At 63.3% G+C, this 56,955-nt stretch carries 53 protein-coding genes; 26 read left to right on the top strand and 27 right to left on the bottom strand.

Going from position 1 to position 56,955, the window contains the following annotated elements; genetic code table 11:
* Positions 1-95 precede the first annotated feature (95 nt).
* The 5 genes from CK226_RS24575 to CK226_RS24555 all read left to right on the top strand — a co-directional run bounded on the left by CK226_RS24575 (position 96) and on the right by CK226_RS24555 (position 3,067).
* A complete protein-coding gene (locus CK226_RS24575; RefSeq protein ID WP_095775977.1) occupies positions 96-410 on the top strand; it encodes a co-chaperone GroES in 315 nt (104 codons plus the stop codon).
* Positions 411-470: 60 nt separating this feature from the next.
* Positions 471-2,099, top strand: a complete 1,629-nt coding sequence (gene groL / locus CK226_RS24570; RefSeq protein ID WP_095775932.1) for a chaperonin GroEL — start codon at positions 471-473, stop codon at positions 2,097-2,099.
* Positions 2,100-2,157: 58 nt separating this feature from the next.
* Positions 2,158-2,388, top strand: a complete 231-nt coding sequence (locus CK226_RS24565; protein ID WP_095775933.1) for a hypothetical protein — start codon at positions 2,158-2,160, stop codon at positions 2,386-2,388.
* Positions 2,389-2,472: 84 nt separating this feature from the next.
* A complete protein-coding gene (locus tag CK226_RS24560; protein WP_095775934.1) occupies positions 2,473-2,793 on the top strand; it encodes a DUF982 domain-containing protein in 321 nt (106 codons plus the stop codon).
* A 25-nt stretch (positions 2,794-2,818) separates the two neighbouring features.
* Positions 2,819-3,067, top strand: a complete 249-nt coding sequence (locus CK226_RS24555) for a DUF982 domain-containing protein (RefSeq protein ID WP_095790399.1) — start codon at positions 2,819-2,821, stop codon at positions 3,065-3,067.
* Between the two features lie 345 nt (positions 3,068-3,412).
* On the opposite strand, the gene CK226_RS24550 is transcribed toward CK226_RS24555, so the two are convergent.
* Positions 3,413-4,816 carry a PLP-dependent aminotransferase family protein gene (locus tag CK226_RS24550; protein ID WP_095793315.1) on the bottom strand — a complete coding sequence of 468 codons (1,404 nt, stop codon included), beginning with the start codon at positions 4,814-4,816 and terminating at the stop codon, positions 3,413-3,415.
* A gap of 80 nt (positions 4,817-4,896) precedes the next feature.
* Here CK226_RS24550 and CK226_RS24545 point away from each other — a divergent pair, with 80 nt between their 5' ends.
* Both CK226_RS24545 and CK226_RS34485 read left to right on the top strand, forming a co-directional pair.
* Entirely contained in the window at positions 4,897-6,066 is a 1,170-nt protein-coding gene (locus tag CK226_RS24545) for an MFS transporter (protein ID WP_095793314.1), read from the top strand.
* On the top strand, positions 6,060-6,914 hold the full coding sequence (locus CK226_RS34485; protein ID WP_142887636.1) for a dihydrofolate reductase family protein: 855 nt from the start codon (positions 6,060-6,062) through the stop codon (positions 6,912-6,914). The genes CK226_RS24545 and CK226_RS34485 overlap by 7 nt, the downstream gene beginning before the upstream one ends.
* Before the next feature lie 125 nt (positions 6,915-7,039).
* Here the strand turns inward: CK226_RS34485 and CK226_RS24535 are convergent, their stop codons facing one another.
* From CK226_RS24535 to CK226_RS24515, 5 genes are all read right to left on the bottom strand, one after another.
* On the bottom strand, positions 7,040-8,203 hold the full coding sequence (locus CK226_RS24535) for a mannitol dehydrogenase family protein (RefSeq protein WP_245437828.1): 1,164 nt from the start codon (positions 8,201-8,203) through the stop codon (positions 7,040-7,042).
* Between the two features lie 101 nt (positions 8,204-8,304).
* Positions 8,305-9,330, bottom strand: coding sequence for a zinc-binding alcohol dehydrogenase family protein (locus tag CK226_RS24530; RefSeq protein ID WP_095793313.1), 1,026 nt, complete (start codon positions 9,328-9,330; stop codon positions 8,305-8,307).
* Between the two features lie 72 nt (positions 9,331-9,402).
* The gene (locus tag CK226_RS24525) at positions 9,403-10,317 is read right to left on the bottom strand and encodes a sugar ABC transporter substrate-binding protein (protein WP_095793312.1); all 915 of its coding nucleotides are present in this window, start codon (positions 10,315-10,317) and stop codon (positions 9,403-9,405) included.
* A gap of 95 nt (positions 10,318-10,412) precedes the next feature.
* Complete coding sequence (locus tag CK226_RS24520; protein ID WP_095790404.1) at positions 10,413-11,198, bottom strand: ATP-binding cassette domain-containing protein; 786 nt, start codon at positions 11,196-11,198, stop codon at positions 10,413-10,415.
* A complete protein-coding gene (locus CK226_RS24515) occupies positions 11,195-12,247 on the bottom strand; it encodes an ABC transporter permease (RefSeq protein ID WP_245318382.1) in 1,053 nt (350 codons plus the stop codon). Before CK226_RS24515 ends, CK226_RS24520 begins: the two co-directional genes overlap by 4 nt.
* Positions 12,248-12,414: 167 nt before the next feature.
* Between CK226_RS24515 and CK226_RS24510 the strand changes: the two genes are divergently transcribed.
* Positions 12,415-13,299: a GntR family transcriptional regulator gene (locus CK226_RS24510; protein WP_095793311.1), complete on the top strand. Its 885-nt coding sequence runs from the start codon at positions 12,415-12,417 to the stop codon at positions 13,297-13,299.
* A 153-nt stretch (positions 13,300-13,452) separates the two neighbouring features.
* On the opposite strand, the gene CK226_RS24505 is transcribed toward CK226_RS24510, so the two are convergent.
* The 9 genes from CK226_RS24505 to CK226_RS24465 form a co-directional block, all read right to left on the bottom strand.
* Positions 13,453-14,217 carry an SDR family NAD(P)-dependent oxidoreductase gene (locus tag CK226_RS24505; RefSeq protein WP_245318383.1) on the bottom strand — a complete coding sequence of 255 codons (765 nt, stop codon included), beginning with the start codon at positions 14,215-14,217 and terminating at the stop codon, positions 13,453-13,455.
* Between the two features lie 607 nt (positions 14,218-14,824).
* Positions 14,825-15,550, bottom strand: coding sequence for an ABC transporter permease (locus tag CK226_RS24500; protein ID WP_095793310.1), 726 nt, complete (start codon positions 15,548-15,550; stop codon positions 14,825-14,827).
* Entirely contained in the window at positions 15,547-16,260 is a 714-nt protein-coding gene (locus CK226_RS24495; protein ID WP_095793309.1) for an ABC transporter permease subunit, read from the bottom strand. Before CK226_RS24495 ends, CK226_RS24500 begins: the two co-directional genes overlap by 4 nt.
* Positions 16,261-16,337: 77 nt before the next feature.
* Entirely contained in the window at positions 16,338-17,135 is a 798-nt protein-coding gene (locus CK226_RS24490) for a transporter substrate-binding domain-containing protein (RefSeq protein ID WP_095793308.1), read from the bottom strand.
* A 73-nt stretch (positions 17,136-17,208) separates the two neighbouring features.
* Positions 17,209-19,191 (bottom strand): DUF2817 domain-containing protein, encoded by a 1,983-nt coding sequence (locus CK226_RS36040; RefSeq protein ID WP_179301122.1) that lies wholly within the window; start codon positions 19,189-19,191, stop codon positions 17,209-17,211.
* 55 nt (positions 19,192-19,246) lie between these two features.
* A complete protein-coding gene (locus CK226_RS24480; RefSeq protein ID WP_245437827.1) occupies positions 19,247-20,668 on the bottom strand; it encodes an FAD-binding oxidoreductase in 1,422 nt (473 codons plus the stop codon).
* Positions 20,669-20,736: 68 nt separating this feature from the next.
* Entirely contained in the window at positions 20,737-21,858 is a 1,122-nt protein-coding gene (hisC, locus tag CK226_RS24475; RefSeq protein ID WP_095793305.1) for a histidinol-phosphate transaminase, read from the bottom strand.
* A 47-nt stretch (positions 21,859-21,905) separates the two neighbouring features.
* Entirely contained in the window at positions 21,906-23,033 is a 1,128-nt protein-coding gene (locus tag CK226_RS24470) for a 2Fe-2S iron-sulfur cluster-binding protein (protein ID WP_095793304.1), read from the bottom strand.
* A complete protein-coding gene (locus CK226_RS24465) occupies positions 23,030-24,070 on the bottom strand; it encodes an aromatic ring-hydroxylating dioxygenase subunit alpha (RefSeq protein ID WP_095793303.1) in 1,041 nt (346 codons plus the stop codon). The genes CK226_RS24470 and CK226_RS24465 overlap by 4 nt, the downstream gene beginning before the upstream one ends.
* Before the next feature lie 111 nt (positions 24,071-24,181).
* On the opposite strand from CK226_RS24465, the gene CK226_RS24460 reads away from it, so the two are divergent.
* On the top strand, positions 24,182-25,123 hold the full coding sequence (locus tag CK226_RS24460) for a LysR substrate-binding domain-containing protein (protein WP_179301121.1): 942 nt from the start codon (positions 24,182-24,184) through the stop codon (positions 25,121-25,123).
* A 27-nt stretch (positions 25,124-25,150) separates the two neighbouring features.
* On the opposite strand, the gene CK226_RS35360 is transcribed toward CK226_RS24460, so the two are convergent.
* A complete protein-coding gene (locus CK226_RS35360; protein WP_143750386.1) occupies positions 25,151-25,333 on the bottom strand; it encodes a hypothetical protein in 183 nt (60 codons plus the stop codon).
* A gap of 279 nt (positions 25,334-25,612) precedes the next feature.
* Positions 25,613-26,512 carry a GNAT family N-acetyltransferase gene (locus CK226_RS24455; protein ID WP_095775953.1) on the bottom strand — a complete coding sequence of 300 codons (900 nt, stop codon included), beginning with the start codon at positions 26,510-26,512 and terminating at the stop codon, positions 25,613-25,615.
* 247 nt (positions 26,513-26,759) lie between these two features.
* Between CK226_RS24455 and argE the strand changes: the two genes are divergently transcribed.
* The 6 genes from argE to CK226_RS24425 all read left to right on the top strand — a co-directional run bounded on the left by argE (position 26,760) and on the right by CK226_RS24425 (position 33,359).
* Complete coding sequence (gene argE / locus CK226_RS24450) at positions 26,760-27,884, top strand: acetylornithine deacetylase (RefSeq protein WP_095793302.1); 1,125 nt, start codon at positions 26,760-26,762, stop codon at positions 27,882-27,884.
* Between the two features lie 11 nt (positions 27,885-27,895).
* Positions 27,896-28,819: a glyoxylate/hydroxypyruvate reductase A gene (locus CK226_RS24445; protein WP_095793379.1), complete on the top strand. Its 924-nt coding sequence runs from the start codon at positions 27,896-27,898 to the stop codon at positions 28,817-28,819.
* Positions 28,820-28,842: 23 nt separating this feature from the next.
* Complete coding sequence (locus tag CK226_RS24440) at positions 28,843-29,196, top strand: cupin domain-containing protein (RefSeq protein ID WP_095793380.1); 354 nt, start codon at positions 28,843-28,845, stop codon at positions 29,194-29,196.
* 167 nt (positions 29,197-29,363) lie between these two features.
* Positions 29,364-30,827: an aldehyde dehydrogenase family protein gene (locus tag CK226_RS24435; protein ID WP_095793301.1), complete on the top strand. Its 1,464-nt coding sequence runs from the start codon at positions 29,364-29,366 to the stop codon at positions 30,825-30,827.
* A gap of 10 nt (positions 30,828-30,837) precedes the next feature.
* Complete coding sequence (locus CK226_RS24430) at positions 30,838-31,881, top strand: tartrate dehydrogenase (RefSeq protein WP_095793378.1); 1,044 nt, start codon at positions 30,838-30,840, stop codon at positions 31,879-31,881.
* Positions 31,882-31,898: 17 nt separating this feature from the next.
* Positions 31,899-33,359, top strand: a complete 1,461-nt coding sequence (locus tag CK226_RS24425; RefSeq protein WP_095793300.1) for an NAD-dependent succinate-semialdehyde dehydrogenase — start codon at positions 31,899-31,901, stop codon at positions 33,357-33,359.
* A gap of 35 nt (positions 33,360-33,394) precedes the next feature.
* Here the strand turns inward: CK226_RS24425 and CK226_RS24420 are convergent, their stop codons facing one another.
* Complete coding sequence (locus CK226_RS24420) at positions 33,395-34,669, bottom strand: FAD-binding oxidoreductase (RefSeq protein WP_095793299.1); 1,275 nt, start codon at positions 34,667-34,669, stop codon at positions 33,395-33,397.
* A 16-nt stretch (positions 34,670-34,685) separates the two neighbouring features.
* Entirely contained in the window at positions 34,686-35,354 is a 669-nt protein-coding gene (locus CK226_RS24415; RefSeq protein WP_095793298.1) for a haloacid dehalogenase type II, read from the bottom strand.
* Here CK226_RS24415 and CK226_RS35035 point away from each other — a divergent pair.
* The 8 genes from CK226_RS35035 (at position 35,353) to CK226_RS24380 (ending at position 44,072) form a co-directional block, all read left to right on the top strand.
* Positions 35,353-35,493 (top strand): hypothetical protein, encoded by a 141-nt coding sequence (locus CK226_RS35035; protein WP_179301120.1) that lies wholly within the window; start codon positions 35,353-35,355, stop codon positions 35,491-35,493. The genes CK226_RS24415 and CK226_RS35035 overlap by 2 nt on opposite strands.
* A gap of 180 nt (positions 35,494-35,673) precedes the next feature.
* A complete protein-coding gene (locus tag CK226_RS24410) occupies positions 35,674-36,513 on the top strand; it encodes a GNAT family N-acetyltransferase (RefSeq protein ID WP_095775960.1) in 840 nt (279 codons plus the stop codon).
* Between the two features lie 13 nt (positions 36,514-36,526).
* On the top strand, positions 36,527-37,900 hold the full coding sequence (locus tag CK226_RS24405) for an aspartate aminotransferase family protein (protein ID WP_095793297.1): 1,374 nt from the start codon (positions 36,527-36,529) through the stop codon (positions 37,898-37,900).
* 237 nt (positions 37,901-38,137) lie between these two features.
* The gene (locus tag CK226_RS24400) at positions 38,138-38,860 is read left to right on the top strand and encodes an HAD-IA family hydrolase (protein ID WP_095793296.1); all 723 of its coding nucleotides are present in this window, start codon (positions 38,138-38,140) and stop codon (positions 38,858-38,860) included.
* Positions 38,861-38,924: 64 nt separating this feature from the next.
* Complete coding sequence (locus tag CK226_RS24395) at positions 38,925-40,535, top strand: ABC transporter substrate-binding protein (protein ID WP_095790424.1); 1,611 nt, start codon at positions 38,925-38,927, stop codon at positions 40,533-40,535.
* 86 nt (positions 40,536-40,621) lie between these two features.
* Entirely contained in the window at positions 40,622-41,572 is a 951-nt protein-coding gene (locus CK226_RS24390; protein WP_095775982.1) for an ABC transporter permease, read from the top strand.
* On the top strand, positions 41,569-42,420 hold the full coding sequence (locus tag CK226_RS24385) for an ABC transporter permease (RefSeq protein ID WP_095775964.1): 852 nt from the start codon (positions 41,569-41,571) through the stop codon (positions 42,418-42,420). Before CK226_RS24390 ends, CK226_RS24385 begins: the two co-directional genes overlap by 4 nt.
* A complete protein-coding gene (locus tag CK226_RS24380) occupies positions 42,417-44,072 on the top strand; it encodes an ABC transporter ATP-binding protein (protein ID WP_095790425.1) in 1,656 nt (551 codons plus the stop codon). The genes CK226_RS24385 and CK226_RS24380 overlap by 4 nt, the downstream gene beginning before the upstream one ends.
* A 76-nt stretch (positions 44,073-44,148) precedes the next feature.
* Here CK226_RS24380 and CK226_RS24375 read toward each other — a convergent pair whose 3' ends face one another.
* Positions 44,149-44,625: an Lrp/AsnC family transcriptional regulator gene (locus CK226_RS24375; protein ID WP_038644676.1), complete on the bottom strand. Its 477-nt coding sequence runs from the start codon at positions 44,623-44,625 to the stop codon at positions 44,149-44,151.
* Positions 44,626-44,848: 223 nt separating this feature from the next.
* Here CK226_RS24375 and CK226_RS24370 point away from each other — a divergent pair, with 223 nt between their 5' ends.
* Positions 44,849-46,174 (top strand): FAD-binding oxidoreductase, encoded by a 1,326-nt coding sequence (locus CK226_RS24370; RefSeq protein ID WP_095793295.1) that lies wholly within the window; start codon positions 44,849-44,851, stop codon positions 46,172-46,174.
* Between the two features lie 38 nt (positions 46,175-46,212).
* Here CK226_RS24370 and CK226_RS24365 read toward each other — a convergent pair whose 3' ends face one another.
* The 5 genes from CK226_RS24365 to CK226_RS24345 all read right to left on the bottom strand — a co-directional run bounded on the left by CK226_RS24365 (position 46,213) and on the right by CK226_RS24345 (position 52,933).
* Positions 46,213-47,580 carry an FAD/NAD(P)-binding oxidoreductase gene (locus tag CK226_RS24365; protein WP_095793294.1) on the bottom strand — a complete coding sequence of 456 codons (1,368 nt, stop codon included), beginning with the start codon at positions 47,578-47,580 and terminating at the stop codon, positions 46,213-46,215.
* On the bottom strand, positions 47,577-47,879 hold the full coding sequence (locus tag CK226_RS24360; protein ID WP_095793293.1) for a (2Fe-2S)-binding protein: 303 nt from the start codon (positions 47,877-47,879) through the stop codon (positions 47,577-47,579). The genes CK226_RS24365 and CK226_RS24360 overlap by 4 nt, the downstream gene beginning before the upstream one ends.
* The gene (locus CK226_RS24355) at positions 47,876-49,861 is read right to left on the bottom strand and encodes a hydantoinase B/oxoprolinase family protein (RefSeq protein WP_095793292.1); all 1,986 of its coding nucleotides are present in this window, start codon (positions 49,859-49,861) and stop codon (positions 47,876-47,878) included. Before CK226_RS24355 ends, CK226_RS24360 begins: the two co-directional genes overlap by 4 nt.
* 4 nt (positions 49,862-49,865) lie before the next feature.
* Positions 49,866-51,944: a hydantoinase/oxoprolinase family protein gene (locus CK226_RS24350; RefSeq protein WP_095793291.1), complete on the bottom strand. Its 2,079-nt coding sequence runs from the start codon at positions 51,942-51,944 to the stop codon at positions 49,866-49,868.
* 89 nt (positions 51,945-52,033) lie between these two features.
* A complete protein-coding gene (locus tag CK226_RS24345) occupies positions 52,034-52,933 on the bottom strand; it encodes a LysR family transcriptional regulator (protein WP_095793290.1) in 900 nt (299 codons plus the stop codon).
* 236 nt (positions 52,934-53,169) lie between these two features.
* Between CK226_RS24345 and CK226_RS24340 the strand changes: the two genes are divergently transcribed.
* The gene (locus CK226_RS24340) at positions 53,170-54,291 is read left to right on the top strand and encodes an FAD-binding oxidoreductase (protein ID WP_095790432.1); all 1,122 of its coding nucleotides are present in this window, start codon (positions 53,170-53,172) and stop codon (positions 54,289-54,291) included.
* A gap of 565 nt (positions 54,292-54,856) precedes the next feature.
* Here the strand turns inward: CK226_RS24340 and CK226_RS24335 are convergent.
* Positions 54,857-55,108 carry a hypothetical protein gene (locus tag CK226_RS24335; protein WP_095775973.1) on the bottom strand — a complete coding sequence of 84 codons (252 nt, stop codon included), beginning with the start codon at positions 55,106-55,108 and terminating at the stop codon, positions 54,857-54,859.
* Positions 55,109-55,223: 115 nt separating this feature from the next.
* Positions 55,224-55,526 (bottom strand): hypothetical protein, encoded by a 303-nt coding sequence (locus CK226_RS24330; protein ID WP_095793289.1) that lies wholly within the window; start codon positions 55,524-55,526, stop codon positions 55,224-55,226.
* Between the two features lie 232 nt (positions 55,527-55,758).
* Here CK226_RS24330 and CK226_RS24325 point away from each other — a divergent pair, with 232 nt between their 5' ends.
* Positions 55,759-56,901 carry a helix-turn-helix domain-containing protein gene (locus CK226_RS24325; protein ID WP_095775974.1) on the top strand — a complete coding sequence of 381 codons (1,143 nt, stop codon included), beginning with the start codon at positions 55,759-55,761 and terminating at the stop codon, positions 56,899-56,901.
* Positions 56,902-56,955 lie beyond the last annotated feature (54 nt).

The following is a 56,955-nucleotide window of genomic DNA, read 5'->3' as shown; positions in this document are numbered from 1 at the left end:
GCCTGAAAAAGGGTCGTGGCGCCCCGCACCGGCCCGATATTGCCGGTCCGGTGTGGAGGAACCTCAAAAATCTGTTTGTCCCGAAGGAGAACGATATGACGTTCCGTCCATTGCATGATCGTGTCCTGGTCCGCCGCATCGAAGCCGAGGAGAAGACGGCCGGCGGCGTCATCATCCCCGATACCGCCAAGGAGAAGCCGCAGGAGGGCGAGGTGATTGCCATCGGCCCGGGCGCCCGCGACGAGAGCGGCAAGCTCACGCCGCTCGACGTCAAGATCGGCGACCGCATCCTGTTCGGCAAGTGGTCCGGCACGGAGATCAAGCTCAACGGCGAGGATCTGCTCATCATCAAGGAAACCGATGTGATGGGCGTGATCGACCGGGCCGCGACGATCAAGAAAGCCGCCTGATCGATGCTTCAGCGCCACAGCAACCCAGTCAATGAAGCTGCCTATTGAAGGAATGATCCAATGGCTGCCAAGGAAGTGAAATTCCATTCCGACGCCCGTGAGCGCATGCTGCGCGGCGTCAACATCCTCGCCGATGCGGTGAAGGTGACGCTCGGCCCCAAGGGCCGCAACGTCGTCATCGACAAGTCGTTCGGCGCTCCACGCATCACCAAGGACGGCGTCACCGTCGCCAAGGAGATCGAGCTCGAGGACAAGTTCGAGAACATGGGCGCCCAGATGGTGCGCGAGGTCGCCTCGAAGACCAGCGACCTTGCCGGCGACGGCACCACCACTGCAACGGTGCTTGCCCAGGCGATCGTCAAGGAAGGTGCGAAGGCCGTCGCCTCGGGGATGAACCCGATGGACCTGAAGCGCGGCATCGATAAAGCCGTGGAAGCGATTGTTCAGGAGTTGAAGACCAACGCCCGCAAGGTGACCAGGAATGACGAGATCGCCCAGGTCGGCACCATCTCGGCCAATGGCGACGCCGAGATCGGCCGCTTCCTGGCCGAAGCGATGCAGAAGGTCGGCAACGAAGGCGTCATCACCGTCGAGGAAGCCAAGACCGCCGAGACCGAACTCGAAGTCGTAGAGGGCATGCAATTCGATCGCGGCTATCTCAGCCCGTACTTCATCACCAATCAGGACAAGATGCGCGTCGAACTCGAAGAGCCCTATGTGCTGATCCACGAGAAGAAGCTGTCCAATCTGCAGGCACTGCTTCCGGTGCTGGAAGCCGTCGTTCAATCGTCCAAACCGCTGCTGATCATCGCCGAGGATGTCGAGGGCGAGGCATTGGCCACCCTGGTCGTCAACAAGCTGCGAGGTGGGCTGAAGGTCGCCGCCGTCAAGGCGCCCGGCTTCGGCGACCGCCGCAAGGCGATGCTGGAAGACATCGCCATTCTGACCGGCGGCACGGCCATCAGCGAGGATCTCGGCATCAAGCTGGAGAACGTCACGCTGGAGATGCTCGGCCGCGCCAAGAAGGTGGTGATCGAGAAAGAGAACACCACCATCGTCGACGGCGCCGGCTCGAGGAGCGAGATCCAGGGTCGCGTCAGCCAGATCAAGGCGCAAATCGAGGAAACGACCTCCGACTACGACAGGGAAAAGCTGCAGGAGCGGCTGGCCAAGCTCGCCGGCGGTGTCGCCGTCATCCGCGTCGGCGGCTCGACGGAGGTCGAGGTCAAGGAGCGCAAGGACCGTGTCGACGATGCCATGCATGCGACGCGCGCTGCGGTCGAGGAAGGCGTGTTGCCGGGTGGCGGCGTGGCGCTTCTGCGTGCGGCCAAGGCACTGGACAGGGTGCAGGCCGAGAATGAAGACCAGAAGCATGGTATCGAGATCGTGCGCCGCGCGATTGAAGCGCCAGTGCGCCAGATCGCTGAGAACGCCGGCGCGGAAGGCTCGATCATCGTCGGCAAGTTGCGTGAGAAACCGGAGTTCGGCTGGGGGTGGAACGCACAGACCAACGCGTTCGGCGACCTCTACAACGAGGGCGTCATCGATCCGGTGAAGGTGGTGCGAACCGCACTCCAGGATGCGGCATCGGTTGCCGGCCTGCTAGTAACGACGGAAGCGATGGTTGCCGAGAAGCCGAAGAAGGAACCCGCCGTTCCGGCAATGCCGGCTGGTGGCATGGACTTCTGATGGCAACGGCTGTGTCCGCGCCCGGTGGGCCCGGACACCCTGACAAATGGGTAGAGCCATGAACGTGATGAACTTGAACGTAATCCCGCCGCCGGCGCGTGCGGCCACCGATCTGAACTACGAAGCAGACCTGAAGGTTGCGCTTGACCCGATACTGGTCGACTTGCTCGACAGAGCGGAGGCCGCGGGTTGGGACCGGCGCAAAGCAGCATACACGGTGATGTTTCTGGCCGCGCGGAATCTTACCGACAGCAAAGGTCCTCCTGGAAACGGGAGTTCGGCAGGCTAAGGCGCGACGCCCGCAATCTATCGCGCACGCGCCATGGGAAAGGCTTCCGATCGATTGAGCTAATCGCGTGAAACGGAGGAAAATATGGAACACAATCAATTTCAGCATCCCGTGAGGGTGCTGGTGGGTCTTGGGTTTCCGACCGACATTCAAAGCGTAAAAGACGCCTTCGTCCTGTTGGATGAATGGCCGCCATCGAAGCGAAACTCTGCTCATGGCGTCGCGCTCAATGCCTGTCGGGCAGCCCTCGCCGGCGAGGTGGATGCCGAAACCGCTCGCAGCACATTTGTTGCCTTCGCCCGCCGCATGGATTTGCTTGTACAGGCCGCAGGCGACATCGTCGCGGCCGAGGCAGTTGGCGCTTTCGGAGCGGCTTCGAGAGGCCCCTACAACAAGTCGATGTAATCGGTCTGCGGGAGCGCACAAAGCTATGAGGGATATTCGATTTTCCGAACCAGTGAGACTGCGCGTGAGACCCTCGAGGGAGCGGGTGGTTGCCAGCAGTTGGGAAGCACTTGAGTGCCTTCATGACCAATGGCCGGAATGGGCGAGAGGACCAAGCTATCGAGCTGCCCGCCGCACTTGCCGCGACGCCTTGGACGGATGGCGGGCTCCGCAACAAGCAAGACGGGCATTTTTGAAGGCGGCCCGTCGTGCAGGTTTGATCCAGGTCTCATAGTGAGCCCGGCGCTGAGGTAAGTCTTTGCTTTGCGAGCGACGCAATCTGACCGATTGCACGCCTCCGTCGGATCTGCAAGGAGCGGATATGACCCGGCGGCCCAGGTCGGAACCAGCCTGCACGTCGTTGTCGCCGCCTATCGCAAGCATCGTTCCCAAGCCTTTAGAAAACGGCGAGTCATGAGCTGACGAGTGCCATCATTTGCCGGACAGGACTGACGAAAAGGCCCCCAAAATCATTTCGCCTACAACTTATGGACTTACGCGATAGCGCTCAATTCAAACTGGAAGAATTGAGCGTGTATGGGGCAGAAATGCACGTTGCACCGACCGCGATCACCGGACTTCACTGGGGCGAGACGTCACGGATGGTCTGCGCGAGCAAGCGGACGCTGGAAGCAATCGCGCTGTCGGGAATTCGGCCGTAGCCGATGAACAAGCGCCGTGGCCCGGCCGCGGTTTGAGAATATCGTCCGAGCGCTTCGGTCGCCACGCCCCGTTTTCGGAGAAGCGCGACGATGTCGGCCTCACCGGCTCGACCAATGGTTGCGGGCAGTCGCACCGTTACGTGGAGACCCGCTGCCGCGCCCTCAACCTCGACGTCCGGGAGTTCGTCCCTCAAGCAGCTCAGCAGACTGTTGCGGCGATCACGGTAGATACGGCGCATCTTCCGCAAGTGCCGATCATAGGCGCCTGACTGCAGAAGGTGCGCAAGTGCGTCCTGATCGATGCGCGGAGGTCCTTCGCTCCAGCGCCGCAGCTCGCGGTTCATCGGTGCGATCAGCTGCGGCGGAACCACGAGCCAGCCGAGGCGCAGCGCCGGCGCCAGTGTCTTGCTTGCGGTGCCTGCATAGACGACCCGATCGGCAGCGAGGCCCTGTAGTGCCCCGACCGGCGCCTGATCGTAGCGGAACTCCGCATCATAGTCGTCTTCAAGAATATAGCGGTCCGTTTCATGAAGCCATTTCACCAGGCGCTGTCGCCGAACCGCGCTGAGCACGCCGCCAACCGGAAACTGGTGCGACGGAGTAATCAGCGCGCCATCGGCGCCGGTCGCGATGAGCTGGTCGACGTCGATCCCATCCTCGTCCACCGGCACGGGGACTCGGAGGAGCCCGGCCTTGTCGACCGCGACCCAATCGCTGTAACCCGGATCCTCGACCGCAACGCTGCGCGCTCCGACGGCATGCAGGACAACACAGGCCAGGGCGCGCCCTTCGGCAAAGCCGCTGGTGATGAAGATGCGTGAGGGGTCGGCGATGAGGCCGCGCACGCGGCCGAGATAATCGGCGAGCGCAGCCCGGAGGACCGAACTCCCGCGAAGGTCGCCATAGCCGAGATCGCTCGCCGGAAGGGTCTGGAGCACCTGCCTGACGGCGCTCAGCCAGGCCTTGCGCGGGAAATGCCCTACGTCCGGCATGGCCGGCCGCAGATCGTAGCGGATCACCTCATCGGCGGACCGCTGCTCGGCCGGGGCGGCGACGTTCGCCAAGCCGGCGGCGACCATCGGCCGTGCGCCCTGACGCGGGGTCAGGAATCCCTCGGCGGCGAGTTGCGCATAGGCGTCGACCACAAGTGGGCGCGAGACACCCAGTTGGGCGGCGAGCGCGCGGGTCGAGGGAAGGAGGACGCCCGGGCGCAAGGCCCCGGTTCGAATTCGGGTCAGCAGGCCGCGGCGGAGCTGACTGCCGAGGCTCTCATTGATCGAGCGGTCAAGGCTGAGAGCGATGTCCGCGTTCAAACTGGTCAACTAAATTCCCCAACAACTGGCCATGTCGTCAAGACCAGTATCACGGTAAGCCGGGCCTCGTCATCTGTGAGGACAAGACCATGGCGACAACCGCAATTACCGCACCACGGGCGCGAACCGCTCCTGAGCCGATTTTGACGGCTCCCATGCTGAGCATTGCAGGCGTGATGCTTTCGGCAATGAGCAGCTTCTATCTGCTTCTGTCGGCCATTCCCGCGCATGCGTCGGCTGTCGCAGGGACCAGCGGCGCAGGCGCCGCAACCGGCGCCTTGATGGCAGCCACCATCGTCGGCGAAATTGCCGCGCCACAGGTGATCAACCGCGCCGGTCGTAAGAGCGCGCTTGCGCTCGCCCTCGGCATGCTCGGTCTAGGCTGCCTTACGGCCTTTCCTGCTTCGCTCGCGCTGCTGCTCCTCAATTGCGCAGGTCGCGGGCTTGCACTTGGCGTGCTGCTCGTCGCCGCCTCCGGTCTCTCGGCCCAGATGGCACCACCGTCGCGGCGTGCCGAAGCCATGAGCATATCTGGGGTCGCGTCTGCGGTTCCGGCGATCGTGGCCGTTCCCCTCGGCCCTTGGGTGCTGACGAATCTCGGTGCACCGGGGACAGCCGTCTGCGCGGCGGCGCTTGCCTTTGCCGCCATTGCCGCGACCGCGGTTCTTCCTTCCGAGCGGAAGATCGAGATGCACGAGGCTCACTGCCTTCCGCCTTTGGGCCTGGCAATCGGGCCGGCAATCTCGCTCGGCTGCGGCGCGGTCCTTGTCGGCGCAGCGGTCACCTTTCTTCCTCTCGCCCATCCGGAGGCGACCAGCGGGACGATCATGCTGGGCCTGCTGCTTCAGGGTTTGGGCGCAACCGTTACCCGCTGGCTTTCGGCACGGCATGTCGACAGGCACGGCACGCGCCTGCCTATGCTCGCTGGCCTCGCCGCGTGTGTCGTCGCCGCAATCGGCCTGGCGGCCACGGGTGAGGCAGAGGTGCTCTGCGGCATGCTCTTGAGCGGGATAGCCTTCGGCGTGCTGCAAACCGCGACTCTCGCCGAGCTGCTCGCCCGCGCGGCTCCCTCGCAGGTGGATGGCGCAGGCGCACTGTGGAACGGCGCTTATGACGCGGGCCTCGGTATCGGCGGAATTGCGTTCGGCGGCCTTGCGACAGCGGTCGGGTTCAGCACGGCGTTCGTCGCGACAGCTGGCGTTTTCACGCTCGTTGCGCTCCTCCATCTCGCCACAACGAAAGGGAACCATGCATGCTGAGGCGCCAATTTCTTTCCGATATTGTCTGCGGACTTCATGGCCGGCTGGATGCGATCCCTGAACTGAATGGGGCCGCAACGCGCCAGGGGCGCCGGCTGATCGATGTTCGCCACAGCGACGTTCATGCGCCGGTCGCTACCGGCGCGCTGAGGCGCCGTAGCCAATCCGTTTCGCAAAAAGGGCGGCGGGTGACCGGCGATGGTTGGCGCAATCGAGCATTCCTCGCCGACGGCAGGTGGACAGATTTAGACGGCGCGATCCTGATGGGTCCGCCCGTGTTTTGGCATCCAACACAAGGAGCGACTGACATGAGAAAACTAATGGTTTCGAGTTTCATCTCACTCGACGGCATCGTCGAGTCGCCGATGACCTGGGCGTCACGGTTTTTCGACGACGAGGTCAGGGCGTTTGCCCTTCGGAAGCTGGACGATGTCGAGTTCTTCCTTCTCGGCCGCAAAGCCTATGAGTACTTCGCTCCGGTTTGGCCTAACGCGACCGGAAGCGCCTACATGGATCGAATCAACGGGCTGAAGAAGCTGGTGGCGTCAACGACGCTCGACGAGGTCGGGTGGAATGCATCGCTTATCAAAGGCGATGTGGCCGAAGGACTTGCCATGCTCAAGAGGCAGGCCGGCGGGCATATCCTGAAATACGGTATCACGGAACTGGACAGAACGCTGTTGGACAACAACCTCGTCGATGAATACGACCTTTTAGTCTTGCCTACCAAAGTCGGTCAGGGCAAACGCGCTTTTGCGGACATCGATGCGGACAAAATAAACATGGAACTCGTCCGCACGCACCGCTTCGCGAATGGTGTCGTGGCGCTCACATATCGACCGCACTGACTGCCATCCGAACAGCGAAAGCTGCTATCTGTGGGCGGCGCCTAGCCTCGCCCCCAGATCCATTGGGTTGTTGCGATACCCTTGATCGCACAACCAGCCGAGCCAATACGACAGCACAGATGCAATTATGGGACGACGTTTTGGCGATCCGCATTCTGGTCGACGGCCGAGAGAATCTTCTCGAGAGATGGCGACTGTCGACGGCGCTCCTCCGGCACCCACTGAAGAAAGCCGCCGATACGCCGTTGAACCTTGGTCAGGTGACCAGCGGCGATGTCGCTCAGACGATGATCAAGAAAAGGGTTGTCGAACCTCTCAAGCGTGGTCGCTACGTATGCTGTCGCTTCCTGCTCCAGGCCCCGGGCCTTGAAGCCAGGAACGACCTCGGAACCATAGATCTCCGTCAGCAAGCTTCGATATCCATCGACTTCCAGCATTTCGCGCACCGTCAGGTTGGGTCTCAGCCCATCGGCCATCCAGTATTGTGCGAGCACCGTGTGACCGAGGTTCAAGATGTGCAGCTTCAGTCTCTCGATGCGGTCGAGATCATCGACAAGCGCGATCGCGGGGTGACGGCAAGGCAGCCTCAGCCCAGCTTGCTGTTCAATCGCCCATAGCGCGTATGGCTCCGCGACTGCCCCGACGGGCTCGATGGCCGACGAGACGATGCGGTCGACCAGCGAGTTGGCAAAGACGCAATCGTCGGCGATGAACGACAAAAGGGCGTCGGAGGCGCCGCTTCGCTTGGCCAAAGCGATCAACGCTTCCTTCAGCGTGTCGCCATTGCGCGGAACCAATTCGGTTGGAAGCACCACGACGGGCCTTGCCGACACCGCAAATCGGTGCGCGAGCAGAACGAGCAATTTTGCCGGATATCCCGCCGGCGCCGGGCCGCGGGCGTGGGTGAGGTCGACGACGAGATCGGATGGAATGGTGAGGCCCGCCTCCGTCGTGTTCGAAACAACGAATTCCGCTTGTTCCGCAAACAGCGTGGTCAACCGCGACCAGTCAAGTTCGGCATCAAGCGCGCGCCGTATGCTCTTCACGCGGATTTCATGCTCGACGCGGTGGCGCTTCTTCAGCCCGCGGATGACAACCGGGTAGCCCTCATCGCGGGCGAGCCCCTGCAAACGGGCTCGGCCGCTCGCCGAGCCGCTGATCGCGACCACCGTGATGGGTCCGACCGCATCGCCTGCCGACAGCGCCTCGTGCACGAAGAGCGCTGCGTGCGCCTGCAGAAAGCGGCTCGTGCCAAACTGGAAAATGGGCGTGACGATTTCGTTGGTCAACGATCTTCCTCGTTCTCTAGAAGCTTGGTGAGGGTACGCATCGGCCGCCGGTCCAAATATGATCCGTCTGCTGCGGGTCCGACAATCCGCGTTTGCTGAAGTCAGCCAAGTTCCGCCACGCCGATAACGGCCTTGATCAGGCCGGATTTCTGCCGAGCCCAGATCGCGATATCGCGGGGGCTGTCATGCAGGGTGGTGCGGTGGGTGACGAGTTGGTCGATTGGTATTTTTCCGGCGTGGATCGAGGCGATGACGTGCTGGAAGTCGGCGTGCGTCGCGTTGCGACTGCCGATCAGAATCATTTCGCGCTTGTGGAATTCGGGATCGGAGAAGCTAACCTCGTCCTTGATGACGCTGACCAATATCATGGCGCCGCCATGGGCCACGTAGCTGAATGCGGCTTGGATCGAGGCCTTGCTGCCGCTCGCGTCGAAGACGAGGTCAAAACCGTCACCATCGGTTCGCTCCCGCACCAGCTCGACAGGCGAGGCCGATGCATTGTCGATGACAGGAAAACCGAGTTGGCGTTCGGCGAAGTCGAGCCGCTCTCTGCTCATATCCATGATCGTCACCGCCTGGCCTGCAAGACGGGCAAACAATGCCGTACCCAATCCAATCGGCCCAGCGCCGATGACCAGCGTACGGACGCCAGCAGCAAGCTTGGAGCGCCTCACCGCGTGGGCGCCGATCGCCAGAAATTCCACGGCTGCCGCGTCAACGGCTGAGAGTCCTGCGGCCGGGTAAAGGTTGCCGGCAGGCACCAACAATTGTTCACACATGCCACCGTCGCGATGAACGCCCAACACTTCTATCGACACGCAGCAATTGGGCTTGTCGTGACGGCACGCAATGCATTTGCCGCAGGCGAAATAGGGATTTACGACGACCCGTTCTCCGGCCTCGATGGCGACGCCTTGACCAACCGCCTTCACAGTGCCGGAGAGTTCATGCCCCATGATCCGCGGATAGGCCAGGTAGGGGTGCTTGCCTTCAAAGATATGGTAGTCGGTGCCACAGATGCCGACATGGCTGATGTTGATCAATGCCCATCCGGCTTCCGGCCGCCCCGGCGCCGGGCGATGTTCGAAGATCAATTCGCCGGGCTTTCGGCATACGAGCGCTTTCATTCGGGCATCTTCCTGAAATGTTCCAAAAAAAACCCGGCGGTTGGGGTAGCCGCCGGGCCGAGGTGTGAGTGCCTATTCGAAGTCCTTGACGTTCTTCAGCGTCACGAGCCCGGCGCCGGTATCCACATTTGCCTCCACAGCTTCCCCACGGATTGCCTTGACGACAGTGTCGATGCCCAGCTCGCCCATCTTTGCCGGAAATTGTGCAACACTGGCATCTTCCGCGCCCGACTTGATGGCTTCGATCTCACCGCAGCAGGCGTCGAAGCCGACCAGGATGATCTTGTCGTTGGCAATGCCCGCATTGCTGATCGATTTGACGGCTCCCGGGATTGGCGGGCCGCAGGCCGAGTAGATCGCCTTGAGGTCGGGATTGGCGGTCAGGATGTCTTCGGTCACTGACGTTCCAAGTTCGAGCGTGCAATTGGTTGCGCCCTTGCCAACCACCTCGACCTTGACGTCGCCAAGGCCCTCCATCATCCCGGTGACCCGGTCGTCCAGCGCCGGCACACCTGGGACGCCTTGCAGAATGCCGATCTTGTCGCCGCTCTTGAGCACGGTCTTCAGGTACTCTCCGGCGATCTTGCCGCCGTTGAGATTGTTGGTCGAGACCAGTGCGGTCTGGCCCTTCCAGTTTGGGATGCTGTTGTCGACGAGAACCACCTTGATGCCTGCAGCGACGGCCTTGTCGAGCGCCGGAGCAACGGTCGGATCGACCGGAGTGATCGCCAGACCCTTGACGCCTTGCGTGATCATGGACTCGATCAGAGCGATCTGACCCTCAATGTCGGTTGCTGCCTGGCCCTGGCCGGTGACCAGTTCGATCTCGGGATGGGCGGCCGCGTATTTCTTGGCGGCGTCCTCCATGGTCGAGTAGAACGGCACCGGGAACTTCGTAATCAGGCCGACCTTGATCTTGTCGGCGGCAGAAGCGGGCATCGCAAACGCAATGGCGATCGCCAGCCCAGCGAACAGTTTTCGGTTCATTGGCATTCCATTCCTCCCTTGGAATTTGAGGCGTCTTCCGGCGGAAGTCGCTTCAGGCATTTGCGGACCGGAACGGCCCCCAAATCTCGAACGGATCAGGCTCCAACGATCATGGAAACCAGCTCCTGCTTGTTGTCCTTGGTCGGAACAAGTTCACCAACCTTGCGGCCCTGGCGAAGCACCACGGCGCGATCGGCAAGCTCGACGACATGCTCCATATTGTGGGTGATGAGGATGACTGCGTTGCCCTGGTCACGCAGGGCAGCAACGAGGTTGAGCACCTGGCGTGATTCGCGCAGGCCAAGTGCTGCGGTCGGCTCGTCGAGGATCACAACCTTGCGGGCAAAAACGGTCGACCGCGCCACTGCGATGGCTTGCCTTTGGCCGCCCGACATCATGGCAACGACGGCGTCGAGCCGCGGCAAGGTGACCTTAAGGTTTGCCAGCAGAACGCGGGTCTCGGCATCCATCTTGCGCTGTTGAAGAAATCGCAGGCCGCGCGGAAGCCATGGCGGCCAGGCCAGTTCGCGACCGGCAAAGAAGTTCTGTCCAGGCGTCAGATTGTCGAACAGCGCCAGGTCCTGGTAGACGGTCTCGATGCCGGCGAAGCGCGCATCCGCGGGGGAGCGTACCTGCGTCGGCGCACCGTCCAGAAGGATCGCGCCGGCATCGAGTTGGTGCACCCCGCTGATGCATTTGGTCAACGTCGACTTGCCGGCGCCATTGTCGCCGAGAAGCCCGAGGATCTCGCCGCGCCGGACCTCGATGCTGACATCGTCCAGCGCCATGACCGAGCCGAAACGCTTGGTCGCGCCTCGCACCGCCAGCACAGGACGGTCGGCAGAGGCTGTATGATCGACGCTGGCCGCAACGGCACTCATGACTGCCTCCCGGCCTGCATGACGCGCACACGCCCTTCGAGGTAGTTGCGCAGCACGTCGGACTCGACCGCTATGACAATGACCACGCCGATGACGATGAGCTGGAAGAAGACGTTGACGTTAAGCAGATTCAGCGCGTTGCGGATGACGCCGATCATGATGGCACCGATCAAGGCATGGCCAAGATGGCCGCGGCCGCCGAGAAAACTGGCACCGCCGATGATCACCGCCGCGATCGTGTCCAGTTCCAGCAGATTGCCGAACAAGGGCGAACCGGCGTCGGTACGGCCGGCGAGGATGACCGCGCCGATGCCGGCGCACAGCCCTGAGATCACATAAACCGAAACCAGCACCCATGACACGGGAATGCCCATGCGCACGGCAGCGTCAGGTCGGCCGCCGACGGCATAGATCCAGCGCCCCCAGACCATCGTCTTGGCCATGACGAAAAGGACCGCGGCAACGCCGGCAACGACGAAGACCGAACCCGGCAGACCCCAGACCGCCTCGCGGCCCAGCGCATCGATGGCCTCCGGCATTCCAGGAATGGCGCGCCCATCGGCCAATTGGAGTGCCAGGCCCTTGGCGATGCTCAATGTCGCCAGCGTGATGATAAAAGGATGCGGCAACCGGCCGAAGACATAGAAAAGCCCGTTGATGGCGCCGACCGCCGCCCCGCAGCCAACCATCACCGCGATCACTGCGACTGCGGGAGCACCGGCGTGAAAGCTGAGCGCGCCGACGACGGAAGCCAGTGCAACGTTCGAGCCTACGGAAAGATCGATCCCGCGTGTCAGGATGACCAGATGCTGCCCCATTGCGACAACCGAGATAACGGCGGTCTGGGCGAGGATGTTGCTGAGGTTGCGCCCTGTCAGGAAATAGGGTGACAGAAAACTAAGCAAGACGATCAGCAGCACCAGGATGACGACCGGACCAGCACTCAGCAGGGCCAGCCCAAGCGCAAGGCCTGGAACGGCTTCCTGCTTCCCGGACTCCGGCAATGCAGCCTCGCCGGCAGTGGTGCCGGTGTTTCCCGATTCAGGCAAAGTTCTCCTCCCCGCCGAAAGCTCGTTCGAGCCCTCGCCGTCAAAACTTTTGCTGTATTTCAGCTTCTTCTTATCGATAAAAAACAACCACCATCACTTGGTCAAGTTGTTTTTTATGGATAAAGTTCATGCTAGAAAGGACAAGGTGTTGCTCCGAGGAAGAACCGATGCGAACCGACACTGTGTACAAAAAGGCCTTCAACCGCGCCGCCACCATGCTGCGGGATGGACAATTAAGCGGGGAGCTCCCCTCCGAAAATGAGCTGAGACGGCGGATGGGAGTGAGCCGTACGACCGTTCGAAAGGTTCTGGGAGAACTTGCCCACCGCGAACTCGTCGCGGAGCGCGGCGGCGTCCGGACGGCAGGCCGCGCGGTCGAGGATAGCGACTACTATCCCGACGCCGAAACCACGTCGCGGGCCAACCATGTCGAACAGCAGTTCATGGAGTGGATGCTGCGGGGTGACACCAGGCCTGGCACCAGTATCAACGAGCTCGAACTTGCCCGGCAGTTCGGTGTCGCGACCAACGGTATTCGTGAGTTCCTGATCCGGTTCAGCCGATTTGGGCTGCTCGAGAAAAGGCCGAACACCGGCTGGCTTTTCAAGGGCTTCACGGAGGATTTCGCTCTTGAGCTGTTCGAGATCCGGGTGATGTTCGAGCTGCGCTCGGCGCATCTCTTTTCACGGCAACCCAACACGTCTCCGCTGTGGGATAAGCTCGCCGCGCTCAAGGTCGCACATACCGAATTGCTAAAGCGGATTGAAAGCCGCTATCACGACTTCTCCGGCCTCGACAACCGCTTTCATCGGCTCATAAACGAGGCTTCTCCGAACCGCTTCATCGACGATTTCTACGACATCATCAGCTTCATTTTTCACTACCACTATCAGTGGAACAAGCATGATGAACTGCAGCGCAACCAAGCTGCGATTCTGGAGCATCTGGCCTATATCGATGCACTCGAAAGCCGCGATCCCGAGCGCATCAGACGGGCCTGCCAGGCGCATCTCGCTTCGGCAAAGGCAACGCTGATGCGCTCGCTGGTCTGAACTTTGTGGATGGCGGAAGCTCCGCTGGGGAATCGATGCATCCGTCAGGAAGTTGGTGGACCGTCGCTTCAGCCTCGGCGAATGCATTGGCGATGCCGTTTCCAGTGCTTTCCATAAACCCGACCCGATCGTGAACGACCGGTCGTCTCGGAGTCAGCCCTTGCGCTCCTGAAGGCTGTTGCCGCCGTCGACCACCAGCAGGGCGCCGTTGACGTAGCTCGCGCCTTCCGATGCCAGGAACATCACCGCTGCGGCAACCTCGTCCGGTCGCCCGGCCCGCGCCGGTGGCGTGTGCAGGGCAGCTTGCCGTTCCATCTCGCTCGACGAACCTGTTTCGATCCAGCCGGGCGCCACGGCATTGGCCGTGATGCCGCTTTTTGCCACTTCGAGCGCCAGCGTGCGCGTCAGGCCGACCATGCCGGCTTTGGCGGCGGAATAGGCTGATGTGCCTTCGAAAGCCACCAATGGCCCGGTGACCGACGCCACATTGATGATACGCCCATAGCCTGCCTTTACCATCGCCGGCAAAAACGCCCGGGTGACCAGGAAGGCCGTCTTCAGGCTGACGGCAATCCCTTGGTCCCAGTCGGCCTCCGTCATGGCGAGAAACGCCCTGTCGGCCGAGGGCGATGCCAGCGAGCCCATGCCGGCATTGTTGACCAGGATGTCGACAGCGCCGACATCCGCCCGCAGCCGCGCGACTTCGACTGCGATGGTGAGATCGGCGACCGCGGCTTTGGCATTGATGTCTTCGGCGCAAAGCTCGGCGGCGCGATCGAGTACACGCGCGCTGGCACCGCTCAGGAAAACGGCATGACCGGCAAGGCCAAGCTGCCGCGCGATGGCAAAGCCGATGCCGTCGGCAGCACCCGCCCCTGTGATCAGCGCACGCTTGTTGGTAGACGAAGGCAAGGTCAAATCAGGCTCCCCTGGTTGCGCGGCCGCTGCTTCACCGCGCACTTTGGCGGCCGTGCTGCGAAGATTTGCTCGCAACATTCCGCGCCACTTTGCGTTCTCGAAATGCCGAAACCGGTCGCTCAGTGGTGTCCGCTCTGCTGCCGGAAGCTTTCTCCTCAGACTTCATCCGACTAGGATGAGACCACAGGCCGAACTATGCAAGAGTGTGATCTTTCTAAGGAAAATCAATGGTTTAGCGGATTGTTAGCCAGCCCATATCCTTCGTACGATCTCGTATGGTCTGGCGAACCCGAAAACAACGAACGAGATTGATTACTGGCTCGACATACCAATTTAGCCCGAGTGGCCCAGGACTCACTTTGTGATTGGCCGAAATGTGGCCGGACACGGACGGCCCGCTTTCGGAGCAGCCCAAAGAGAATGCGGTAGTTTGGGCCCGAGATCGCCCTTGGCCGAGGATTGCATTCTCCAGGGGACGGTGGACGAATGAGATAGGGGCAACCTTTCGGGTCGCGAACCCTAAGGCCGACGCGGTCCCGGGCTTATCGATGATGATGGGTTGCAGAGAGCGGGCAGATCAAACAGCCAATCTTAAGATGTGACGAAATCACGGTAGATCGACCTGGGTGAGCGCTACCGATTTTCGACGAGAAGACGTCTCGTGCCGCATGAGAAAGCGTTCAAGGACGCGGACAATCGCGATCAGCAGCAGGTTGATCACCAGGTAGAGCACCCCGGCAATGGCGAATATCTCGAAGATCGCGAAGGTCTGGCTCATCAGCCGCTTGGCGTAACCGGTGATTTCGAGCACCGTGATCGTCGAGGCGAGGCTGGTGCCTTTGACGACAAGGATCAGCTCGTTGCCATAGGCCGGCAGCGCCTGGCGGATGGCGAGCGGGAACTCGATGCGGCGGAACCGCAGCATGCGCGACATGCCGCACGCCTGGGCTGCTTCGACGAGACCGACCGGAACCGACATCAATCCGCCGCGCAGGATTTCTGACGTGTAGGCGGCCGTATTCAATGCAAGCGCCAGCACGGCGCAGCGTGCGCCGTCGCTGATCACCCACCACAAAGCCGCATTGTCCTTGATCAGCGAAAGCTGGCCAAGCCCGTAGTAGAACAGGAATATCTGCACCAGCAGCGGAGTCCCGCGAAAAACATTGCTGTAGTATTTGGCGAAACCTGACAACAGCCGGTTCGACGACAGCCGCATCAGTGCCAGACCGAGGCCCAGATTGAAGCCGATCAGCACCGAAACGAAGGTCAGCGCTGCCGTGACCCATAGGCCCTTCAGCAGAACTGGAGCCGCAAGCTGGATGAGGTCTATCATACTGCTTTTCTCGTCCGCAGCCTGAGCAGGCGTTCGATCCCGTCGAAGCCGGCCTGGCTTACAAGGGTGATGAGCAGATAAACCACCGCCGCGATCAGGTAGAAAATAAATGGATGGCGCGTGGAATTCGCGCCGATGAAGGAAACGCGCATCAACTCCTGAAGACCGACCACGGAAACCAGGGCCGTATCCTTGATCGTCGTCTGCCAGACATTGTTGATGCCGGGAACCGCGATGCGCAGCATCTGCGGTGCGATGATGCGGCTAAAGATCCGCCAACCCGACAGTCCCAGCGCGCGAGCGGCCTCGATATGCCCATCGGGGATCGCGCCGAGCCCCCCGCGCACGACCTCGGTCGAATAGGCGCCGGAGATCGCGCCGATGGCGATGACCGCGATGACGAACGCATAGCCGCTCTCCGCGACACCGGCATAGCCGAACGCTGTCACGACCTTGGTCACGAATTCAACCGAACTGAAGAACAAGAGATAGATAATGAGCAATTCGGGCACGCCACGCACCAGCGATGTATAGGCATCGACCAACAGTGAAAGCGGAAATATCCGGGCCCATTTGATGAGACCGCAGACGATGCCGATCACCAGACCGGCCGCCATGCTGACGAGACCGACGAGGATCGTTATCGACGCGCCGCGCAGGATGGCGGTGACCCAACCCGCTTCCCAAACCTGCCAGAGACCGAATTCCATCTGAGTTCCCTAAATGTGCCGCGTGAATGAGACGCATGCGCCCGGCAGCCCGGACGCATGCGAGAGCTTTTCAGCGTTTATTTGCAGGGCCGGGAGATGTCGGTCTTGAACCATTTCTGGCTGGCCTTGCCGACCGAGCCGTCGGCGATCAACTCGCAAAGCGCCTTGTCGATCTTGGCTTTGAGTTCGGTGTTTTCCTGCGCGATGCCGACGCCAATGCCTTCGCCGAGCGTCGGATCGAAGGTGCTCTTGATCTCGACGCCGATCAGCTGAAAATTCTTGCCATCGGGCTTGTCCAGGAAGTCCTGCAAGGCGGATTGATCAGCGAAAGCGGTATCGATGCGACCGCTCGCCAGGTCGATCTGCATCTGGTCGAGCGTGTCGTAGGTCTTGAGATCGGCATTCGGGGCGCGCTTCTCGAGGAAATGTGCGTGGGTCGTGCCGGCCTGCACGCCCACCTTCTTGCCGTCCAGCGATTTCAACAGCGTGTCGACATCAGTGATGGCGGCGAGATCCGAACCCTTGGCCGCCACGAACATGTTGGCCAGTTCGGCATAGCCGGCGCTGAAATTGATCTCTTTCTTGCGGTCGGCGGTGATCGACATGCCCGAGATGATGACATCGAAGCGCTTGGCCTTCAGTGCCGGGATCAACCCGTCGAACGCCTGCACGACGAAATGGCACTTCACGTCAAGCTTGGCGCAGAGCAAGGCGCCGACATCGGCGTCGAAGCCGGTGACATTGCCGTTGGCGTCGGACATGCTCCATGGCGGGTAGGCGCCTTCCGTGCCGATGGACAGCTCGCCTTCGGCCGCCAATGCGCTGCCCATGGTTCCCGTGAGAAAGGCAAGCAGCGTCAAGACTTTCAGTTTCATGTCAGTTCCCCTTGTTGTTGGTCTTCATTGCAGTTGTCCGGTCCGAACCGGACGCTTCGAGGATGCGGCTTCCTCAAAGTGTCCGGGCCAGGAATTGGCGCAGACGCTCGGAGCGCGGACTGCCGAACAGCTCCGCTGGCGCACCCTCTTCCTCCACCTTTCCCTGGTGGAGAAACAGAACCTTGTGGGAGACCTCGCGCGCGAACTGCATCTCATGCGTCACGAGGATCATGGTGTTGCCTTCCTCCGCCAGCTGGCGAATCACCCGCAGCACCTCGCCGACCAGCTCGGGATCGAGCGCCGAAGTCGGCTCGTCGAAGAGGATGACCTTGGGCCGCATCGCCAGCGTGCGGGCGATCGCCGCCCGCTGCTGCTGGCCGCCGGACAACTGGCCGGGATAGTGGGCATGCTTGTCGGCGAGCCCGACCTTCTTCAGCAAGGCGTGCGCGTGTTCGATGGCCTTCTCGCGCGGCTCCTTCAGCACGTGCCGGGGCGCCTCGACGATGTTTTCCACCACCGTCATGTGCGGCCATAGATTGAAGTTCTGAAACACCATGCCGACGCGCGCGCGGATACGCTCGACCTGCGCCATGTCGGCCGGACCAAGACGGCCGTTCGACACCGGCTTCATCTTGATTACCTCGCCGTCGATGGAGACCTTTCCGCCGTCCGGCTGTTCCAGAAGATTGATGCAGCGCAGGAATGTACTCTTGCCCGAGCCTGACGAGCCGATCATGGAAATCACTTCGCCGGCGTGAGCGGTAAGATTGACGCCCTTCAACACCAGAAGCGAGCCGAAGCTCTTGTGAAGCTCGTCGATCTGTACGGCCGGCGTCGTGATCTTTGCTTCGTCAGCGGGCGCCGGATCGGCAACCTCAGCGCGAACGGTGGGTGACGACGGTTCGCCTTTGATGGCTTCGTCCTGATCCAGCTCGACAGCCTTCAGGTCCGCCAGCGCGCGGTCGAAATGGCGCAGACTGCTGGACAGGCAGGCGCGCTGCCAATCCGGATCATCCGGAATGAAGGCCGAGCGCAGCGTCTCCCGGATCCGCTTGCCGAGCGGCGAATCGAGCTTGCCGAACAGATGCAGCCAGTTGTCGGCCTGCACCGCTTCCATGACGGCAGGCCCCTCCAGGGTGCCGCATTCGACGACAAGCGGCAGCACGCGCGCGTTCGGCATTGCCTTGCGCACGGCGTCCGAGACATAGCCAGTCGCCGTCGCCGCGATGCCGGTGCCTGTCTTGGCGCCCGGGCCTGTCAGCACGGTCGTCAGCGCTGGCCCGAAGATGGATTTGCCCCAGGCAAGACCGGCATGCTCGGAACTCGCCACCGAAAGCAGTGCCGGATAACCGTAAGGCCCCGCTCCCGTATGCAGGTCGAAGACGATGGCCTGCCGCGCCTTGGCGGCAAAGGTCTTCAGGATTTCGTTCAACGTCCGATTCGACCAGACAGGGCCGCCGCCGCCATAGAACATCCCGTCGGCGAACTCATATTGGCCTGCCTCGATAATCGCCGCCAGCCCGGCGTGCCCAAGCCTCTTGCGCGCCGCGGCGAGCTTCTCGTCAGCCGCTATTCGATCCGGCCCTTCCCACTCGCGGTATGCCACGGCGTCGTGGAGACCGGCATAGCCGTTGTTGACCGGAGCACTCGCCGACCAGTCGATGAAGTTACGGTTGAGGTCGACATTGTCTTCGTTGACGCGCCGCAACCACGCCGTGCCCCAGGGATTGATGAGATGGATGGCAAGGATCGCGATGTCGTCAGGCAAGCGCCGCAGGTTTTTCTGGCCAAGCCAGGCGGTCTGGCAGGCCGAGCCGAATGGCCCCTCGACGCCATGCGTGCCCGAGATGACCACGATCAGCTTGCGCGCATCGCGTCGGCCCAGCAGCGCCACATCTGTCGCCAGGGTCTCGCCATCCGGTCCGTTCAGCGGATGGACATACTCGGACAGTTCTGCGCCCGCCCGCTCCGCCGCTTCGCGAAAGCCCTGGCGCAAGGCGGCAAAGTCGCCGGGATAGGCTAGTGCCGGCTCATCATGGCGCGTCGCTGATTCCACGGGACGTCGGGTGGTTGCGGTCAATCCGTTCATTCCCTGCGGTTGCGGCATGGGGCTACTCATCGTTGAGGTCGCTCGTGTTCTTGGGGGGCAATCGGTTCTCATTGCCGGAAGGGGATGGGCTTGAGGACCGAACGAACCAGGCATCGCGGGGAAGCACCTTGTCGGGGTTCATGATCGACCGCTCGTCCAGCGCTCGTTTCACGCGCTCCATCGCGTCGAGCTTTGTCGGGTCAGCTGTCGCCAGCAGGGAATGGATGCGTTTTGACCCAACTCCGTGCTCGGCGGAAAAGGAACCGCCAATCTCCCCGAGCTGTTGATAGAGGACGCGCTCGACAGCGATCGCCACGTCAGGCGCCAGCGGGCCCTTCCGGTTGAGGATGATGTGCAGGTTCCCATCGGCGAGATGTCCGAAGACATAGGGTGCAAGATCCGGTTCGACGGCGGCGAGCCCGGGCAGGATTCTGTCGAGATAGGCCGGAATTTCCGACAATGGGACAGACACGTCGAAGGAAGGCGCGTGGGGATGAGCGCGGTAGAGCACGCTGCTGTCCTCGCGCAGCCGCCACAGGTCGTCTTCCTGCCGCCGCGAGTCGGCGATGATGCCGGTCGCTTCGGGATACTGCTGCATCGTCTCCAAATAGATCCGCTCGAAGTCCTCGCGCAGCGCGCTTTCGCGCGCGCCGCCAAGCGACAGCAGCAGGAACAGCGGCTGATCGAGCGGCACACTGCGTTCAGACCATTCATGCGCGGCGGCGGCCAGGCTGAAATACGAGGTCCACATCGCCTCGGCCGCGCGCAGATGCCCGGCATCCGATTCAAGCGCCAGCCGAGTTGTCCGCAGGGCCGCCTCGACCGATGGCAGCCCGAACAGCGCGGTCGCTGTGGCGCGCGGTGAAGGATCGAGCTTGACGGCCACTCGGGTGACGATGCCGAGCGTGCCCTCGGCGCCGATAAAGAGATGCTTCAGATCATAGCCGGCGGAATTCTTCACCACCCGTGTCAGGTCGGAATAGACCGATCCGTCGGCCAGCACGGCCTCGAGGCCAAGCACGCGGTGGCGCATGACGCCGTTGCGAAAGGCCATCACCCTACCGGCGTTGGTCGACACCATGCCGCCGATCGTCGCCGAGCCGCGCGCGGCAAGGTCGATGCCCGGCTCCAGCCGGTGTTCGCGCGCGGCCGTCTGCAAGGCTTCGAGGGTGACGCCGGCACCGACCACCGCCACGCGTTCAAGCGGATCGAGCCGCTCGATGCGGTTCATGCGCGCCATGGAAAGAACGATCTCGCCTGGCCACGAAACGTCGCCGCCGACCAGGCCGGTCTTCCCGCCTTGCGGCACCACCGGAACCTCGTTCTGGCGGCAGATGCGCACCACCGCCGCGATTTCGGCGGCCGATGAAGGCGTGACGACGATGCCGGCGCCGCAATCCGCGTCACTGGTGCGTACGTTCGCGGCGCCAACGGCGTCGCGCATCGCGTCGACAACCAAAAGCGGGACCGCCCGTTCGTCCCGTATCGTTTGCCTTGGAGACACGAGGCCGCTCATTGCGCCATCAACCCCTGAAGCGCTGCGATCAGTCGGTCATTGTCAGCCGGCAGCCCGATAGTGGCGCGCAGATAGTGCTCATAACCGGCTTCGCGCCACGCCTTGACAATGATCCCCTGCTCCAGGAGGGCAGCGGCAAGGCTCGAACTGTCGCCTTTGCAATCAAAGAAAAGGAAGTTTGTCTGCGACTGCGCGACCCCCAGGCCAAGGCCGGCAAGCCCGGCGGCGGTGCGCACGCGCTCGGCCCTGACGCGGTCGGCCGACGCCTTCATCCAGCTTTCGTCGGCGAGTGCAGCGATGGCCGCGGTCTGCGCCGCCGCATTGACGTTGAATGGCGTCTTGGCGGCGGCAATCACTCTTGCCAGCTCGAGGCCGGAGCAGACGGCATAGCCGACGCGCAGCCCCGCCAGGCCATAGGCTTTCGAGAACGTCCGCAGCACCACATGGTCGATGCCGCTGCCGCGCAGGACCTCGATGCCGTCCGGCGCGCCGGCATCGGCGAATTCGAAATAGGCTTCGTCAAGGACAAGAAGGGTGCCTGGCCGTACCGCGCCGATCAGCCGTTGCAGGCTGGAATGGTCGAGCCCCGGCCCAACCGGATTCCAGGGCGAGGATATGAAAACGAGACGCGGCCTGGCGGCGATCGCCGTTTCAAGCGCGGCAAGGTCGAACCCCATTTCGGGTGTCATCGCCACCTTGATGACATCGGCCCCTGCCGCCAGGGGCTCTATCTCATGCAAGCCGAAGCTCGGCACCGTGGTCACGACAGAGGTGCCCGGCACCAGGACGGCGCGCGAGATGGCGGCGATCATCTCCTCGGAGCCGTTGCCGGCAACGATCAGCCCGGGATCGACACGAAGTCTTTCGCCAAGTGCTGCTCGCAACGCCGTGCAGGCCGGATCGGCATAGCGCCATGGTTCGAAGGATGAGGAGGACAATGCGGCCATGACGGCTGGAGAGCAGCCATCCGGGTTCTCGTTGCTGGCCAGCCGGGCAATGTCGTGACGGCCACTCAGCTTCCGTGCCATCGCGATGTTCATGCCTGCATTGTAAGGTGGCAAGGCCGCGATATGCGGATTGAGCGGCAGGCTCGACGCTGGTTTGACCGACTGTTCCAAATCCCGACTTCCGTTTCCCCGCGCCCAGACGCGGCATCAAGATCTTGTCAAATATCCAGGACGACTGATCCGCTCGGCCTGGAGCAGCACAGCAGCACTTCGCCTGCTCCCAACTCGTCCAGGGGTTCTTCAAAATAGGCGACTTCACCCGAAATCAGCCGCGACTTGCATGTGCCACAGATGCCGGACCGGCAGCTGAATTCCGGCGCCAGGCCCTGGTCCTCGGCAAAGTCGAGCAGCGATGCCGCCTTGCCATCCCAGACCGCCGTCAGTCCCGATTTTCGAAACTCCACAGTGGCCACCTCGCCCGCCGGCTCGATCCGTGCCTGCTGCGCCAGCGCGGCAGGGGCTCGGGCGGCATTAGGCTCCAGCACTGTTGCCGGGCCGAAAAATTCGTATGCGATGCGAGGCTTCGGCACGCCAAGCCCGCGCAGCATGGCGTAGACCGCCTGCATGAAAGGCGGCGGGCCGCAAAGGTAGAAATCATAGTCGTCGATCGGCAGCAGACGCTGCAGCACATCCTTTGAAATCATGCCTTCGCTGTGGAAGTGCCCGTCGGCCCTGTCGCGCTCTGACGGAGACCGGTAACAATAGTGGGCGCGCAGGCCAGGCCGTGTTGCGACAAGGCCCGCGACTTCATCACGCAAGGCATGCACGTCGCCGTTCTCGCAGGCGTGAATGAAGACGGCACGGCGATCCGGCATTGCAGCCAGCGCATGCAGCATCGATACCATCGGCGTCAGCCCAACGCCGCCGCTGAGCAGCACCACCGGACGGCTGCTGGCCTTGTCGAGCACGAAATCGCCGCGTGGCCCTTCGGCCTGGAGTACATCGCCAACGTCGATCCGGTCATGCAGGAAGCACGAGCTTGCTCCGTCGGGCAGACCCGGCGCGGGTGCTGCTTCACGCTTCACGCTGATCCGGTAGCGACCCTTAGCGGCCGGGGAACAGGAGACGCTGTAGTTGCGCAGCACATATGCCTTTTCGCCGGCTCCCTGCGGCATAGGTATCTTGAACACCAGGAACTGCCCTGGCTCGAAGTCGCGCCAGTCCTCTGGATTGACCGGCTCGATATGGAACGACGTGATGATGGCGCTTTCGCGCACCTTCGCGACCACCTTCAGGTCGCGAAATCCGCTTCTTGCGATAGTGTCGCGAGCGGTGAATGCGTTCATTCGGCGGCCGCCAATTGCTGACCCTCGCTGGCGATCAGCTTGGCCAGGTTGCGGCGGAAGCGCAGTGGCCCGACATCGATCTTGAGATCGAGATTGGGTGTGCGCTTGTTGGCCATGCCCTTGTGCACCGCATTGAGCACGGTGCGATCCTCATCGAAAGCGCCGCGCACGGAGGTGGCGAACTGGCGCGAAACCTCCAGATCGTCCGGGGCGAAATTGCGCATCTGGAACCAGTAATATTTGGTCTGGTTCTCATCGACCGGCGTCATGAAATTGTAGCTGTCCATGAGGAACACGTCCTCGTGCAGCGGCTTGCCTTCGCCGCCGGTGCGGGCGGGCACGAAGATCGCCTTGATGATCGCGTTGGAGGGGTAGCGCACCTCGTAGTGCTGCTTGCGGTCGCAATTGCCGGAGAATTTGAGGAAAGGCGCATAGAAGGGCGCCGGCGCGGCATCGACCACCCAGCGCCATACGGTCACGCCGTCGGCGCCCACGGTGGTTTCGAGCGGTACATCCTCCATGGCCTGGACCCCGCCGAAGGACGACTGGTGGACCCACGACACATGCGAGGGGTCGAGCAGGTTGTCGGTCATGTAGAGATAGTTGCAATCGAGTGCCATGGACTCGCCGCGATTGACGCCCCATGCCGGATCGCCCCAATGGTCGACGGCGAAAATCAGCGCGGGGTCGGCCTTTGACGCTTCGCCCATCCAGACCCAGAGCAAGCCGTAGCGCTCGGCGATCGGATAGGAACGAACGCAGGCGACATGCGGTATCTTTTCGACGCCCGGCACCCGCGTGCAAGTTCCCGCGCTGTCGAAGGTCAGGCCGTGGTAGCCGCATTCGACCGTATCGCCCTTGATGCGGCCCATCGACAGCGGCAGCTTGCGGTGCGGACAAGCGTCTTCGAGCGCCGCCACCACGCCGTCGGTGCGGCGGTAGAGGACAATGTCCTCGCCAAGAACCCGCGTTGGCACCAGCCGGTCGGCAACCTCATGGTCCCATGCGGCAACGTACCAGCAGTTTCGAAGAAACATGGCGTCCTCCCGGGCTTGTGAACGCCCAAACGATTATCTTGCGGACCGGGGACGACATAGGGCTTGCATCTGCGTTCTATTTTAGAAAAACTAAATCAAGCTGACCCCAGGATGGTTGCCCAAGTGAACAAGACGCCCCCGCTGCGTGCGATACAGGCCTTTGAGGCGTTTGGCAGGCGTGGCAGCGTGACGGCCGCGGCAAACGAGCTCGGTGTATCCGTTGGCGCTGTCAGCCAGCAGATTCGCAAGGCCGAGGATGCCTTGGACGCACGGCTTCTGGAACGTCGCGGCAGGAGCGTCGCCCTTACAGCGCTGGGCCGCGTCTACCACGCGGCGGTTTCCATCGGCTTCGAAAAGATACGCGGGGCCCAGGATGTCATCGAACGGGCCCGTTTCGCCGACACTTTGACCATCTCCTGCCTGCCGTCGCTCGCCAGCAAATGGATCGGTCCGCAGCTTCTGGATTGGCAGATCGGCCATCCCGGCGCCACCGTGCGGCTGGTCGGCGCCGAGACAGAGCCAAGGCTGAGTGCCGAACAGGTCGACTTCCGCATTTCCTACGGCACCAAATATCGTGATTTCGAGCACTACACCGAGTTGTTCACCGACTGGGTGGTGCCGGCCTGCTCGCCCGCGCTGCTGGCGAAACATCCGGTCCGTAAGCCCGCCGATATCCTCGATCTGCCACTTCTCAGTATCGAATGGGCGCGCGACCATCGCTCGCCGCCTACATGGGCGGAATGGGCGGCAAGCATCGGCGCGGTGCACCGCAAGACATCAGGTGAAGTCGCCTTTTCCCTGTCGAGCGCCGCGATCGATGCTGCGGCCAACGGTAGGGGCTTCGTGCTGGCACAACTGTCGATGGCCGCCGACGACATCGCCTCGGGAAGGCTTGTGGCGCCGTTCGACAAGCGTATCAGGCTGCCGGAGCCCTATTTCCTGGCCTGGGACCGGGCGATGCTGGAGAAACCTTTTGGGCCGGAGCTGCGAACCTGGATTGTTTCAATTTCCAAGCGGCTTGGCGCAACCTTGGCAGGTTTAGCCGAGCGCTGATCTCGGGACGCACATTCCGTTCTGTTCTCACAAAGGTCGGATGGTCGGCTGACTGAATGTCTGAAAGACCCAAGTGGTCGGAAAAGCCCCGTCGCACATCCGCCCTTCGCGATCGAGTTTTAGCCGACGCTCGACCTCGGCCAGCAGCCTGAAGCCGCGCCGCCATGTCCGTTCTCGCCACATCAATTCAACCTCGATGATCCACGACAAGGGCAAAACTGCTCGCCCTCCCCGAGTTCTGACGGACGATCATCGGCAACGTCTTGACGCTCGCTGCCGCCATCGCCGCCTTCAACCCGCTGTGCGCCTGTCCAATCCCGAACGCGTCCCGACTGGCTCCTCAGGCGCATTAAAGACTAACGTCGTGAGCAGGACAGCGGCAGCGAGGACCCTGTAGTACCGGGCGTCGAATCCGAAGAATTTGAAAACAAACGGGGCGATGATAGACACCACCCGGACGGCCCGATTGACGCAAAGTCGAATAACAACCTACCCGAGAGTTTGGCTTGCCAGGGCATAGCTCTCCGGTCTGGTCGCACCGCCGACGGCAAAATCGGTTAGGCGTTTGCCCAGCGACATGGTCAGCACCGTGTCGAAGACTGGCATTCCAGCGTGCGACAGAAAGGTGGCGAACTCGCCAGTGTCCATATGGGTGTCGATCCGCAGGAATGACCCTAAATGGTCATGGACGTGTGGCCGGACGATCGCCACGGCATCGGCGTCGCTTTCCGCCACGACCGGCCCCACGACGTGGCCCCTCCCGAATGGCCGGCAGAGCGCGAATGCGCTCAGCCTGCCATCCTTGAAAAGACCATAGCCGGCCGAGTGTGCGAAAAGCCTTTCGATGAGCGCCGCCCGCCTCACGCCAAATCCTGCCGCGTCGAGCGCGATCGCTGCCGGAATATCCTTTGGGTCCAAGGTCCTGACATCGAGAATGTCCGCCGGGCGACCCGTCGTCTCCAGGCGGGCGACGCCCTGGCATTGATAGACAGTCTTCTCCGGCTGGAAATCGAGCGAGAGATAGAGCCGCCTTGCCGCGCGCGTTGCATTGAGACGCAGATCGCAGCCGACGACGTTCTCGAAAACCCGCTTCATCAGCCATTGCCCCGCCCCCAGCGTCTGAAGTCGCGGCGAGGTGATCACCATGCCCACGGTCGCGAAATCGGTACCATGCGCGAACCACATGGCCGAACCAAGAACCCGGCCGATCTCATCGAGCGCCACGAACCCGTGTCCCGACTGCCGCAGGAATTGCCAGTCTTCAGCGCGATGCGGCCATCCCACGGAGAGCGAGAGTGCATGCAAGCGGTCCAGCTCAACGCCTTCGATGTCGCCAATCCGCATCGAGAAGGTATCGATTTTCAAGCTTCCGGACGGCTTCAATTCCATGCCCCTGAAAGATTATCGTACTAGAAGGCGACGTGTCGCTGGCTACTTTCCGGCTGCCAACGCTAAACAAGCAGACCGATACGATTTGCTCGAAAGCCATGCGGCAACGCTAGATTCAACTGAAACACTTCCGCTTTCGGCACGCAATCGCGAAAGAACGCGCACATCCTCTGCCGAAATCGAGTAGCCGACGGCATCGATCCCGGCAAACCCGAAATGCCAAACCCGAAATGCTTTGAGGGCTGGAATGGACGTCTTCGACATCCTGGACCGACTTGTCGCCTTTCCGTCGGTCGCCGGCAAGCCGAACGGCGATATCGCCGGCTGGATCGAGGCCTATCTCGCAGAGCACGGGACGCAGGCTGCCCTGCTCCGAGGGCCGGAAGGCGACCGGTCCAATCTGTTCGCGACGATCGGCCCCGCCAACGTCCCTGGCTATATTCTGTCCGGCCACATGGACGTCGTCCCCGCCAGCGAGCCGCGATGGAGTTCTAGCCCTTTCGCGCTGCGCAAGGAGGGCGAACGGCTCTATGGACGCGGCACCACTGATATGAAGGGGTTTCTTGCCGCGGTGCTCGCGACGGTGCCTCTCTTGGCGAAAATGCACCTTGCCAGGCCGATCCATCTCGCCTTCTCCTATGACGAGGAGGTGGGGTGCCGCGGTGTACCGCATTTGATCGCCCGCCTTCCCGGACTTTGCGCGAAGCCGCTCGGCGTTATCGTTGGCGAGCCGAGCGGCATGCGCGCCGTGCGCGGCCACAAGGGCAAGGCGGCCGCCCGCGTGATCATCAACGGGCGCTCCGGCCATTCCTCCCGACCCGATCTTGGGCTCAACGCCATCCATGCCATGGCCGATGCGCTGAGCGCGGCCGTGACCGAGGCCGAACAGCTGACGCACGGTCCGTTCGACCCTGCCTTCGAGCCGCCCTACTCCTCGCTGCAAGCCGGCGTGGTGACTGGCGGACATCAGGTCAACATCATCCCCGACACCTGCACGCTGGACCTCGAGGCGCGCGCCATACCCGGCGTCGACCCCGCCAGCCTGCTAGCGCCTGTAAGGGCGCGAGCAGAGGCCCTTGCGGCCCACGGCTTTCGCATCGAATGGGCGCCGCTGAGCGCCTATCCGGCGATGTCGCTGCCGCCAGATGCGCCGCTTGCGGGACTGCTGCACGTCTTGACCGGCGAGGCGCCGCTTGCCGCCGTCAGCTACGGCACGGAGGCCGGGCTTTACCAGGCCGCCGGGTTCGATGCGATCATCTGCGGACCGGGCGACATCGACCGCGCCCACAAGCCGGACGAATACATACTCACCAGCGAACTCGCCACCTGCCAGCGATTGATCGAGGCGCTGGGCGCCCGCTGCGCGGCTTGAAGGGAACCGGAATGACATTCCTGTTCAATTCCGATGCGCGGCGCGGGGCGATCTTCGCCGATGCCTTCGCCAAGGAGCTGCCGGACGTCCCCTTCACGATGGATGCCGCAACGGTCGATCCCGACGCCGTGCGCTATCTCATTACCTGGACCGCGCCAGAAGACCTCGCCCGCTACAGGAACCTGGAGATCCTGTTTTCCATTGGCGCCGGGGTCGACCAGTTCCGCCTCGATAGCGTACCGGAGCAGGTGAAGATCGTGCGTACGATCGAGGAAGGCATCGTGCGCATGATGCAGGAGTATGTGGCGCTGGCCGTGCTCGCCCTGCATCGCAGCCTGCCTGCCTATCTGGCGCAGCAGCGCGCCGGCGAATGGCGGGACGTCCCCCAGCTGCAGGCCGGGTCGCGCCGGATCGGCGTGCTCGGCCTCGGGCAGCTTGGCCAGGCCGTCCTCGACCGCCTGAAGCCCTTCGGCTTTCCGCTCGCCGGTTGGAGCCGCTCTCCACGGCAGATCGAAGGCGTGACCTGCCATCACGGCGAACTCGGGCTGGAGGAGATGCTCGCGGCCAGCGACATACTGGTCTGCCTGCTGCCGCTGACCGAGGAGACACGCGGTTTCCTCGATGCCCGCCTGTTTGCGAAGCTGCCCAAGGGCGCGGCCCTCGTCCACACCGGCCGGGGCCCGCAGCTCGATCACAAGGCGCTTGTCGCCGCTCTCGACAGCGGCCACCTTTCGGCGGCGATGATCGACGTGACCGATCCCGAACCGCTGCCGGCCTGCCATCCTTTCTGGCGGCATCCAAAGATCGTGCTGACCCCGCATGTCGCCAGCGTCACCCAACCCGTGACAGCCGCGCTGGCCGTCATCGAAAACATCCGCCGCCACCGCGACGGGCTCGACCCTATCGGGCTCGTCGACCGGTCGCGCGGCTATTGAAATCCAAGCTGAAAGGCCATCCCTTGTCCCTGCTCAAGACCGTCGATACCAGCCCTGCATTTCCCCCGCGCGAATCCGGGGCGCTGCCTGAACGGCTGATTGCCGGCAACCCCGCCTTCAAGTCCTGGGCGCAGGACGTCGCCAAGGACGACCTCGTCCATACCGGCGTCTGGGAGGCGACGCCTGGGGAAACGCGCTCAATCAAGGGCGACACTTTCGAGTTCTGCCACATCCTCTCGGGCGTGATTGAAATCACGCCCGATGGCGGCGAGGTGGTGACCTACCGCGCCGGCGATAGCTTCGTGATGAAGCCTGGTTTCACCGGTGTCTGGAAGACCATCGAGACGGTGCGCAAGATCTACGTGACGGTCGGATAGCGGAACCTGCATGACGTACTGGCCTGCGCCGAAGAATTTGCCGTCTCTTGCCTCGAGCACACAACATTCATCGGCAACGGATCACCGAACAGCGCATGCTGCCTGGCAGTACGCGCTACGCTCCAGTCAATGCTGGAAAGCGGTCACCCTATGAACCGAGCCTCGATATGAGCCTGAGCTTCGATCCGGATACGGTTCCCCTCCCGATTGGCCATTTCATCGGCGCAGAGCTTATCGCGGACGATGGTGCGATCGAGATGCGCCGTCCGTCCGACGGTAAGGTCTATGCCGACTGTCCCGTGGCTGACGCGGATATCGTCGACCGCGCTGTGGAAAGCGCCAAGGCGGCGCTGAAGGCCAGCAACTGGGGGGGCGTCAGGCCGCGCGAGCGCACAAGGGCGCTGCACGCCTGGGCCGACCTGATCGAGGCGGAAGCGGCAACGCTGGCTCGGATCGAGGCGCTGTGCTCGACCCGGCCCGTCGGCCAGCTCATCGCCGGCGACATCGCCGTCACCGCCGAGCAGATCCGCTTCTTCGCTGAGTTCGCCGACAAGGAAGGCAGTGAGCTGGTGCCTACCGACGACACCACTCTCGGCATGATCATGAGCGAGCCCCACGGCGTGGTCGGCGCGATAACGCCGTGGAATTTCCCCATCTCGATGGCCGGCTGGAAGCTCGGCCCGGCGCTGGCCGCAGGCAACGCGGTCGTGCTGAAGCCCTCCGAGATGACGCCGTTTTCCGCTGTCTGTTTGGCGCAACTCGCGGTGAAGGCAGGCCTGCCGGCAGGGCTCGTCAACGTGGTGCTCGGCGATGGGCCGACGACCGGCACGGCGCTGACCGGCCATGCCGAAATCGCCAAGGTCTCCTTCACCGGCTCTACCCGCGCCGGCTCGGCCATCATGGAGAACGTCGCCCGCACCGGCGTCAAGCCGATGACGCTGGAACTGGGCGGCAAGAGCCCGCAGATCGTCTTTGCCGATGCCGATCTCGACAAGGCGGCGACGGCGATCGCCGGCAGCGTCACCTTCAACGCCGGCCAGGCCTGCGTGGCCGGCACGCGTCTGATCGTCGAGAAAAGCGTCGCCGACAAGCTGACGGCCGCCATCCTGGAGCGGATCAAGGTGGTGCGGCCAGCTCCTACCTGGGACGACGCGACCCAATATTCGCCAATCATCTCGGAACGGCAGCGGGCGCGTGTCGATGCCATCGTGCGTGCGGCGGTCGGGGCCGGCGGAGAGTGCCTGAGCGGCGGCAACGTTATGGACGACCCCGGCTATTTCTATGAGCCGACGCTGATCGCCAATGTCGATCAGGCCAATCCGGCGATCGTCGAGGAAATCTTTGGCCCGGTCCTGACAGTCCAAACATTCGAGACCGAGGACGAGGCACTGGCGCTGTCCACCCATCCGACCTATGGGCTGGCTTCCGGCCTGTTCACCTCGGACCTGTCCCGCACGATCCGGTTCGCACGCAAACTCGAAGCGGGCACCGTCTGGGTCAACCGCTACAGCCGCTCGCGAGACCATATTCTGCCCACCGGCGGCTACAAGCGCTCCGGCATCGGCAAGGACCTTGGCCGCGAAGCCTATCTCACCAACCGCAGGACAAAGAGCGTCCTGATCAGCCTGTAAAGAGATGCCGATGAAGTCCTATTCGATCGCCCTGATCCCCGGTGACGGCGTCGGACGCGATGTGACCGCCGCCGCCTGGTCCGTGCTGGAGACAGCGGCCGGGCAGGCCGGCTTTGCCTTGACCGGAACCGAGTTCCCCTGGTCCTGCAAATTCTACAAGGAAACCGGCCGCATGATGCCCGAGGACGGCATTGAGACTTTGCGCAGCTTCGACGCGATCCTGCTAGGCGCGGTGGGCTGGCCGGCGGAGGTGCCGGATTCCGTTTCGCTGCATGGCCTGCTGCTGCCGATCCGCAAGGCATTCGTGCAATATGCCAACATCCGGCCGCACCGCCTGCTGCCAGGCGTGACAGGCCCGCTGCGGGCGGAAGGTTTCGACATTTTGTGCATCCGCGAGAACACCGAAGGCGAATATTCCGGCGCCGGCGGGCGTGTGCATCAAGGCACGCTGGACGAGGTCGCAGTGGAGACCTCGATCTTCACCCGTGCCGGCGTCGAGCGCATCCTGCGTTTCGGCTTCGAGCAGGCGCGGACACGGCGCGGCAAGCTCGCCTCCGTCACCAAGTCCAACGCGCAGAAATACTCGATGGTGTTCTGGGACGAGATCGCGCAAAAGCTGGCCGCGGAATACTCTGACGTCGCCGTGACCAGCTATCATGTCGACGCGCTCGCCGCGCGCATGATCATGGCGCCGGAGAGCCTCGACGTGGTCGTCGCCTCCAACCTGTTCGGCGACATCCTCACCGACATCGGCGCGGCGATCCAGGGCGGGCTCGGCTACGCCGCCTCGGCCAACATCAATCCCGATCGCTCGGCGCCGTCCATGTTCGAGCCGGTGCACGGCTCGGCGCCCGACATCGCGCATCTGTGCATCGCCAATCCGATCGCCGCCATCTGGTCCGGCGCCATGATGCTCGACCATCTCGGCGAAGCGGCCGCCGCCGGCCGGGTCATGCAAGCGGTCGAAGCGACAACCGCGCGCGGCATTGGAACCACTCCGGGCAAAGACAGAACGGAGGCCATCACGGCCGCCGTCGTCGCCGCGCTCTCCTGATTGCAAGGTCGTTCTCGATGAAAAACCTCAAAGACAAAAGTCTCTTCCGCGAAGTCGGCCTGATCGGCGGTGAATGGGTCGCTGCCGGCTCCCGCAAGACGGTCGATGTTGTCGATCCAGCGACCCAGGCGGCGATCGGCACGGTGCCCGATATGGCCGGTCCGGAGACTCGCGCGGCCGTAGAGGCCGCAGCGTCCGCCTATGGGGATTGGAGGAAAAAGACCAACGCTGAGCGCGCCGGCCTCCTGGAGGCCTGGCATGGCCTCATGCTTGCGCATCTGGACGATCTCGCGCTGATCCTGACGACCGAACAGGGCAAGCCGTTGGACGAGGCCAGGGGCGAGATCCGCTACGGCGCTTCCTTCGTCAAATGGTTTGCGGAGGAGGCACGCCGCATCAATGGCCACACCATCCCCTCGCCGACGCCGGACCGGCGCATCATCGTGCTGAAGGAACCGGTCGGTGTGTGTGGCATCATCACGCCGTGGAACTTCCCCAACGCGATGATCACCCGCAAGGTCGCGCCGGCGCTGGCCGCCGGCTGCACGGTGGTGATCAAGCCGTCCGAGTTCACGCCCTATTCGGCGCTGGCGCTCGGCGTGCTTGCCGAACGGGCAGGCATCCCCGCCGGCGTCATCAACATCGTCACCGGCATGCCGGCCGAGATCGGCAATGAGATCATGGCGAACGAGACCGTGCGCAAGATCTCCTTCACCGGCTCGACGCGGGTCGGTTCGCTGCTGATGCGCGGGGCGGCCGACAGCGTGAAGCGGCTCAGCCTCGAACTCGGCGGCAACGCACCCTTCATCGTCTTCGACGACGCCGATCTCGACCTCGCTGTCGAGGGCGCTCTCGTCTCCAAGTTCCGCAACGGCGGCCAGACCTGTGTGTGCGCCAACCGCATTCTCGTGCAGTCCAGAGTCTATGAAACCTTCGCAGCGAAGCTTTCCGCCCGTGTCAACGCCATGACGGTTGGACCCGGCACGCAGCCCGGCGTCGCCATCGGGCCGATGATCAACATGGCAGCGGTCGAGAAGATAAACCGCCATGTCGAGGACGCACTCGCCAAAGGTGCAACGATTATCACCGAGAGGCCGGGATTGCCGGACGGCCCTCAATATGTCGCGCCGCTGGTGCTGACCGGCGCGACAAAGGACATGCAGCTCGCCGGTGAGGAAACGTTCGGCCCGGTCGCGCCGCTTTTCCGGTTCGAGACGGAAGAAGAAGCGATCACGCTGGCCAACGGCACGCCCTACGGGCTTGCTTCCTACTTCTACACCGAAAACCTGAAACGCGCCTGGCGCGTCGGCGAGGCGCTGGAATTCGGCATGGTGGGTCTCAACACCGGCTCGGTCTCGATGGAGGTCGCCCCCTTCGGCGGCGTCAAGCTGTCCGGCCTCGGGCGAGAGGGCGCGCAGGCCGGCATCGAGGAATATCTCGAGATGAAGAGCTTCCACATGGGAATAGGCAGTAGGTAATTGGCAGCAGGGAATTGGGAGATTCTGCCTACTGCCTACCTCACCCGGTCGAGCGCTTTGTAGTAGAGGCCGACCATCGGCAGGAACCAGGGTTTGCCGGAATAGCCGGGAATGGACGGCCACTCGAGCCCCTTCAGCGGATTGCGGTCCTCGCGGCCAAGCATGGCATCGGCCATGATCATGCCAAGGTGCGTGGAAAGCTGCGCGCCGTGGCCGGAATAGCCCATCGCGTACCAGACGCCGTCATGGTAGCCGGCCCGTGGAAAACGGTCCTTGGTCATGTCGACCAGCCCGCCCCAGCAATAGTCGATCTCGACCTTGGCGAGCTGCGGAAAGATCGCCGCGAGGCCTGCCCGCAATATCTGTCCGCTCCTGGCGTCGGAGCGCTGGTCCGATGTCGCCGAGAAGCGTGCACGGCCGCCGAAGATCAGGCGCCTGTCAGGCGAGAGCCGGAAGTAGTTGCCGATATTCATCGAGGTCACGCATGTCCGGTTGCCGGGCATGGTCGTGGCGATCTCGGCGTCGCTTAGCGGCCGCGTGGCGATGATGAAGCTGCCGACGGAGATGATCCTGCGGCGGAAGTAACCGAAATTCGGAGTCGTGTAGGCGCCGGTCGCCACCAGCACATTGTCGGCGCTGATGCGGCCGCGCGAGGTGGTCAGCTCGTGCCTACCGCCGGCCTGCTTGCGGTCGGTGACCGACGCGTTCTCATGGATCACGGCGCCGTGGCGGGCGGCCGAAGTGGCGAGGCCTGCCACAAAGCGGCCCATATGCATCATGGCGCTCTTCTTTGACAGCATCGCGCCATGGAAGGGCGAGCCGATCTCGGACTTGAGATCCGCCGCCGACAGCAGCGCCGTATCCGGATCCACCTCGGCATGCAGGGCCTCGAAGTTGCGGGCGATTGATGCAAAATGCTGCGGCTTCGAGGCGAGCTTCAGCTTGCCGGCGCGGCGGAAATTGCAGTCGATGCCTTCCTCCGCGACCAGCGCCTCTATGGTGTCGACGGAGTCGTCCAGCGCCCGGTAGAGGGCGATTGCGCGTTCCTTGCCGAGCTCCGCCTTGGCGGAGAGGTAGCTGTGGGCGAGGCCGTTGTTGAGATGCCCGCCATTGCGGCCGGATGCGCCCCAGCCGACCCGCTCCGCCTCCAGCACGACCACCTTGGCGCCGGCCTTCGCCAATTGGCGCGCGGCGGCGAGACCAGTGAAGCCACCGCCGATGACGGCGGCATCGTAGTGCCCCTCGACCGGGCCTTGCGCCCCGCCGGAAAAGACGGGGGCCGTGTCGTGCCAGTAGGAGACGAACTTCATCGGCTATCCGCCTGTTTCAGAGACCGACGACGCCTGCAAGACCCGAAATGTCCGATATCTCGACATAGCCGTAATACGGGTTGGCCGGTTCGTGGCCGCGATTGACCCAGACCTTGTTCTTGATGCCGAGATCGTGTGCCGACATCAGGTCGTAGCGGAAAGAGGACGAGCAGTGAAGAACGTCCTCCGGGCCACAGCCCAGCATGTCGAACATGTATTCGAAAGCCCGGAAGCGCGGCTTGTACGCCTGCGCCTGCTCTGCCGTGTAGACGGCATGGAACGGCGCGCCGAGCTTTTCGACATTGGACATGATCTGAGCGTTCATCGCGTTGGAAAGGATGACCAGCGGAATTTCCTTGGCGACCTTCGCCAGGCCCGCCGGGACGTCGGCGTGCGGTCCCCATGTCGGCACGCGCTCGTAGACCATCCTTGCGTCGTCCGGGCTGAAGGCGACGCCGTTGCGCTTGCAAGCGCGCTCGAGCGCATTGTGGACCACGTCGGCATAAGGCTTCCAGTCGCCCAGAATCTCGTCCAGCCGGTACGCCGCGAAATTCTTGATGAACTCCTGCATGCGCGGTTCGTCGAGCCGGCTGCCATAGAGGTCGCGCGCCGCTTCCGCCATCTGGAAAAAGGTCAACGTGCCGTAGCAGTCGAAGGTGATGTATTTGGGCCTGAAGGAAGCCATGTCCGTCGATCTCCGGTGGAAGCACATCCGCGCTGGGATGTATTTCATCATAGAGCGGCAGGCCGCGACCCACCTGACCGAAATCGCCCTTCCGAAAGCAGAAAGTTCCGTATCCGCCGTCCGCTTTGGCACGCTGTAGCATCTGGCATGCCGATAGCTGCGCCGCGCGCGGCGTGAAGCGCCCCCGCCGCGGACGGTGCCAGCACAAGATGCGGCACACCCCTCGCGCTACGGCGAAAGATACTGTCCAAGCCAAAGCCTTCAGATGATCTGCGGCACGCCGATGGCCGAAACTTGTCGTCAGACGGAAGGATGCCTCATGCCGCAGGGCGACATTGAACTCCGAGCCTTCGGGCCCGACCATATCGAGGGAGCCGTAGTGCTTTCCCGCCAGGAGAATTGGCCACATCGCCCGCAGGACTGGCAGATGGCGCTGCAGCTCTCGAACGGTGCGGTCGCGCTCGACGATCAGGGCCGCGTCACCGGAACTATCCTGGTAACGCCCTACGGCGCGGATTGCGCCATGATCAACATGGTGATCGTCGACAGGAACGCGCGCGGTAAGGGGCTTGGGCGCCGGCTCATGGATCAGGCCTTCGCCTTGGCCGGGGACCGTCCGCTGCGGCTCGTCGCGACGGCGGACGGCATGCCTCTCTATGAGAAACTGGGGTTCGTGCCCTCCGGCGCCATTCTGCAGCATCAAGGCAAGGTTGCGGAGCTTGGCGAGCCCGATGGCGTAGAGGCCGCAAGCATCGGCGATCTGCCTGAAATCAAGGCGCTGGACCGCGACGCCTATGGCGCCGACCGTGAAGCACTGATCGATGCGCTGGCCGAGCGCGGCCAATTCGCCGTCATCCGCCGCGACGGCGCCATCGAGGCCTATGCCGCGATCCGGCCGTTCGGACGCGGCGAGGTGATTGGTCCGGTCATCGCGGGAAGTATCGACGAGGCGAAGGCCCTGATCGGCTTCTTCGCCGCCCCGCGCGCCGGCGCCTTCCTGCGCGTGGATACCGGCAGCGGGACCGGCATCGCCGGCTGGCTCGAGGAAATCGGCCTCACCCATGTCGGCGGCGGCATAGCCATGGACCGTCCGCCCAAGACGGTTGCGGAGCAGCCCAGGCCAAAAGTTTACGCCCTCGCCAACCAGGCGCTGGGATAGTCGGAGGACAACAATGCTCGCCAATTCCCTGATCGAACTCGATCGCGCCCATCTCATCCACCCTGTCTCTTCATACCGTGGTCATGAGGTGCAGGGCGTGCGCGTGTTGAAATCGGCGAAGGGCGCGACCGTGACCGATGCGTCCGGCCGGCAACTTCTCGACGGTTTCGCGGGGCTGTGGTGTGTCAATGCCGGCTACGGCCATGACAGCATCGTCGAGGCAGCGGCCAGGCAGATGCGAGAGCTTCCCTACGCCACCGCCTATTTCGACCTCGGCTCGGAGCCGGCCATCCGCCTCGCCTCGGAGCTGGCCGAGCGCGCGCCAGGCAACCTCAACCACGTCTTTTTCACGCTTGGGGGGTCGGACGCGGTCGACAGTACGATCCGGTTCGTCCGCTACTACTGGAATGCCAGGGGCGAGCCGAAACGCGATCAGTTCATTTCCATCGAGCAGGGTTATCACGGCTCGTCGGTGGTCGGCGCCGGCCTGACCGCCCTGCCCGCCTTTCACGCCGGCTTCGGCATTCCCTTCGAATGGCAGCACAAGATCCCCTCCCCCTATCCCTACCGCAACCCGGTCGGCCAGGGCGGCAACGCGATCATCGCCGCATCGCTCGCCGCGCTGAAGGCCAAGATCGAGCAGATCGGGCCGGAGCGGGTCGCCGCCTTCTATGCCGAGCCGATCCAGGGCTCGGGTGGCGTCATCGTTCCACCGAAAGGCTGGATCAAGGCCATACGCGAACTCTGCCGGGAGTACGGCATCCTGTTCATCGCCGATGAGGTGATCACCGGTTTCGGCCGCACGGGGCCTTTGTTCGCCTGCACCGATGAGGACATCGTTCCCGATTTCATGACGACGGCGAAGGGTCTGACCTCGGGCTATGTTCCCATGGGCGCCGTGTTCATGGCCGATCATGTCTACGACGTCATCGCCGATGGCGCGGGCGCCTCGGCCGTCGGTCACGGCTACACCTATTCCGCCCATCCCGTCAGCGCCGCCGTCGCGCTCGAGGTGCTGAAGCTCTACGAAGACGGCCTTCTGGAGAATGGCGTCAAGGCCGGCGCCCGCCTGATGGCAGGACTGGCAAGCCTGACCGACCACCCCCTCGTCGGCGACGTGCGCGGCCGCGGCATGCTTGCCGCGATCGAACTGGTGGTCGACAAACAGAAGAAGACGCCGCTTCCGGCGTCGGCCATGCCGGCGCGGCGGGTCTTCGACAGGGCGTGGGACAATGGCCTCATCATCCGTGCCTTTGCGCATGGGGTTATCGGCTATGCACCGCCGCTCTGCTGCACCGATGCCGACATCGATGCGATCATCGAGCGCACGCGCCGGACGCTCGACCAGACGCTGGACGATCCAGACGTCCGCCAGGCCCTGGCATGATGGCGGCGAAATATGTCGTGTCTCGAAATATCGCCGGGGCAGACGATTTCGCAATTTTGTGCCGCCCCCTCACGCCTTTTCGGCGAATCCAGCGCGGGGGAAGTGCCAGACTGCTTATAAGACAAGGCCAGAAAGCCTGGATTTCCGGGCCTTCAAAAAGGGCCAACGCCCCCGACAGCACGGAATTTTGTTCTGTTCAACACATGCAATTCGGCCGTACGCAGAGGAGAGCCAGTCTTGGCCAGGGGCTTTAGCGAATTCAAATACATGACCTTCGATGTGGTCGGCACGCTGATCGACTTCGAAGGCGGGATCACGACCTGCCTGGCGGGAATTGCCGCCGAGGCCGGCGTTTCGATCGATGGCGAGGAGGCGCTGGCCTTTTACCGGCAGGCCCGCTACATGCCCCATGCGAGCCTGTTTCCCGACGATCTCGTCCGTGTCTACAGAGTTATCGCGCCGCGGCTCGGCCTGCCGGCCGAGGAGAAATACGGCGTCCGCCTGCGGGATTCGGCCAGCGTCTGGCAAAGCTTCCCCGACAGCGCGGCGGCGTTGGCGGACCTTGCGAAGTCGCACAGATTGATCGCCATGACCAATGCAAGGCGCTGGGCGCTCGATCATTTCGAGAAGCAGCTCGGATCGCCCTTTTTCGCCACCTTTACCGCCGACGATACAGGCACGGAGAAACCGGACCCGGCCTTCTTCCAGAAGGTCTTCGATTTCGTGGCCTCACAGGGCGACAGCAAGGACGACATCGTGCACGTCGCGCAAAGCCAGTACCACGACATCGGCATATCCCGGGCGCTTGGTATGACCAATTGCTGGATCGAGCGCCGGCATGCCCAGAAGGGTTTCGGCGGCACGATCGAGCCCGAGCGTTTCACCGCGCCGGACTACCACTTCACGTCAATGGCGGCCCTTGCCGCCGCCGTGCGGGAAAGCCTGAAGGAACGAACCTGAGCCCAAGCCCGGAAAGCCGCAGCAAGACGAGCGACCCGGAAAAACAAACAGAAAGGGGAATGATATGACCGACAAGATCACGAACTGGACCAGCGCAGACGATGCCATGGTCGAGAATGCCATTCGGCGGGGCGCAAGCCGCCGCGAACTCCTCAAGCTGCTGCTGGCCGGCGGCGCCGCGTTCGCCGCGGGCAGCGTGGTGCTTGGCCGCGCCACCAATGCCGTCGCCGCCACGCCGGTTTCCGGCGGCAGTTTCAAGGCCGCCGGCTGGTCCTCCTCGACCGCCGACACGCTCGATCCGGCAAAGGCGTCGCTGTCGACCGACTATGTCCGCTGCTGCTCGCTCTACAACCGCCTGACTTTCCTCGACAAGGATGGCGTCACGCAGATGGAGCTGGCTGATAGCTTCGACAGCAAGGACGCCAAGACCTGGACCATTAAGCTGCGCAAAGGCGTCACCTTCCACGACGGCAAGGACCTCACCGCCGAAGACGTTGTCTTCTCGCTGAAGCGCCATCTCGACAAAGCGGTCGGCTCCAAAGTCGCCAAGATCGCCGCGCAGATGACCGGCTTCAAGGCAGTCGACAAGTCGACCGTCGAAATCACGCTGGCCGACCCGAATGCCGACCTTCCGACCATCCTGGCGCTGCATCACTTCATGATCGTCCAGGACGGCACCACCGACTTCTCCAAGGGCAACGGTACCGGCGCCTTCGTGCTGCAAACGTTCGAACCGGGCGTGCGTTCGGTCGTCACCAAGAACAAGAACTACTGGAAGTCGGGCAAGCCACATCTCGACTCCTTCGAGTTCATCGCCATCAGCGACGACAGCGCCCGCGTCAACGCTCTGCTTTCCGGCGACATCAATTTTGCCGCCTCGATCAATCCGCGCGCGATGAAGCTCATCGGCGGCCAGCAAGGCTTCGAATTGTCGAAAACCACCTCGGGCAACTATACGGACCTCAACATCCGGCTCGACATGGATCCGGGCAATAAGGCCGACTTCGTCGCTGGCATGAAATACCTCGTCAACCGCGAGCAGATCGTCAAATCGGCATTGCGCGGCCTCGGCGAAATCGGCAACGACCAGCCTGTCTCGCCGGCGAACATCTTCCACAATGCCGACCTCAAGCCGAAGGCCTTCGACCCGGACAAGGCCAAGTTCCACTTCCAGAAGTCGGGCCTGCTCGGTCAGTCCATCCCCGTGGTCGCGTCCGATGCCGCGACGTCGTCGATCGACATGGCGGTGATCATCCAGGCCGCCGGTGCCGATATCGGCATGAAGCTCGATGTCCAGCGCGTGCCGTCCGACGGCTACTGGGACAATTACTGGCTCAAGGCGCCGATCCATTTCGGCAACATCAATCCGCGCCCGACGCCCGACATCCTGTTCTCGCTGCTCTACGCCTCCAACGCGCCCTGGAACGAAAGCCAGTACAAGTCCGAGAAGTTCGACAAGCTGCTCGTCGAGGCGCGCGGCTCGCTCGACCAGGCCAAGCGCAAGGAAATCTACGGCCAGATGCAGACCATGGTCTCCGAGGAGGCCGGCACCATCATCCCGGCCTACATTTCCAACGTGGATGCTCTCTCCAGCAAGGTGAAGGGTTTGGAGGCGAACCCGCTCGGTGGCATGATGGGCTACGCAATGGCGGAATATCTCTGGCTCGAAGCCTGAGAGGCGCCTGCCAGGGACCGGACCGCCGGTCCCTGGCACCGATTGCGCAACATGGCTTGGCCGAACGCAACCGCAGGAGCGCTTCCATGACGTCTGGGGTTCTAAACCTCGTGCTGAAGCGGCTGGCAATCGCGGTCGTTACACTTCTGATCGTCCTTTTCGCCGTGTTTTTCGCCACCAGCATGCTGCCTGGCGACACAGCGTCGATCCTGCTCGGCCAGGCGGCTACACCCGAAGCCGTCGCCGGCCTGCGCGAGGCCATGCATCTCAACGATCCGGCAATCCTGCGCTTCCTACGCTGGCTTCTCGGCCTGCTCCACGGCGATCTCGGCACTTCCTATGCCAACGAGATGCCGGTCGCGGCGCTGATCGGCGGGCGCTTCGTCAACACCATGGAGCTCGCCGGCATCACCACGCTGCTCTCGGTGCCCCTGGCGCTGACGCTCGGCATCACCGCCGCCATGTTGCGCGGTTCCCTCTACGACCGCACCGTCACCATTCTTGCGATCGGCGTCATCTCCGTGCCCGAATTCATGGTCGCGACCCTCGCGGTCCTGCTTTTCGCCGTTTATCTCAAATGGCTGCCGGCACTGTCCTCGGTCAATGAGGCGCATACGCTGACCGACCTCGTGCGCATCTATGCCATGCCGGTGATCACGCTGACCTTCGTCATCTCGGCTCAGATGATCCGCATGACCCGCGCCGCGGTGATCGAAACGCTGTCCACGCCTTATGTCGAGATGGCGCTGCTCAAAGGCGCCTCACGCGGCCGCATGGTGCTCAAGCACGCACTTCCCAATGCGCTCGGGCCGATCGTCAACGCGGTTGCGCTGTCGCTGTCCTATCTGGTCGGCGGCGTCATCATCGTGGAGACGATCTTCAACTATCCCGGCATCGCCAAGCTGATGGTCGATGCGGTCGCGACCCGCGACCTGCCGCTGATCCAGAGCTGCGCGATGATCTTCTGCCTCGGCTACCTTCTGCTCATCACGATCGCCGACATCATCGCCATCATGTCCAACCCGAGGCTCAGATGACGATGGCCCGCGTGGCAGCTTCCCAACGGTCCTTGCTGGGCCACAGCTACAACCTCGTGGGTGTCGTCGCCTCGCTGGTCATCCTGGCGTGGACGCTGATCGCCATCTTCGCGCCCACCATCATTCCCCATTCGATCGGCGACATCGTCGACGACGATTATTTCGGCCCGATGCGTCAGGGCTTATGGCTCGGCTCGGACTATCTGGGGCGAGACATGCTCTCGCGGGTGCTAATGGGTGCGCGCTACACCGTCGGCATATCGCTCGCCTCCGTCTGTATCGCCTGCTTTTCCGGCGTCGTGCTGGGAATGATCGCGGCCGTCACCGGCGGCTGGCTCGACACCTGCCTCAGCCGCTTCCTCGACGCCATGAACTCCATTCCCAGCAAGCTGTTCGGCCTTGTGGTCGTTGCCGCGGTCGGCTCGTCGATCCCGGCGCTGATCCTGACGCTCGCCGTCATCTACATACCGGGCGCCTACCGCTTCGCGCGGGCGCTCGCCGTCAACATCAACACCATGGACTTCATGACCGTCGCTCGCGTCCGCGGCGAAAGCACCGCCTATCTCATCGGGTCAGAGATCCTGCCCAATATCATGCGCCCGGTGCTGGCCGACTTCGGCCTGCGCTTCGTCTTCATCGTGCTCTTGCTGTCCGGCCTGTCCTTCCTCGGGCTCGGCCTGCAGCCGCCGCTCGCCGACTGGGGCGCGCTGGTGCGCGAGAACATAGGCGGCCTGCCCTTCGCAGCTCCCGCTGTCATCGTTCCCTCGCTGGCGATCGCTAGCCTCACCATCAGCGTCAACCTGCTGATCGACAATCTGCCGCAGAAGATCAGGGACAGGGACGCATGACCAATCTCGTCGAGGTCAGGAACCTGAGGATCGAGGCGACGACCGACGCCGGACGCGTCGTCGAAATCATCAAGGGCGTCAGCCTCGACATCGCCGACGGCGAGATCGTCGCCCTGATCGGCGAGAGCGGCTCGGGCAAGACGACAATCGCGCTCTCCCTCATGGGCTATGCGCGGCCCGGCTGCCGGATCACCGGCGGCGAGATCAATGTGAACGGCAAGAACATGGCCGCGCTTGCCGAAAAGCAGCGCGCCAAATTGCGCGGCACCGACATCGCCTATGTTCCGCAAAGTGCCGCCGCCTCCTTCAACCCTTCGTCCACCATCATGGAGCAGGTGATCGAGGTTACGCGCATCCACGGGCTGATGCCGCCGGAGCAGGCACGAAAGCGCGCGGTCGAGCTGTTCCGGGCGTTGTCGCTGCCGGACCCGGAAGGGATCGGCGCCCGTTATCCGCACCAGGTTTCAGGCGGGCAGCTGCAGCGGCTGTCGGCTGCGATGGCGCTGATCGGCAATCCCAAGCTGATGATCTTCGACGAGCCGACGACGGCACTCGACGTGACGACGCAGATCGACGTGCTGAAGGCATTCAAGTCGGTCATGCGGGCCGGTGGGATAGCGGGTGTCTACGTTTCCCACGACCTTGCGGTCGTCGCCCAGATCGCCGATCGCATCGTTGTGCTGAAGGGCGGCGAAATGCAGGAGGCCGGCACCACGGCTCAGATCCTTTCGGCTGCACAGCACCCCTACACGCGCGAACTGCTGGCTGCCTTCGAACCGAAACCGAGGCAAGCAGATGCGGACGCGGATGCCGGCACGAAGCCGTTGCTGCGTATCGACAATGTGACCGCCGGCTATGGCTCGTTGCGGGCCGACGGACTGCCGCTTGTCCGCGCTGTCAATTCCGTCAGCCTGGTCGTCGAGAAGGGGCGCAATCTTGGCGTCATCGGCGAATCCGGCTGCGGAAAATCGACGCTGGCGCGCGTCATCGCCGGCATCCATCCGGCGGCGGCCGGCGACATCGTCTTCGACGGCAGGCAACTGGAGCGCGCCGCGGGCAAACGCAGCCAGGACCAACTGCGCGAGATGCAGATCGTGTTCCAGTATGCCGATACCGCGCTCAATCCGGCCAAGCCTGTGGAGGACATCATCTCCCGGCCGCTGGCCTTCTATCACCAGCTCGACCGGCAGGCGCGCTCGAAGCGCGTCGACGAACTGCTCGACATGGTTCGCCTGCCCCGGACGTTGCGCTACCGTCGCCCGTCGGAGCTCTCGGGAGGCCAGAAGCAGCGGGTGAACTTCGCGCGCGCTCTGGCGGCCGGGCCCAAGCTCATCATCTGCGACGAAATCACCTCGGCGCTCGACACGGTGGTGGCGGCCGCCGTGATCGAACTGCTCAAGGAGCTGCAGCGCGAGTTGGGTCTTTCCTACATTTTCATCAGCCACGACCTCTCCGTCGTCGAAGCGATCTGCGACGAAATCATGGTCATGTACAATGGCGAGCGGGTGGAGCAGATCACGCCCGACAGACTGAAGGCGCCCATCCACCCCTATTCGAAGCTTCTATTCTCCTCCGTGCCGAAGCTCGATCCGACATGGCTCGATGGCCTCGTCCGCGACCCCGAGCTGGTCAGCCAGTACGGTCACCGCTGATGCATTTCGCCCAGAAGTGTGCAGCGGTTCTGGGGCAAGGACAGGCATCAAAGCAAAAACTATAGGCGGCAGTGCCTCACCTCGGAAACAGGCTGGGCAGCGGCATGTGCGCCTTGACGATCGGGGACTTCAGCACCACGAAGCTGAAATACTTGTCGATGCCGATATCCATGTCGGTCAGCCGTTCCATGATGGTCTGGTACTCGGCGATGCCGGCGGTCACGAATTTCATCAAATAGTCGTAGCCGCCCGACACGAGGTGGCATTCGATGACCTGGTCAATCTTCTCCACAACGGCGAGAAAGCGGGCGAAGTCGACCTGGCGATGGTTCTTCAAGGTGATTTCGGTGAACACGGTCAGCGTCTGGCCGAGCTTGCCGATATTGACCTGCGCGGAATAGCCTTCGATGTAGCCTTCCGACTGCAATTTCTTCACCCGCATCAAGCACGGGCTCGGCGACAGATGCACCAGATCAGCCAGTTCCACATTGGTGATGCGGCCGTTCTTCTGCAATTCGTGTAGAATTTTGATGTCGATCCGATCCAGTTTCATGGCCGTCTCCGCAGAACGCATGCCACAGCACAAAATGCTGCCCTGCTCGTAGGCATTGACACTACCACAGCCCGTTGGCCTGTCCATCCGAGTGAATAGCGCTTTGAAACGCAGTGGCTCCCGATTTCGACCGGGCTGCCGGAATAAAATTCTGCTTCAGCTTCAACTGCGGCAGCGGCTGCCTGCACAACACGGTAGATTGGCGCGTCAAGGCAGAGAGACTATGCGCGCACCACTGCAGCAAATCGAGACATCTGGCGAACCGCCGCGGACCGCGGACGCGGTGGTGATCGGCGGCGGCATCGTCGGCATCTTCGCGGCCTATTATCTGGCACGGCGCGGCCTGAAGGTGGCGCTTGTCGAAAAGGGCCGCATTGGCGCCGAGCAGTCCTCGAGGAACTGGGGATGGTGCCGCCAGCAGAACCGCGACGCCCGCGAACTGCCGATGGCGACCCGAAGCCTTGAGTTGTGGGACAGCTTCGCGACGGAAAGCGGCCAAGACACTGGCTTCCGCCGCTGCGGCCTGCTCTATCTCAGCAATGACGAGGCGGAACTGGCCGGCTGGGTGCGTTGGCGTGACTTCGCCAGGACGGCCGGCGTCACCACGCACATGCTCGACAGCGCCGAGGCCAGCGAGCGGGGTCGCGCCACTGGCCGGACCTGGAAGGGCGGTGTCTTCTCGCCGACCGACGGCACCGCCGATCCGTCGCGGGCCGCGCCCGCGGTCGCCCGGGCCATCCTCGAGCTCGGAAGCTCCGTGCACCAGAATTGTGCCGCGCGTGGCATCGAGACCGAGGGCGGACGCCTGAGCGGCGTGATCACCGAAAGCGGGACGATTCGGACCAGGGTGGCGGTGCTGGCCGGCGGCGCCTGGGCATCCTCCTTTTGTCGGCAGTTCGGTTTCCGCTTTCCGCAGGCGTCGATCCGCTCCTCCATTCTGTCGGTCTCGCCCGGCGCCGAGGGCCTGCCGGATGCGCTGCACACGGCAAGGATTTCGGCGACACGACGCGGCGACGGCGGCTACACGCTTGCCATAAGTGGACGCGGCCGCGTGGACGTGACGCCGCAGCAATTGCGCTTCTCCTCGCAGTTCCTGCCCATGTTCCTGAAGCGGTGGCGAAGCCTCGCGCCCGGCGGCCTGCAGGGTGTGCGCTCGGGCCACGAAACGCTCCGCCGCTGGCGGCTCGACCAGCCGACGCCGATGGAGCGGATGCGCATCCTCGATCCGACTCCGGACCAGGTGACCATCCGCCTGACCCATGCCCGGGCACTCGAACTTCTGCCCGAACTTCGAAAGACCAGGATCAGCGCGGCCTGGGCCGGCTACATAGACAGCACGCCGGATGGCGTGCCTGGCATCGGCGAGATCCATAGTGTTCCGGGTTTCTTCCTGGCTGCCGGGTTCTCGGGACACGGCTTCGGCATCGGGCCCGGCGCCGGGCACCTCGTCGCCGATCTGATGACAGGGTCGCAACCGATCGTCGATCCGCAATCCTATGATCCCAGGCGCTTCGACACTTCGGTCTGGGGAAAGGTTGCCGACTTCTAACCCAAAGTTCCGGCACTCCGGATCGCTGTGAAACCGCATCAGCCGTCCCGCAGCAAAGCGCCGACAGGCGCCGGGCGGACAGGCGCTTGCCCGCGCAACCGGCCGACAGCACCAGGCGTGCAGCCGGTCTGCGCCGCGATGAGTTCGACGGCGACCAACTGACAATAGCGTCCCTGGCATCGCCCCATGCCGACGCGCGACAGCGATTTCACCCTGTTCGCTTCGCCGCTGCCGAAATCCACACTTTCGCGTACATCTCCGGCGGTCACGTTCTCGCAACGGCAGACGATCGCATCGTCGGGGAGCGCCCGTGTCATCGCTGCCGGCCAGGGAAAGGCGCAAGCCAGGCCACGGGCAAAGCGCTCGAACCGCGCAAGCTCGCGCAGATCGGCCGCGGTGGAAGGCGCTGGAAATCCAAGATCGGCAAGGCACGCCGCTGCCGCCAGACGCCCCGCGATCTCCGCAGCGTCTGCTCCCAGAAGACGAGCTCCATCGCCCGCGAGATAGGTCCCGTTGCCAGCGCGCCCCATCTGGTCGGTCTTCGGCAGCCATTGCCGCCACTGCTCGTCATAGGTGAAGGCGCATCCCGCCAGGTCGGACAGATGCGTCTCCGCCCGCAGGTGCCAGCCCATGCCTATCATGTCGCAAGGAGTGCAGTGCTCCCAGCCGCTGGCGTCGCGCCAGCGCATCGCCGTGACACCTTTTTCGTGAGCCTCGATCCGCTCGAGCGTCACGCCCGCATGGTAGCGGCCGCCGAGCCTTGCTCGCAGGGCCAGACCGCGCAGCGTGACGAGCGGTCGGGCGGCAAGCTGCCAGAGCCCCCGCATCTGCTGATGCCAGGGAGAAGTGTCCAGCACCGCCGCCACATCGGCTCCAGCCTTGACGAGCTGGGCGCCGACCAGCGTCAGCAAAGGCCCCGATCCGATTAGGACGATGCGCCGCCCAAGCGCCACGCCCTGCGCCTTGAGCGCGATCTGGGCCGCGCCGAGGCTGTAGACGCCGGCGTTCTGCCAGCCCGGGACCGGAGCGACACGGTCGGACGCGCCGGTGGCAAGGATCAGGCGGTCATGGAAGATCACCTGCACGCCGCCCTCCCCCAGCACATGCAGCCTACCCTTCTGCACGGCGATGACCGAGCTTCCCGCGCAATGGGTAAGGCGCCTCTCTTCGGCCAGCCGGTCGAAGAGCTGATGCAGCGCGCTGGCCTTCGCCGCCTCCGATCCGTAGAGTTGTTTCGCGGTGCGGGCGAATCCGGCAGGCGGACGGCGATAGATCTGCCCGCCCGCGCGCTGCCCCTCGTCGATCACCACCGGATGGAGCCCGGCCTCGACCAGCATGGCTGCGGCCCTTATGCCGGCAGGGCCAGCGCCGACTATCACGATCCGAGGCGGCGTCGTCTCGCTCATGGCCAGCTCTCCGGCGTCGTCGTGCGTAACCGCAGGCCTTCCACGATAAGGGCCGAGCACGCCCGCAGGCGTGGTCCCTCGTCCTGCCACACCCAGCAATCCTGGCAGGCTCCCATCAGGCAGAACCCGGCGCGCCACTCGGGCCCGAACTCGGATTTTCGCAATACGTGGCCTGAAGCCAGCATGGCGGTCAGCACGGTGTCGCCCGCCAATGCACTGCACATCTGCCCGTCGAGATAGAAATGCACCTCTGCCCGGTCGAACTCGGCCAGCCTGACGATACGGCCGGCGATGATCATTCCGCGGCCTCTCGCACGGGGCGCGGACGCGGCAGTTCGGGGAAGCGTTTGCAGACAGCATCGAAGGCCGCCTGGACGCCCTCCGGTCCCCAGCGCCCCTTCATGCGGCGGAAAATCTCCGTCTTGGTGAAGAACCGCCAATGGATCGGCAAACCAATTAATATGGCAGTGAGCCGGTCATAGGCGTCCGGCGTCCACTGCGCTTCGTAGCCGTCGCGCTCCGGACCGAAATGGAAGTGGCCGGCGGCCGGCTCCTGCCGCGCACGCAGTTGCCCCGTTGCCTGCTCGTCGATCTCGCCGCCACGGATGACGACGCCATAGTCGTGCTCGGCAGCTGTCGTCGAGACGTAGCCGCGCCGCACATCCTGTGCGACCCGCCAGGGTTCGCGTTGATGTGGATCGCCGCGTCCGCCGCCTCCGGCGGAGCGGATCTCAAGCACATCGCCGGGCTGCAGCACAGTGGTATCAATGTTGCCCAGCCGCCGCTCGTGCTCGGTCCCTGGATTGACGATCATGTCCGACAGGCCGGCCGCCTTGCCGCCCAGCACGCCCCAGGGACGGAAGAAGCTGCGGTCGCGGTTGCGGGCCGTGATCCTGGAATCAGGAGCGAAGACGCGGAAGGCCATCTCTGTCGCCAGCCCGCCGCGCCAACGCCCCGCGCCGCCGCTGTCCCTGGCGAGCCCATATTTCAGGAATTCGACCGGGGTCTCCGTCTCGGTGATCTCGATCGGCGTGTTCTTGAGATAGGCAGCATCCGCGCCTGATCCGTTGGTCCCGTCGCGATGCGGCATCGCGCCGCCGCCGCCGACCACGGGGTTCACCGCCGTGATGACAGTACGGCTGGTGCGCTCGTCAGTAGTCATGACGTTGACGATGCAGTTGTTGCCGGCCGGCGCCGCGGGCAGGCGCTCGGGCATCACCTGCGAGAAGGCACCGAAGATGACAGACCGCAGTCGGGCGCAAGTGAGCGAGCGCATGCCGACAGCGGCGGGATGGACCGGGTTCAGCACCGAACCTTGAGGCGTGATGCAGGTGAACGGCCGGGTCAGGCCGGTGTTGAGCAGGATCTTGGGGTTGAGCGTATAGAGCACGTAGTAGACGCCCACCAGCAGCATGGTGTGTCGCGGGTCGCCGCCCGAAGGCACGTTGAGCGAGGAGCCGAGCTGCGGATCGGAGCCGGTGAAGTCGAGCACCGCCACATCGCCCTTGATCGTCAGCCTCAGCTTCAGCCGGCACGGATTGGCCTCGACGGAATCCTCGTCGGCATAATCGCAGAATTCCCATGTGCCGTCGGGCATGGAACGCAGCACGTCGCGCGCCTGCGCTTCCGCCTGGTCGAGAAGCGCGGAAACGCCTTCGATGAAGCCGGTCTTGCCGAACTTTCGCACCATTGCCTGGATCTTGCGCTCGCCGGTGTTGAGCGCACCGACCAGCGCCTTGATGTCGCCGATGTTAAGGTCGGGCTTGCGCACATTGGTGCTCATGATCCGCAGGATCGACTCGTCAAAGATGCCCTCATTCACCAGCTTCATGGGCGGAAAGCGGATGCCTTCCTGATAGATTTCAGTCAGTGCCCGGCTGAGCGAAGCCGGCACCGCGCCACCCATGTCGGTGTTGTGGATATGGCCACCGGTCCAGGCGACGATGTCGCCGTCGACGAAGACCGGCTTCCACAGATGCGTGTCTGGCGCGTGCGTGGCGACGTGGCCGGAATAGGGATCGTTGGTGAAGGCGACATCTCCCGGCCGGTAGTCGTCGACCATCGCGATCGCGCGGTGATACGAAAGCCCCGGGTACCAGGTGGCACCAAGCTCCATCGGCACGGCGAAGGTCGCGCCTGAACGGTCCATCAGCATCACCGTGAAATCCTGCGTCTCCTTGACGAAAGCGGAGTGCGCGGTGCGATGCAGCGTGTGCGCCATGTTCTCGGCGGCCGCGCGGGCATGGTTCGCCAGAACCTGTAGGTTTGTCCGGTCAAACATGGCGTTACTCCGCGAAGGTCAGCAGAAGGTTGAGATGGCGGTCGACCCTTGCCTGCGCTCCGGCAGGAATGGCGAAGGTGGTGTCTTCCTGAACGACCACGGCAGGCCCGTGGAACGCGCTGCCCGGCACGAGGGTCTGCCGGTTGTGGAGGTCGACGGTCTCGACGCTCGCGCCCGTGTAGACGGGAAGACGGCGCGCCGGGATTGCCGGAGCGTTGATCTCGTCGGTCTCCGGGAGGGAGAGCTTCGGCCCCGCGCCCACTGCGGACAGCCGGACGTTCACGAGCTCGATCTCGCCATCAACGTCGTGGAAGTCGTAGAGCTGCTGATGGGTGAGATGGAAGGCCTGCGCGATGGCGACCGCATCACCATCTGCCAACCATTGCGGCGACAGGACAACCTCGATCTCATAGCTCTGCCCGACATAGCGCATGTCGCAGGAGAAAGTGAGGTCCGCGGCCGCGTCGTGCCCCTGCGCCGCAAGCCAGTCGCGTCCCTCTTGCGCCAGCGCCTCGAAGGCCTCGCGAATTCCGGAGAGCGACACGCCCGAGAGCGGGGTGAAGATGGTGCGAATGAAATCCCCGCGCAAATCCGCCACCAGTCCGCCGAGCGCCGACACCACGCCGGGGCGTCGCGGCGCCATCACGCGCTTCATACCGAGTTCGCGGGCAAGAAAAGCGCCGAGCATCGGCCCGCCGCCGCCGAAAGGCATCAGCGTGAAGTCGCGCAAGTCGACGCCGGCGCGCGAGGCGAGCTTCTCGACCTCGACGAACATCTCCGACACCGCGATATCGAGGATCGCCTGCGCGGTCTGCTCGATGGGGCGGCCGAGCCGGGTGGCAAGCTCGCCGACCGCGCGATGCGCCAGGCTGGTATCGATTCTGAGCTGGCCATAGGCCATCTCGCTGTGACCGAGCCATCCGCACACCACCATGGCGTCCGTCACCGTCGGCCTCTCGCCGCCACGGGCGTAGCAGGCCGGTCCCGGCGCCGAACCGGCCGATTCCGGTCCAACCCGTAGCACCCCCTGCGCATCGACACTGGCGATCGAGCCGCCGCCGACACCGATCGAGCTGACCGACACGGAGGGGATATGGAGAGGAAATTCGCCGATCAGCTCGCCGGTGCCGAACTGCGCCTCGCCGCCGATAATGAGCGCGAAGTCGGCCGAGGTGCCGCCGATGTCGAGTGTAAGAATCTTGTCTTCGCCTGCCTGACGCGCCAGCCACGCGGCGCCGATGACACCGGAGGCCGTTCCCGACAAAAGCATATTCACGCAGGCGCGCTTGCCCTCGGCAGCGTTCATCAATCCGCCGTTCGACTTCGTCAGCATCGGACGGGCCGGCACGCCGCGACTTTTCAACCGCTGTTCCAGCGCCGTCAGATAGCCGGAGACGCGCGGATGGACATAGCCGTTGAGGATGGCGGTCGAGCTGCGCTCGTATTCGCGGATGACCGGCCAGACCTCGGCCGAGGAGAAGACGAAGAGGTCGGGCGCAAGACGCGCGATCGTCGCATTCACTGAAACTTCGTGGGCGGCATTGCACCAGGAATGGAGGAAGGACACGACAATGCCTTGCGCCCCGTTTGCTTTTGCCACTGCCACCGCCCTTTCCACCGCCGCCATGTCCGGCGCCCGGGATTCGCTCCCATCGGCACGCATGCGGGCCGGGATGCCGAAAACCATGTCGCGCGAGATCAGCGGATCCGGCCGCGCGCAGAACAGCGAATACATGTCCGGCATGCGCAGCCGCGCCAGTTCGATGACGTCCTCGAAGCCGGCATTGGTGAACAGCGCGAGCGGTGCGCCCTTGCGCTGGATGATCGTATTGATGCCAACCGTCGTACCGTGCACGAAGCGCGTCATACGGGCAGGATCAAAGCCTTCGCGTTCGGCCAGAAGCGTGAGGCCCGTCATCAGCTCGGCGCCCGGATCCTCCGGCGTCGTCAGCACTTTCAGCGAGGCGACGCGACCGGAGCGGGCTTCCAGCGCGCAGAAATCAATGAATGTGCCGCCGATATCGACGCCGACCTTCCAGTCGGTTTCGTTCCGCGCCTCGTTGGCCGTGATGACACCATCCATGATGCGTCCCTTCCTGTCTGCCAACCAAAGCTGACACGACACGATTGCCAGGGTCCAAGACGTATGACGAGGAACGATATAAGTCTTGCTTATGCCCTGGCACCGCCCAGCACGACGGAGCAGGCGGTGCGGATCTGGTCGCGCATCATCTCATCGGCCCGCGAGAGAGCCCGTGTGCGCGACGTGAGCAGCGCGATCGGAAATTCCGGCCCATTCGCGAGCGGCCTGACGGCAAGCCCGGCAAACTGGTGCCAGGGCAGCAGCGCGTCGACCAGGGCGACACCCAGGCCGGCCTGAACGAAGCCGACCGCCGAGATGGAGACGTCGATCTCGAGCGACGGCGAAAGCGCCACACCTTGCGCGCGGGCCGAGTGGGCCAACTCGTCGGCGGGGCGGGTGTTTCCGCGATAGGATATCAACTCTTCCCCGGCGAGATCGGCGAGGCTCAACTCGGTTTTCCCGGCCAATTCATGCCCGGCGGGCAGCAGGCAGGCGAAGCCGACGCTGCCGATCACCTCCGCATCGATATCGGGAGGCAGCCGGTCGTCCAAGGCCACGCCGAGGCTGGCATCGCCGGCACGCAACATGTCGACGATTGCGGCGATCGGCGCGCTGTGGGAACGCAGCAAAATATCGGGATGCTGCGCCCGGAAGCTGGTGAATGCGCGCGGCAAGATAGCCATGGCCGGCGGCGGCGAGGCCGCGACCCGCACCAGCCCCGTCCGGCCCAAACGCAGGTCGGTGGTCTTGCGGCGCAAGCCCTCCAGCCCCGCCGACAGCCTCTCGGCATCGGCGAAGATCTCGAGTGCCTCCGGGGTCGGCCGCAGCCGGCCCTTCACCCGCTCGAACAGCGTGAAGCCGAGTTCGTCCTCGGTGTGGAGCAGGATCTGGCTGAGCGCGGGCTGGGAGATGTTCAGCATCCGCGCCGCGGCGGTCACGGTGCCCGCGCGCATGACGGCGATGAACACTTCGAGCTGACGGGCACGCATTGCCACTCCATAGGCTAAGCTTATGGCTGTTGTCCAAACGCATCTTTGACGCAATCAAGCGGTGCCGACAAGATCGGCGCCTTCAGGGATTGTCCGCTCCGCGCTGGATGAGGATGACATTTGGTCGAATAGCCATCATCCAGCTCTTTGTTGGAGCATGATCTCTGGACAAACGGAAACCGTTTGTCCGAGAAAGCCGGTTCCCACTTTTCGGGATCATGCTCTAGGGAATAACCATGGATGTGATCGTGCTGGGCGGCGGACTGATGGGGACGGCTTCGGCCTATTTCCTCGCCCGGCGCGGCGCGCGCGTGACGCTGATCGAGCGCAATCGGGTCGGCACCGGAGCGACAGTCGCCTCCTTCGGCAATATCCGGCGCACGGGACGCCATCTGTCCCAGCTTCCACTCGCCCACCGCTCGCTCCGACTGTGGGGCGAAGCCGAAAAGATGCTTGGCCGCGACGTCGAGTTCCGCGCCACCGGTCATGTCCGGCTGATCTTCGATGAAGGAAGCCTTGCCGACATGCGGGCCTATGCCCAAGCCGCGCAGCCCTGGGGCCTCGACCTGGAAGAACTCGGCCCACGCGAGATTAGCGCCCGCTTTCCCGGCCTCGGCGCCGACGCGATCGCCGCGTCATTCTCTGCGCATGACGGCAGCGGCAATCCACGGCTGATAGCGCCGGCCTTTGCCGCAGCGGCCCGCAAACTGGGGGCGCAAATCATCGAGGGAGCCGAGGTCGGGAAGACCACCTATACGGGCTCCGGTTTCCTTGTCACCAGTTCGAAGGGCACATTCGCCTCCGAGTGCCTGCTCAACACCGCCGGAGCCTGGGGCGCGCGCATCGCCGCTGGGTTCGGCGAAGAAGTCCCGCTTGACGCCCGCGGTCCGCAAATGGGCGTGACCGAACCGCTGCCGCATCGGATCCTGCCGGTGGTCGGCATCTGGACGCGCGACAAAGACCATGGCGCCTATCTACGCCAGGTCGAACGGGGCAACATCGTCTTCGGCGGAGCGGCCGAACGGGTGGCGGTGGACCTCGATCCGGGTCATGCCAGCGCCGACCCCATGCGCCTGCCGACGCAGTTGCGGGCAGTGGCGCGGCTGCTGCCGGCGATCGCAAAGGTCGCGGTCATCCGCACCTGGTCCGGCTGCGAAGGCTATGTCAGGGACATGCAGCCGGTGATGGGACGCTCGGCGACGACGCCAGGGCTATTCCACGCCTTTGGCTTCAGTGGGCACGGCTTCCAGCTCGGCCCCGGCGTTGGCGACGCCATGGCCGAACTCATTGTGACCGACCGCTGCGAAACGCCGCTCGATGATCTCAGGATCGATCGCTTCAACCACCGCCTGAATTGACGAGAGCGTCTTTGCTCGATCTACGTCACGTTCCGGTGTCGTTCCTTTCCGACCCACCGATTTGCACGCCTTAGTACGTCAAAACCCTCCGCGAGACAGTCCGGCATTTACTTCAGACGCTGCAACCTGTCAGCTCAGTCGGACCGTTGGAAAGGAAACGCAGAACCGTCGGGGGCACTTGATGCGTAATGAAGAACGGAGAGCGGGAAGAGTCGCCATTTTTTATTGTCACGGTATCGCGGCACACAGTCAGCTCTATTGGACGGTTCAGTCCGCAGCCTTATCACTAAACGGCCGAGATGGGGCCGGGTATCCGACTGGCAGCTTCAGGGGGAAGACCATGCGAGAAAGCGGACATTATCACCGACGCCACGGAGGTGAGTTTAGGGCCCCCCTGGGCGCTTGCAGGAATCCATTCGACCGCCCATGGCGGGCATGAAGCAGTGCAACCACGTCAGCAGGCGGCGATGACCAACGCGGGAGAATAGCCTGCAATCTCCCCGTTGCCAGATCATCAGCCACATCCCACGCGCTTAGTACCATGATCCCAAGCCCGGCAACCGCTTCACACTTTCCTGGAATTGCTCTGGTGCTCGGTTCCCGGAGCCTTTTGCCGACGAGACCTGACCGCCTCCAGAAGTTCGCGCTCGCTGGTGTGCGCATTTCGAAAAATGGCCACAACCATCACCGCCAAGATTTCTGCGTCCGGGTCCAAAGGGTCGAGATTCTCATCCGCGCAGACCTGATCGAACACGCGCTCGCAATTAGCCAGGTCGAGGGGGCTCAGGCAGGTGTGATTGAAACGCCGACGCAGCATCTGTGCGAACCTTTCAGGGCCTGCCCCCGTGCTTGGCGGCGGGCTTTTACTGATAAACCGCTGACGTGATGGAATCCTTACGTGATAATATCGCCCACAGTGTATTGGAATAAGTTTATCTGCCGCCTGATGATTCCTCTGTTAAGAGTCCCAAAATCAGCGCACACTCACGAGCTTTATACTGACCAGCAATCATAAGCTGGTAGTAATCTTGCCGCTTGTGTTCCGGGACATGAAATCTTCGCCGAAAATCCGCCGCCTCTTTCGCGGTTCGAGTGCAGCCGAGTTTACTGGCGGTGACTTTCAAACTCGCCAGTGAGCATCCGATCTTTTCCGCAATAACTTTCAACGGCTCGTTGTTGCCATATCCATCAAGAATTATCTTGCGGCGAGCCTCACTGTTGAGCTTTGCGTTCATGTCGGTAGCCTCCTCGACTAATATTTCACCATGCCAGAATCTATACGCATCGAGTCGAAGAGTGTCGTTATCTTCGCATCCAGAAACTTATCTCGGAATGCATTTCTTGCTGCGATCCAGCGTGATCGCCGTTTTTTGTCGACTTGGGTTCCGCAGTCTTGCCAGATGCCTGACGTACACCACATGATTGTGGGGGGCATGGGCATACCCGATTCGGATATGGCACCACGCGATGGACACTAAAAGGCAAGACGAGGCCCCTGCGCGGCAGCTGCGGGACCTTGATCGGCGTCGTTGGCCGCGCGAAGGTCCACCTCACAATGAGGCTGCTCCGCCGCTTGGGCCGGCGCTCGAACCTTTGTCCTTTTCAACGCTCGAACTGGCGCCAGAGGATCAATTCGCCGCATGGCAAGCGCATATGACACCGCTTGTCGAGGTCAGGTTGCCGGATGACAAATTGCCGGACGATGGCTTTCCCGCCGACCACACGGCTTGGAATCTCGGCGGCATGCTGATCGTTCAACAGCGCGCGCCGGCACATAGCTACATGCGTTCCGCCGCGAAGCTCCGATCCAGTTCGATCGATCACTGGTATATCGTCTTGCCACGTACTGGCCGGTCGTGGACGGAGGTGGATCGCCGCGTTGCGGAAAACCTGTCGGGCAAATTGGAGATCAGATCGCTTGGCTATCCGTTTCGCGGGAGGGTAACGGACTCGGAAAGTCTCTTTCTCTATCTGCCGCGTGATTTGTTCTCTGATGCGGCGTCAACCCTCGACGCAAAGAACAATTCAATTCTGTCCGGCAACTTTGCCGACCTCTTGGTCGACTACGTCAATAGCGTCGAAGCAAGACTGCGCAGTCTGACGGCTGAAGATCTGCCCCGCATCGTACACGCAGCGCGCAGCATGATCATTGCCTGCCTCGCGCCTCCGACGGAACATGCTGCGGCCGCTGAACAATTGGCGAGTGTCGCGCTGATGGAGCGAGCGCGTCGATACGTCCAAAACAATCTGGATGCGGCTCATCTGACGCCGGATTCAATGTGCCGGGCTCTCGGCGTATCACGCTCCCGTCTCTATCAATTGTTCGAACCGAGCGGTGGTGTTCTTCATTACATACAAAGCCGCCGCCTTCTGGCAGCCCATGTTGCGCTTAGCGATCCGGCGGACAGCCGGCGGATTGTTGATATTGCCGAGGCCTTCGGGTTCAGTTCAGCGGCTAATTTCAGCCGAGCATTCAGCAAGGAATTCGGTTACAGCCCCCGCGAAGGCCGCAGTACTGTGGTGTTGCCGCGCCCCGCCCACTCTGTTTCGCTTGCTGAACACGAGAAGGCCTCTTCCTTTGAAGGCTGGCTCAAAGCGCTCGGACACTGAGTACAGGATCGGCGATGGTTGAGGTGGGGCGGGCTCTGTCTCTTATACACATCT

This window comes from Mesorhizobium sp. WSM4311 (genome assembly GCF_002295115.1).
GTDB lineage: Bacteria > Pseudomonadota > Alphaproteobacteria > Rhizobiales > Rhizobiaceae > Mesorhizobium.
Note: the sequence above shows the minus strand (reverse complement) of the source record. Positions and strands in the feature narration are given on the sequence as shown.

Bases quoted from the DNA above. Each gene is read 5' to 3' on its own strand.
- CK226_RS24575 (WP_095775977.1), top strand. From the start codon at position 96: ATGACGTTCCGTCCATTGCATGATCGTGTCCTGGTCCGCCGCATCGAA.
- groL (WP_095775932.1), top strand. From the start codon at position 471: ATGGCTGCCAAGGAAGTGAAATTCCATTCCGACGCCCGTGAGCGCATG.
- CK226_RS24565 (WP_095775933.1), top strand. From the start codon at position 2,158: ATGAACGTGATGAACTTGAACGTAATCCCGCCGCCGGCGCGTGCGGCC.
- CK226_RS24560 (WP_095775934.1), top strand. From the start codon at position 2,473: ATGGAACACAATCAATTTCAGCATCCCGTGAGGGTGCTGGTGGGTCTT.
- CK226_RS24555 (WP_095790399.1), top strand. From the start codon at position 2,819: ATGAGGGATATTCGATTTTCCGAACCAGTGAGACTGCGCGTGAGACCC.
- CK226_RS24545 (WP_095793314.1), top strand. From the start codon at position 4,897: ATGGCGACAACCGCAATTACCGCACCACGGGCGCGAACCGCTCCTGAG.
- CK226_RS34485 (WP_142887636.1), top strand. From the start codon at position 6,060: ATGCTGAGGCGCCAATTTCTTTCCGATATTGTCTGCGGACTTCATGGC.
- CK226_RS24530 (WP_095793313.1), bottom strand. From the start codon at position 9,330: ATGAAAGCGCTCGTATGCCGAAAGCCCGGCGAATTGATCTTCGAACAT.
- CK226_RS24525 (WP_095793312.1), bottom strand. From the start codon at position 10,317: ATGAACCGAAAACTGTTCGCTGGGCTGGCGATCGCCATTGCGTTTGCG.
- CK226_RS24520 (WP_095790404.1), bottom strand. From the start codon at position 11,198: ATGAGTGCCGTTGCGGCCAGCGTCGATCATACAGCCTCTGCCGACCGT.
- CK226_RS24510 (WP_095793311.1), top strand. From the start codon at position 12,415: ATGCGAACCGACACTGTGTACAAAAAGGCCTTCAACCGCGCCGCCACC.
- CK226_RS24500 (WP_095793310.1), bottom strand. From the start codon at position 15,550: ATGATAGACCTCATCCAGCTTGCGGCTCCAGTTCTGCTGAAGGGCCTA.
- CK226_RS24495 (WP_095793309.1), bottom strand. From the start codon at position 16,260: ATGGAATTCGGTCTCTGGCAGGTTTGGGAAGCGGGTTGGGTCACCGCC.
- CK226_RS24490 (WP_095793308.1), bottom strand. From the start codon at position 17,135: ATGAAACTGAAAGTCTTGACGCTGCTTGCCTTTCTCACGGGAACCATG.
- CK226_RS24480 (WP_245437827.1), bottom strand. From the start codon at position 20,668: ATGCGCGACGCCGTTGGCGCCGCGAACGTACGCACCAGTGACGCGGAT.
- CK226_RS24470 (WP_095793304.1), bottom strand. From the start codon at position 23,033: ATGAACGCATTCACCGCTCGCGACACTATCGCAAGAAGCGGATTTCGC.
- CK226_RS24465 (WP_095793303.1), bottom strand. From the start codon at position 24,070: ATGTTTCTTCGAAACTGCTGGTACGTTGCCGCATGGGACCATGAGGTT.
- CK226_RS24460 (WP_179301121.1), top strand. From the start codon at position 24,182: ATGGTTGCCCAAGTGAACAAGACGCCCCCGCTGCGTGCGATACAGGCC.
- CK226_RS24455 (WP_095775953.1), bottom strand. From the start codon at position 26,512: ATGGAATTGAAGCCGTCCGGAAGCTTGAAAATCGATACCTTCTCGATG.
- argE (WP_095793302.1), top strand. From the start codon at position 26,760: ATGGACGTCTTCGACATCCTGGACCGACTTGTCGCCTTTCCGTCGGTC.
- CK226_RS24445 (WP_095793379.1), top strand. From the start codon at position 27,896: ATGACATTCCTGTTCAATTCCGATGCGCGGCGCGGGGCGATCTTCGCC.
- CK226_RS24435 (WP_095793301.1), top strand. From the start codon at position 29,364: ATGAGCCTGAGCTTCGATCCGGATACGGTTCCCCTCCCGATTGGCCAT.
- CK226_RS24430 (WP_095793378.1), top strand. From the start codon at position 30,838: ATGAAGTCCTATTCGATCGCCCTGATCCCCGGTGACGGCGTCGGACGC.
- CK226_RS24425 (WP_095793300.1), top strand. From the start codon at position 31,899: ATGAAAAACCTCAAAGACAAAAGTCTCTTCCGCGAAGTCGGCCTGATC.
- CK226_RS24420 (WP_095793299.1), bottom strand. From the start codon at position 34,669: ATGAAGTTCGTCTCCTACTGGCACGACACGGCCCCCGTCTTTTCCGGC.
- CK226_RS35035 (WP_179301120.1), top strand. From the start codon at position 35,353: ATGTCCGTCGATCTCCGGTGGAAGCACATCCGCGCTGGGATGTATTTC.
- CK226_RS24415 (WP_095793298.1), bottom strand. From the start codon at position 35,354: ATGGCTTCCTTCAGGCCCAAATACATCACCTTCGACTGCTACGGCACG.
- CK226_RS24410 (WP_095775960.1), top strand. From the start codon at position 35,674: ATGCCGCAGGGCGACATTGAACTCCGAGCCTTCGGGCCCGACCATATC.
- CK226_RS24405 (WP_095793297.1), top strand. From the start codon at position 36,527: ATGCTCGCCAATTCCCTGATCGAACTCGATCGCGCCCATCTCATCCAC.
- CK226_RS24395 (WP_095790424.1), top strand. From the start codon at position 38,925: ATGACCGACAAGATCACGAACTGGACCAGCGCAGACGATGCCATGGTC.
- CK226_RS24390 (WP_095775982.1), top strand. From the start codon at position 40,622: ATGACGTCTGGGGTTCTAAACCTCGTGCTGAAGCGGCTGGCAATCGCG.
- CK226_RS24385 (WP_095775964.1), top strand. From the start codon at position 41,569: ATGACGATGGCCCGCGTGGCAGCTTCCCAACGGTCCTTGCTGGGCCAC.
- CK226_RS24380 (WP_095790425.1), top strand. From the start codon at position 42,417: ATGACCAATCTCGTCGAGGTCAGGAACCTGAGGATCGAGGCGACGACC.
- CK226_RS24375 (WP_038644676.1), bottom strand. From the start codon at position 44,625: ATGAAACTGGATCGGATCGACATCAAAATTCTACACGAATTGCAGAAG.
- CK226_RS24370 (WP_095793295.1), top strand. From the start codon at position 44,849: ATGCGCGCACCACTGCAGCAAATCGAGACATCTGGCGAACCGCCGCGG.
- CK226_RS24365 (WP_095793294.1), bottom strand. From the start codon at position 47,580: ATGAGCGAGACGACGCCGCCTCGGATCGTGATAGTCGGCGCTGGCCCT.
- CK226_RS24360 (WP_095793293.1), bottom strand. From the start codon at position 47,879: ATGATCATCGCCGGCCGTATCGTCAGGCTGGCCGAGTTCGACCGGGCA.
- CK226_RS24355 (WP_095793292.1), bottom strand. From the start codon at position 49,861: ATGTTTGACCGGACAAACCTACAGGTTCTGGCGAACCATGCCCGCGCG.
- CK226_RS24350 (WP_095793291.1), bottom strand. From the start codon at position 51,944: ATGGATGGTGTCATCACGGCCAACGAGGCGCGGAACGAAACCGACTGG.
- CK226_RS24345 (WP_095793290.1), bottom strand. From the start codon at position 52,933: ATGCGTGCCCGTCAGCTCGAAGTGTTCATCGCCGTCATGCGCGCGGGC.
- CK226_RS24340 (WP_095790432.1), top strand. From the start codon at position 53,170: ATGGATGTGATCGTGCTGGGCGGCGGACTGATGGGGACGGCTTCGGCC.
- CK226_RS24335 (WP_095775973.1), bottom strand. From the start codon at position 55,108: ATGCTGCGTCGGCGTTTCAATCACACCTGCCTGAGCCCCCTCGACCTG.
- CK226_RS24330 (WP_095793289.1), bottom strand. From the start codon at position 55,526: ATGAACGCAAAGCTCAACAGTGAGGCTCGCCGCAAGATAATTCTTGAT.
- CK226_RS24325 (WP_095775974.1), top strand. From the start codon at position 55,759: ATGGACACTAAAAGGCAAGACGAGGCCCCTGCGCGGCAGCTGCGGGAC.